This window comes from Bacillus sp. FSL W8-0848 (genome assembly GCF_038007805.1).
Classification (GTDB): Bacteria; Bacillota; Bacilli; order Bacillales; family Bacillaceae; genus Bacillus; species Bacillus glycinifermentans.
The window spans coordinates 2,743,711-2,801,381 of the sequence record NZ_JBBOYB010000001.1 but is presented as its reverse complement, the minus strand read 5'-3'; the positions used below and the strand labels follow the sequence as shown (position 1 = coordinate 2,801,381).

The following is a 57,671-nucleotide window of genomic DNA, read 5'->3' as shown; positions in this document are numbered from 1 at the left end:
CCCAACTCTCCTTTGGATCTGAGCTGGCTGGTGATTCTCTATCACCAGCAGCCGCCGAAGGACACGGCGATTAAAAAGATCGAAAAGCTCACAAACACAAAGCTCGATTTGATGTGGGTGCCTGACGCGGTGAAGGAAGACCGCCTGAATTCCGCGCTTGCCGCCGGCAATCTTCCGAAAGTCGTCACCATCCAGGATATCAAAAATTCATCGGTTATGAACGCCTTCAGGTCAGGCATGTTTTGGGAAGTCGGGCCTTATTTGAAGGATTATCCGAATTTAAGCAAGATGAATAAGCTGATCAATAAAAATGCCTCCATTGACGGTAAACTGTACGGCATTTACAGGGAGCGCCCGTTATCAAGGCAAGGAATCGTCATCCGCAAAGACTGGCTTGACAATCTCGGCCTGAAAACGCCGCAGACGCTCGATGAGTTGTACGAGACGGCAAAGGCGTTTACTGAAAAAGATCCCGACCAAAACGGGAAAAAGGATACGATCGGGTTTGCCGACAGAAACGATTTGATCTACGGAGCGTTTAAAACATTGGGATCCTACATGGGAATGCCGACGGACTGGAAAGAAGAAAACGGCACATTTACACCCGATTTCATGACGCCGGAATATAAGGAAACGATGAAATACATGAAAAAGCTGTATGATGAAGGACTCATCAATAAAGACTTTCCGGTGACAAGCAAAACGCAGCAGCAGGAGATGTTTTCCCAGGGGAAAGCCGGGATTTACGTCGGGAATATGGTCGATGCCGTCAATTTAAGGGATCAGTCGGTTGACGACAAGATGGAGCTCGATATCATCAACCGCATCAAGGGCCCTGACGGAAAAGAGCGCGTCTGGTCATCAGGCGGGCACAACGGTATTTTTGCGTTTCCGAAAACGAGCGTGAAAAGCGAAAAAGAGCTGAAACGGATTCTGGCCTTTTTTGACAGGATCGCAGAAGAGGATGTCTACAGTCTGATGACATACGGAATCGAAGGCGTCCATTACAAAAAAGAAGACAAGGATCATTTCAAACGGATCGATGACAAGCTGAAAGATTGGCAGGCGGAAATTCAGCCGCTCGTCTCCCTTGTCGGCATTGATAAAGCATACTTAAAAAACACGGGAGATCCGCTGCGCACCAAATATGAAGAGCTGACAGAGGACAACGAAAACATCATCGTCTCCAATCCTGCTGAAAGCCTGTACTCTCCGGCTGCATCTGAAAGGGGAGATGAACTGCAAAAGATCATCGATGATGCGACATACCAATTTATCCTTGGCAAAATGGACGAAAGCCAGTTTGACAATGCGGTCGAAAAATGGCGGACAAACGGCGGAGACCAAGTAATTGAAGAATATGAAGAAGCATATAAAAAATCGGTGAAATAAATACAGGCGATCCCGGGTCTTTCCGGGACCGCCTTGTTTTATGCCGAATGGTTTTTCAGTTCGCGATACTTTCCCGGGGTGATCCCTTCGAGCTTCTTGAACGAACGAATAAAGTTTTGCGGATTTTTATATTTCAGTTTTTCAGAAATTTCTTTAACGGATAAGCCCGTTTCCGTCAGCCAGCTTTTGGCGATATGATGGCGGTACGATGATAAATATTCGCTGAATGATATCTTCATCTCTTTTCTGAAAATGCTGCTTAAATAGTTGGGATTGTAATGCAGTCTTCCCGCGATCGATTCCAGGGTCAGATCGGTGTCGAATTCCTGCTGGATGATGTGGACGATTTTCTCCGAGATGTTTTTATACTGCGATTCCTCTCTGACGCTCAACGTTTCGATCATGTTGCTGACGATTCGGGTGTTCAGCCAGCTTTCGATCTCTTCTATTGTCGTCAGCTCAAAAATGTCGTCATACAGCATATTATTGCCGTCCGGTTCAAACAGCTCGATTCCGAGAAGGTGCATGAATTCAATTAAATTGTTGAGCAGCCTGACAATCGCAATTTGGCAATGATGAGGGTTCGTATTCTCAGAACAAACCGTTTCGATTAACTGATGGAGCCGTTCAGCGGCTTTTTCCCGGTCGCACGCTTTAATCGCTTCAAACAGTTCGTTTTGGAGTTGCTTTGGAAACTGGGTCAAAAATGCTTTGTTCCTGTCAAGGTGCTCAAAGAAAATGATCGCGCGTTTCCCGGATTTCAGCCTGTAAGTCAACGCTTCAAGCCCTTCCAAATAAGCGTGCTTGGACATGGAGAGGCTTGTAAAAGGCTGGCTGATCCCGATGCTGACAAATAGCCCGAGCTCCTCATGGATCTTATGCTGGATCGATTCGGCGGTACTTTTCAGCTGCTGATGAAATGTGTCAAGCGATTTGCCGCGGTTCAGCATCACGGTTGTTTGCGTCTTATCGATCACGACTGAAGGGAGACGGTTTTCCTTTGGGATCGACTGTTCGACAAGGCTGTTGATCGCAAACAGCAGGACGTCCAGGTCTTTTTTTTCGTACGGCGTATCCTTCAAGGTGTCAATTTGCAGGGCAAGGACGGAAAGGTGGCTCCAATCGTCCGAAAAGCCGAGGCCTGAAAAGCGTTCTTTCGTTTCTTCTTCAATCAATTTGCCGAGCAGAAGCCTTGTTAAAAAATATTGCTTCAGCTGTGTGACCTGTTGCTCGACCCGCTTTGCGAGGTCGTAATTTTTGTTTTTCATTTCTTTAATATTCCGCTCGATCAGCTCGAATTCGCTTTCGTGACGCTCTTTGCCCGCATCTGTTCCGGAAGCGAAGCCGGAAACGGACTCATATAAAACTTTGATCGGCTTGTAGAAATGGCGTGAGCCAAACCAGGAGAACAGTAATGAAAGCGCTAACAAAATGCCGCATATCGAAAACGTAAACCAGCCGATTGAGGCGGTCTGCATGTAAAGTTCAGGCATCGTCGTCATTGAAACGTATATCCAGTTGTTATAGTCTGATTTCTGGTATGTAATCTTATAGTCCGTATCGCCGATTGATACGTCAAACTGTCCGTTTTTTGAAGAAAGCTGCCTGATTTTTTGAAAGTAATCTTCATGCCGGATCGATTGCCCGATCTGTGACCGTTTTTGATGAAGGATGATGCGGCCGTTGTCATCAAGCGCCATCATGCTGTTTGTCTTCGACTTCAGGGGCATTCGTTTGACGAGTGAACACGACGGAATGCTGGCGATGGCAAGTCCTTTATGCCGCATGCTGTTTAAGGGAAGCTGTTTGACGAGATTGACGTTGTACGGGCAGTCTTCCGCACCGCTTTCCTTCGTGGCGACAAGGGCGTTGTTTTTTTCAAGCACCCAGCTTGACCGGCTTTTCAGCGAGTTGTAGAGCGAGACCATCAAAGCCTGTTTCCCCTGATCCAATTTGTACAGTCCGGAATTGTTGATATACCACTTTTTTTCCTGGCTGATCACTGTAATGTCGGATAAATCGGTGTCGAATGTCTGCAGTTTATTTAATTCCTGATTGATTTGGTTATAAAGCTGGAAGCGTTCGGGTGTGATGCTGCGGCTGAGCGTCTCGATTAAGGGATAGGAACGGACATAGTTGGTGAAGGAATGGTCAACCGTTTTTAAAATATGTTCGATATTCAGCTGCATCTGTCCAACGGTTTGGAGTTTTTCATTTGTGACGTTTTGCTCGATTGTTTCAGCTGATCGCTGATAAGAAAAAAAGCCGACGATGATGACCGGGATCGTGCTGAGAATAAAAAAGAATGTCACCAGCTTATAGTAAAACCTGTATTGTCTCCTTTTCATAAATTCCCCCCTAAACTCCCCGAGATGGTTATATATAATTAATCCGACTTTTGTGTAAATTTGTCAATAATCATTTTCTAATACAGGTTTCATTTTATCAGGTCATATACGCCTCCGGGTAAGGTGCGGGCCATGTGATGAGATGATTGTAGACGAATTTTTCAATGCTGGGATAAAGTGAAAGCAAACATCGTGAAGGGAGGCCGTTTATGAAAGCTGCAGAAGCTCAGGCCGGACAAGAACCGGCCCTTGTTGCCGGAAAGCGTATTTTTGCGAAGGCGTTTCAGCAAAAATATTTGTATTTGATGATTCTGCCGGGGCTGATTTATTTTCTCCTTTTTAAGTATGTGCCCATGTGGGGGATCGTCATTGCGTTTCAGGATTACCAGCCGTTTCTCGGCATAACGGGGAGCGAATGGGTCGGCTTTAAGCATTTTGAAAGGCTGTTTACGGAGCCGACTTTCTTTATGCTCTTGAAAAACACGCTGATCTTGTTTCTTCTGAACCTCGTCGTATTTTTTCCAATCCCGATTATATTGGCCCTTCTGTTGAACGAAGTCAGAATCGTGCTGTTCAAAAAGCTCGTTCAGACGCTGATTTATATTCCGCATTTTATGTCATGGGTCATCGTCGTGTCGCTTTCATTTGTCCTTTTAACGGTAGACGGGGGACTGATAAATGAAATCATCGCTTATTTCGGCGGGGAAAAAATCAATTTTTTGCTTGACGAAAACTGGTTCAGGCCGCTCTATATTCTCCAGGTGATCTGGAGGGAAGCCGGCTGGTCGACGATCATTTATTTAGCGGCGATTACGGCGGTAGACCCGCAGCTTTACGAAGCGGCGAAAATGGACGGGGCGAACCGTCTGCGGAGAATGTGGCATGTGACCCTTCCCGCGATCAGAAGCGTGATCGTGGTTCTCCTGATCCTGAAAATCGGCGATACGCTGGAGCTTGGATTTGAGCATGTGTACCTGCTATTAAACGCGACAAACCGCGAAGTGGCTGAAATTTTCGATACGTATGTGTATACGGCGGGCTTAAAGCAGGGGCAGTTCAGCTACAGCACAGCCGTCGGTTTGTTCAAGGCCGCTGTCGGACTCATTTTAGTCATATTTGCAAACAGGATGGCAAAGAAATTTGGAGAAGAAGGTATATATTGACATTTTTGATGAAAGGATTTGAATGCCATGAATCGATCTCTCATCACAAAATCGCCTCTTCACGTTGCCGAGGAAGCGGCAAACACGGTAATGAAAACGTATACAAAGGATAAGCTGCCTCCCGCGGGCCGCTGGCATTATCATCAAGGCGTGTTCTTATGCGGGCTGATTCGCCTTTGGGAAGCGACAGGGAAGGAAACGTATTTTGATTATGTAAAGGATTACGTTGACTATCTCGTTGATGAACACGGCAATTTTTATTTCAGCAGAGATGAGCTTGATGCCGTTCAGGCAGGCCTTCTTTTGTTTCCTTTGTATGAAGAGACCGGTGATGAACGGTACAGGAAAGCGGCGGAAAAGCTGAGGGGCCTGTTCGATACGCTGAACCGGACATCAGAAGGAGGCTTTTGGCATAAAGATAAATATCCTTATCAGATGTGGCTTGACGGTCTGTATATGGGCGGACCTTTTGCACTCAAGTATGCAAGGGCCTTCGGCGCTCCCGAGCTGTACGACTTGGTCATCCTCGAAGAAACCTTGATGAGAAAGCATACGAAAGACCGTCATACGGGATTGTATTATCATGCCTGGGACGAACGGCGCAGCACACCTTGGGCCGATCCTGAATCGGGATGCTCGCCTGAGTTTTGGGGAAGATCGATCGGCTGGTATGCGCTGGCGCTCAGCGACATGATCGAACTCCTTCCGGAAGAAAGCGGAATGAAGCGCGAATGGATCAACACGCTTCAGGAGATGGTCAAAAGCCTCGCCGATTTTCAGGATGAAGCAACGGGGTTATGGTACCAGGTCGTTGACAAGGGAGAGCTGGCAGACAATTGGCTGGAAAGCTCCTGTTCGTGTCTCTATGCATATGCGATGGCAAAAGGGGTCCGCATGGGCTACATCGATCAATCGTATATGGAACGGGCCGTGAAGGCGTATAAAGGGCTCCTGGAGAAAAAAATCGAGATCAGGCCTAAAGAAGGCTTATTTTTGAAAGATATATGCGTCGGGACTTCCGCGGGAACATACGAGTATTATGTCAGCCGCGAAAAAAGCGTCAATGATCTGCACGGAGTGGGCGCTCTCATTATGGCGCTGGCAGAGCTTGAAAAAAGCGGCCGCTTTCAGGAAGAGGGAGACAAGTGAAAAAGGCGGTTTTGCCGATGATTCTCACCGCGGTGATGCTTTTTTTGTCAGCGTGCGGCAAAGCGGATTCTGAAAAGACAGACGTGTTTATGTTTTCGGATGCGTCTTCAGACATCAAAGAGAAGATTAAAAAGGCAGCCGGGAAAAAGGGGATAAATGTCACGTTTTTTCCGGCCTCTCCAGAAAAACTGCTCGTCGAAATTGCGGCAAAGGAAGGAGATCTGTTTGTCGTTCCCGAAGACATGTTTAAACCGTTTTTTGATCCGGAAGGGCTCCGTCCGCTCGGCTCTGATCCTGAAGGAGAGGGGCCGTATACAGCAGACGGACAAAAGGTCTATGCAGCGGTCATCAAAAAAGGGGAAAAGCAGCTGAACGGCTATTCGTTTCAGCTGAATACGGATATGGCTGCCTTTATCCCGATTTATGCGAAGAAAACCGATGAAGCGCTTGAACTGATCGAGGGGCTTCTAGGTCAATGAACAGAGGTGTCAATTGCCGATGAAAAAGTATGTGATTTGCGGCTTGAGCGGCCGCGCAGTCAACATGTTTATCGAGCCGCTTGTAAGGGAATACAGCCGCGGGCACCGGATCGCGGCACTCCTGGACGACGATCCGCTCAGGGAAGCCGTCTGCAAAGAGCGCTTTCCTGAGCTCCGTTCGGTTCCGTTTTTCAGGGCGGAAGCGTTCAGCGACATGATCGAAAAGGTTGATCCCGACACCGTGATCGTGGCGAGCCGCGATGACACGCATGTCCGCTACATTTTGGGCGCTTTGCAATCAAACAAAGACGTCATAACGGAAAAGCCGATGGTGACAACGGTAAAAGACGCTGCAGCCGTAATAGCCGCCGAAGCTGAAAGCGAAGGAACGGTGACGGTCACCTTTAATTACCGGTACAATCCGTATCACCGCAAAATTAAAGAGATGATCCTCGAAGGAAAGCTCGGCAGAATCACGTCCGTCGATTTGAACTGGTATATCGATACGTATCACGGAGCCAGCTATTTTAAGCGCTGGAACAGGATGAGAAAGTATTCCGGAGGGCTCAGTGTCCATAAGTCGACTCACCATTTTGATCTTGTCAATTGGTGGCTTGATCAAAAGCCCGAGGAAGTCTTTGCTTACGGCGGATTGTATTATTACGGGCCTGACGGTGAAATGAACCCTGAAAAAGGCGAAAACCGCTATTGCGGTACGTGCCGCGTCAAACAGGCATGCCGCTATTTTATGAGGTGGGAAGCGGGAGATGCGGAAGACGATCATATCCGGTCAGACGAACATCAGCATCTGCTGTACACCAACTACAGGCCCGACGCCTGCATTTTTGACGAGGAAATCGATATAGAAGACACCTATGCGGCCGTTTTGAAATATGACGGCGGCGCCCTATTAAACTACTCCGTCCATTTTTCCGCTCCGTATGAAGGCTACCGCCTCGCGATAAACGGTACGAAAGGAAGGCTGGAAACGACGGAATATCATGCACCCGGAAGAATTCCTTTCGAGGTGCCCGAACAGACGATCGAGTATTTTCCGCTGTTTGAGTCAAAGGAAACGATCCGTGTCGTCCGTCAGCCGGGCGGACACGGCGGAGGGGACCCCCTGCTGCTCAGGGAGCTCTTTAGCGGCAAAGATCCTTTCAGGGAGTATGACATTCTGGCCGGAAGTGAAGCAGGGGCTTATTCGATCGCAGCCGGGGAAGGAATGTGGCGTTCGATCAAGGAAAACAGGCCGATCGGGATCGAAGAGCTTCTTCATTCCCGGCAACACACCTGAAAGGGGGCCGTGTGAGTGGAACAAAATAATTCCCTGGGGAGAGTAATGAGCTTTTGCGAATGGGTGGTGAGATTTTCCTATACGAATGTGCTGTGGTTTATGTTTACGCTTCTCGGCTTTGGCCTGCTTGGATTTATGCCGGCGACCACCGCTTTATTTTCCGTCATGAGAAAGTGGATTATGGGCCATACGGACATTCCGGTTTTCAAAACGTTTTGGCGGGCGTACCGCGGGGAATTTTTCCGCTCCAATGCGATCGGCCTCATTTTGACGGCGGCGGGAATGGTTATTTATGTTGATCTGGCCTTCATTTATCCGGAAAATGCCTTCCTGCACATCCTCCGTTTTGTCATCATGACGTTCGGCTTTTTGTTTTTCATTATGCTGTTTTATCTGTTTCCGCTCCTTGCCCATTTCGACTGGAAAAAGCGGATGTATCTCAAATTTTCGCTCATCCTCGGGGTGTCGTATTTGCAGTATACATTAACGATGATGGCTGCATGCGCCGCGCTTTACGTCGTGTTTAGCTATCTGCCGGGAATCGTTCCTTTTTTCAGTGTCAGTCTGTTAAGCTATACGGTCATGTGGCTTGCCTACCAAGTATTGAGGAAAGCGGGAGCAGCCGAGCCGGACTCTGCTGAAATCTGATGCTTGCGCCTTAGAGATGAAAGGAGTCGATTGTTCGTGGGCAAAGAAAACGATGAAAGGTATCTGCATTGGATCGATCATGTCGTGAAAGACAGCCTTGGAAAAGATGGGATACAGTCGCTTCCGGGATTCGGAAAGCCGTTGAAAAAAGAGGCTCTCCAAGGGGACGCCCTTTCCAGCACCCTGAAAAACGCCCGTTACCTTCCGGAGTGGCTCCGGCTTCAAAAAGAAATCAAACAAGAAATCGAAAATGCGATCAAATCCGGGAACCGAGAAGAAAAGGTCGGCTCGATCAACCGAAAAATCAAACGATACAACCTCTCCTGCCCAAGTCAATTCCAGAAAAGCCTTGTAACAGCAGAAAGTCTCGAGAATCAGCTTGAAGCCTGGAGCTGACCGCTTGTAAAATACCGCAAATTTGATAATGATAAAATAATTGCCAATAACAATCGTTTTTTGTAAAATAGAATCATGAAGAAAAAGGAAATAAAGGCATATATTGTTTTTGAACATAAGAAAGGATGAAAAGTGAGTGGAAACGAAAACGGCATACGAAAAAGCGGCCGGGCTCATGAACCAATGGTATACCATGATCAAACGCCACGAAGCGCTGCAAGCGGTCTCGTTAAAATACGAGATTGAGAATCTGCTTGCAAACATGGAAACACGCGGAGACCTGTTGCTTTATTTTCACCTCTTGGATTACCGCCACAAGCTGATGACAGAGCAATTCGCAGAATCCGCTAAGGCGTTCAGGGAGATTCAAAAGCAAAAGGAAGCGGTCAAATACGCGGATGACCTCATTCAATATTACTTTTTCTTTTTTTCCGGCATGTACGAATTCTATGAAAAAAATTATCTTGAGGCGATCAGCTTCTATAAAAAAGCGGAAAGCAAATTATACAAAGTGACCGATGAAATAGAAAAAGGAGAATTCCATTACAAAATCGCGATCGCATACTATCAGGTGGACGATCATTTCCGTTCCATGAACCATGCCGAGAAAGCCCTTTCCGTTTTCGGCAGGCGGGATGAATACATAGACAAGGCCATCGGGTGTGACATGATTCTCGGGTCCATCCAGTTTGACCTGTTCCGTATCAAGGAAGCGGAAGAACATTACAGACGGGCGTTGGAAAAGGCCGCTTCTTGCCATCATCACAGGGTTGTCGGGCTCATTTTTCATAACATGGGGGTGAACTACGCCAATCGAAACATGCCGCTTTTGGCAGAGGAACATTTCAGAAAGGCGCTTGCCATCAAGGTTCATGAACAATCGATTTTTGGGATCAACACCTTTTTCGAACTGGCCCGCAACCTGTATAAGCAAGGCTACGGCGAAGAAGCGAGGCAGCTTTGCAAGGAGGGTTTTTCAAGGGCGGCGGAATACGGAGAGGAAGAGTACATGGCGAAGTTCAGGCTCATCTTTGCTTTATACGACGGTGGACACCCGCTTGACATCGATTTTGCGCTTGAATATTTGACAAATAAAAAGCTGTGGACGCATGTCGCCGAATTGACGAATGACATTGCCGATTACTACATGAGGCTTGGTAATAAAGAAAAAAGCGTTTATTATCTCGAACAATCGCGCGATGCCAAACATCAAATATGCAAGATGAAGGAGGAACTCATATGAAAAAAGCTGTTTGTTTTTCAGCTGTCATGCTTGCCTGCCTGATTGCGGGCGGATCCTTGGCGTGGGCTTCCCCGCAAAACGAGACGTTTAACATATCGGGAAAGTCTGTGTTTCCTGATAAAGGGACACAGCAGGCGACGTCTTAAATAGCATTCGCTCCCTGAATTTTGCTATAATAATCACACCTCTACAATCAAGGGAGCTGGAAGTATGACAGTAAAAGAGATCACCCCGGACGAATTAAAAGAAAAGCTTTCAAAAGGAGAAACGCTTTATATCGTCGACGTCAGAGAGGATGAAGAGGTAGCGGAAGGCATGATACCGGAAGCCGTCCATATGAAGATGGGCGACATTCCCGATAAGCTCGATTTCTTTCAAAAAGACGTGCCGTATATCTTTGTCTGCCGGTCCGGAAAGCGCAGCGAAAACGTCTGTCTCTATCTCATGGATAAAGGATTTGACGTGACAAATATGGTCGGCGGCATGCTCGAATGGACGGGTGACACGAAGCCGAAAACAAAATAGGGGGAAAAACTTCTTATCGCAAAGAGATAAGGAGTTTTTCTTTTTTTATTCAAACAATTGATAGAAATTAGTCAAAAAACAAGGTGAAAATAGGTCGCATTTTACATATTTTGATATGTTTTTATAAAAAAATTATTGTAAAGTAGCTTTTGAAAGGATTGTAAAAATGATCGGTGATTTTGATAGGGAGGTGTTTCGAGATTTAATCGGGGTATTCTGACGGATTAAGTAAAATATCAAGCAAACATCGTAATACGGAGTGATAAAAAAATGGCAATGATTGAGCAAGCACACACTTCACAAGCATCATCCGAGATCAGATGGCCCCCATTGCTATTGACGGTGATGATCGGTGCCGGCATTTGGCTGATCGGACCCCCGGCGGGGATCGAGCCGAGGGCATGGCATTTATTAGCGATATTCGTCGCGACAATTGTAGGCTTTATCTGCAAACCGCTTCCGATGGGATCGCTGTCGATCATCAGCATGATGCTTTTGATCGTCACCGGGACATTAAAGACACAGGAGGCGCTCGCCGGATTCAGCAATACGACGATTTGGCTGATCGTCGCTGCATTCTTTATCTCCCGCGGATTTATTAAAACAGGTCTGGGAACGCGGATTGCCTATTTATTTGTTAGACTGTTCGGAAAGAAAACGCTCGGCCTTTCGTATTCGCTGATTTTATGCGATTTGATTTTGGCCCCTGCAACGCCGAGCAATACGGCCCGGGCCGGCGGAATCGTGTTTCCGATCGTCCGCTCTTTGGCCGAAGCTTACGGTTCGCGTCCGGGCGACGGGACGGAACGAAAGGCGGGGGCATTTTTAACGCTGACATCCTTTCAGGGAAACATGATCACCTCAGCGATGTTTATGACGGCAATGGCTGCAAACCCTCTTGCCGTATCCTTCGCAAAAGCGGCAGGAGTCGACATCACATGGGGCGGCTGGCTGTTGGCGGCTTTAGTCCCGGGTTTGATCAGCCTGATCGTCATTCCGCTGTTTATCTACAAGGTTTATGGTCCCGAAATCAAAGAAACGCCCGGAGCCAGACAGATGGCCATTGATAAATTAAAAGAGCTCGGTCCTGTCAAACGCTCAGAAAAATACATGATTTTCGTATTTATCGTGATTTTACTATTGTGGATTTTCGGCGAGAAGGTCGGGATCGATGCCACCGCAACTGCGCTGATCGGCCTATCTTTATTGCTCGTCACAAGCGTTTTAAGCTGGGATGATATTAAAAATGAAAGGCGGCATGGGACACGCTGATTTGGTTTGCCGCACTCGTGATGATGGCGACTCAGCTCAATGAATTAGGGCTGATTCCTTGGGTTTCAAATAAGATCAGCCAGTCTGTCGGCGGGATGTCCTGGATCACGGCATTGATCGTGTTGGGCGCCGGTTATTACTATGTCCACTATTTCTTTGCCAGTTCAACAGCGCATGTCAGCGCCATGTATCCGGCATTTTTGGCCGTAGCGATCCATGCAGGGGCACCGGCCATGTTAGCCGCGCTTCTTCTTGGCTTTTTCGGCAATTTATTCGGTTCAACGACGCATTATGGAGCAGGTCCTGCACCTGTATTGTTCGGTTCCGGCTATGTCACGCAGGGCAAATGGTGGTCCATCGGCTTTTTCGTTTCCATTTTGCATATGATCATCTGGTTTGGGACAGGCATGATCTGGTGGAAGCTGCTCGGTTTCTATTAAGACAAGCAAATTCGAATTAGGTCAGGCAGTATGAAACAGAAGATTAACGGCACATGCAGAAACATGATCAAATGCGCCATACCGGCATATCCACGCATGCAACATCTCACTGAGCGAGAAAAGATCAAATCTCCCCGGAATCGGTTCGGGGAGATTTCTTTTTCATTCATAACTTCTGCACTTCGCGAATACCTTTCATATAGAAAGGAGAGAGCGTATGCTGAAGGTTGCCGTATTTGATGAAGAACACGAAAAAGATTTGCAGCACGAAATCAACGAGTTTTTAAAAAAGCTGTCAGAAGACCAGCTGATCGATATAAAATATAACGTGTCCGCTGCATGCGATCCCCAGGGCGAACAGCTTTACTGTTTTTCGGCGTTGATTTTATATAGAAAGTAAGCCGTAGAAGAGACTTAGTTCAGACGAAAACATCCAAAATCATCGTAAACGCAAGACCTGATACCGCAGTGATGGTGGAAAGCACCGTATACGTTCCGAAGGCTTCCTTTAACGTCATGCCGAGTGATTCCTTTACCATCCAGAAGCCTGCGTCATTGACGTGGGAAGCGATGGCGCTTCCTGCTCCTGTCGCCAGTGCGACAAGCTCGAGATTCACATCAGGCATAGAGGCAAGGGACGGGATGACGAGACCGGCTGTCGTCAGAGTTGCCACCGTTCCGGAGCCAAGGCAGATGCGCAGGATGGCCGCCACCATCCAGGCGAAGAATACCGGTGACATCGATGTTCCGGAAAAAATGGATGCTACATAATCTCCTACACCGCCGTCGATGAGAACCTGCTTTAAGGCACCGCCGCCGCCGATGATCAAAAGCAGCATCCCGAGGGCATTGATGGCAGAACCGCAGGAATCCATCAGTTTTTGAATCGGGACCTTTCTTCTGATTCCCATTGTGTAAACCGCTACCAGCAGCGAGATGACCATCGCGGTCGATGAATTGCCTACAAAGCGGATGATATCAATAAACAGATTGTCTGAGAATTTCAGTTCTGCCTGGAGGATATCGACAGCGGCACCGAGTGCAATCAGAATAACCGGGAACAGGGCAGTGAAGACGCTGACCGCGAATCCGGGCATTTCTTCTTCCTTGAATGTTTTCGCAATCCCGAAGGATTCGCTGCCTTCCCGCGTCCAGGCAGAAGGGACGATGCGTTTCGCAAGCTTGGGATACAGGATTCCCGACAGGATCACCGTCGGAATCGCGACGATGATACCATAAATAAGGACAAGCCCTATATTCGCTCCGTACTCCGCAGCAACTGCTGTCGGACCCGGGTGGGGCGGAAGGAAGGCATGCGTTGCGAGTGCGGCAGAGACCATCGGCAACCCAAGATGTACGATGGAGACCCTGAGCTCCTTTGCGATCGAGAAGATGATCGGAATCAGCAGGACGATGGTTACTTCGAGAAACAGCGCAATCCCGACGATGAAAGAGGCGAATAAAACGGCCCACTGGATGCGCTTTTCGCCGAAGCGGTCAATCAGCGTGGTAGCGATGCGGTTTGCCCCGCCGGCGTCGGCAATGAGACGGCCCAGCATGGCGCCCATCCCGAAGATCAGCCCGATATGGCCCAGCGTTCCGCCTAAACCGTTTTCAATGGAGCCTACAACGTCTGACATCGGTATGCCCAAAAGCAGCGCCACGATAAAGGAGACAATGATCAAGGAAACGAATGTATTGAGCTTGAATCTCATGATCAAGATGAGCAACAAGAGTACACCTAAAGCGATGATGAGTAATGGCATTTGTTTTTCCCCCTAAAGTCTATTTTTGTAAGCGGTTACAAATAAGATCTTTAGAAAGGAAGGATTCAGAATCCTTCCTTTCCGGCGTATGCAATGTTTACAGGCTGTTTGGCGAGAAGTTCGGCGCGTACTGTGCTGCAACCTTGATGCATTCTTCCATGCTGGTGCTTTCTGCGATGTTTTTGCCAGCAATATCGAATGCGGTACCGTGGTCGACGGAGGTACGCAAGAACGGCAGACCGTTCGTGATGGAAATCGTCCGGTGAAAGTCCGTCATTTTTGCAGCGATATGTCCCTGGTCATGGTATAACGATAGAACCGCATCGTATTTGCCGTTCAGTGCCTGGTAGAAGACCGAGTCCGCCGGCACCGGACCGACCGCGTCTATACCATCTTTCACCGCGAGCTCAATGCCCGGCTTGATTTGCTCGATTTCCTCCCGGCCGAACAAGCCGCCTTCTCCGCTATGCGGATTCAAGCCTGCCACCGCGAATTTGCCTTTCTTAACTCCAAGGCGCTGCAATGCCCGATCACAACGAATCAAGTAATCATGTACTCTTTCTTTTGTCATTTGATCAATGGCATCCTTCAATGACAGGTGGCGGGTGAGGAAGAAGATGCGCATGCCGTTCACCTCGAACATCGTAAGCGGATCGTCTGAACCGGCCAAATCCTCCAGCATTTCGGTATGCCCGATATACGGCACTTTAGCGGCTTTCAACGATTCCTTATTGATTGGGGTCGTCGCCAGTGCTTTAACTTCTCCAGACATGGCAAGCTCCACGGATTTTTTAATATATTCGAATGCGCCCCGTCCGCATTGGGCGGAAACCTGTCCGTATTCAAGTTTATCGATATCGATATTCGCCAAATTGATCACATCGACGGTACCGTATTCGTATTTTCCTTTTGCAGGCGCTGAAACTTCGTTTACTTGCAGATCCGCTTTCACGATCTCGATCGCTTTTTTGATGACCTCTGTATCACCGATCACAAGCGGTTTGCATACATCGTAGATTTCCTTCTTCGTTAAAGATTTCATCGTGATTTCCGGGCCGATTCCTGCCGGGTCTCCCATCGGAATTGCAATAATTGCTCGTTCTGCCATGTTAGATTCCTCCTTAAAATGTTGCTTCAAGATATTTCACGCTTGTGTAAATTGCTTTCGTACCGCCTGCCGTACCGCCTTTTGTAACGATCGGAATACCATCCAGGTAGCCTCCGATGAATTTTCCGTAGGCGACTAGCGGCAGGATTTCGTCGATCAATTGGATGCCTTCCGCTCTTGAGATCGAGCAGAGGGAAGCGGTTACATCTCCGCCGCTTGTAAAACAGCCGCCAATGTCAAACCGGCTGTTTTGGATCACAAGCCTTGTCATCTTGCCCAGGCCGTCGGCGATGCGCTTTGCCAATGCATCCTGGCTTACATGCTCCTTGTCTGCGAGCGTTTTCAAATCAAGGATTTCTGATTTAAGCGAATCGGTTGTGATCAAAAGAATATCCTGCTTTTCCATCTCTTCTGCCGCTTTTTTGATGACACGGTCTACTTCTTGGTCCCACGTTTCGTCCATTGTCGCAAGCTTTTTGGCATCCACATAGACAGGGCGGAGATTCGTCTTATCGATCAAATATTGCAGCTGCTTGGAGCTGTTGGATGTGACGCTGCCGACGGTGATGATGATTTTCTTGTCCTTCATCCGCTTTCTGCTGAACGCTCGGGCGTACGCGGAAGTCAGCGGCCCGGGATCGGCGGGGACCATCTGATACATATCCAGCTCCGCCATAGCACATGCGATTGATTCAATGTTCTCATTCGTGATGGCATCAGGAACGAGGATTCGGGCGCCTTTTTGGATTTTCTCGAGCATGTCCGCTTCGATCGCTTCCTTGCCGGCGAGGATGGTCTCTAAACCGATGCCTGCAACCTGATGGTCGCTTTGCTTTTGTACAAGCTTCGGGATATGAGATTCTGTAACAGGCTTGACAGGATCCTTCCCGACATCAGACAGCTGGACGGGTACGCCGTGGATCAGCAGATAGCCGCCTGATACGATGCGGCCTGAGTCTGGATATGCCGGAACGACGACCGCGATGGACTCTTCGCCCAATTCATGAAGAAGGGTATCCAGCTCTGTTCCGATGTTGCCGCGCACCGTGCTGTCGATACGCTTGCAGACGATATCCGTTTTCCACTTTTTCAGGTTCGCTGCCGCCGTTTTCACCCGGCGATGTGCGACTTCCTCTTTCGCATAGCGGCTGTCGGTATCGATAATCACACCGTTGATCTCTTCCGATGACGGCAAATTTTCGTAAAAGACCATCGTCGCCACGGTGTAGCCCAGCTTTGTCAGCTTGACGCCTGTGCCATTGCCTCCGGTGAGATCATCTGCGATAACGCCTATTTTCATTCGGATTCCTCCTCCGCTGCTATGACATCTAAAAGCTCCCGCAATTCATGAGGATGATAATCGACAATGCCGGAATCTGAAATGATGCCGGATAATTCCTTCAAGCCGCACACCTTAACAAGTGCTTTTTGATCGAGCTTGCTGGCATCAGCGACAAGCCAGGTTGCCCGAGCGGATTCGATCATGAGCTTCTTAATTGATGCCTTTTCGAATGTCGGTACTGTGACCCCGGCATGCAGGTCGACGGCGTGCGCTCCGAGGAAGCACAAATCAACGTGCACATTGCGCAACGTCTGTTCCGTCAGCGGACCGAAAAGTGCGCCGATATTGTTCTGCACCTCCCCGCCTGTGAGAATCAGCTTGACTTCGCTGTCCATCAGCTCTGCTGCAATCTTGATGTCATTTGTCACGACCGTCAATTTGCTTTTGTGCTTCAGCAGCTTGGCGATCTCGAGTGTAGTCGTTCCAGAGTCAAGCAGGATGGTGTAATTTTCTTTCACGAGCTCTGCCGCTTTTTGGGCGATGCGCTTCTTCTCTGCTGCATGTTTTCCTTCCTTTGTCAGAAAGGAAGATTCCACGACAAGCGGCTTATTGAGAACAGCGCCGCCATGCGTGCGGATGACCTGTTCCTTCTGCTCCAGATACGCCAAATCGCGCCGGATCGTCATGGCGGAAACATTCAATTCTGCCGCCAATGCTTCAATATCGATTTTTTGGTGCTTATTCAATTGTTCCAAAATCACATTTCTGCGTTCATTCGGTTGCATTTTCCTCACCTTTTGTTAGATGTGAACAACTTATATGTTTATATTAAACATATTTATGTGGGAAGTCAACGTTATTTTGTGAGAAATGATCATTATGAGGGAGGAGAGGTTGTTCACCATGAACAATCGAGAGGCATCTGCTTCGGGCGGTAGAACAAAAAAACAGCAGGCGAGGTGCCGGCTGCCGTTGTCCATACGTCTCATTATGCCTTCATTACCTTGCTTGGTCCTTATTTGTAGATCGTCGCAGTGAAGAAAGCACAACACACAAAATAAAGGAATCTTCCTTTATATTTGAAATGACCGATGCTTATAATAAGTTTACGCTTGTCAAAATTCAATATGCAGTCCTTGTTCAACTAACAATGCAGGGTTACTTTAAATAAAAATGAAATAAGCTAATGAAAAGGAGGATTTTTTATGGAAGATCATTACCTCTTGCAAATCGAACAAATAATGAAGGCATTATCTAAATCCTGGTCTATAGACTCAAGTTCAAAATGGAGCCATGATAACCCTGCAAATGGACAATGCGGCGTAACCGCACTAGTAGTAAATGATATATTAGGTGGAGAAGTAAGGAAAACAAAACTGCCTGATGGATGGCATTTTTATAATTTTATCAATGGCAAAAGATATGATTTTACGGTTTCTCAATTTAAAGAAGACATTCTGTATATGGACATTCCTTCTAATAGAAGCGAAGCATTTTCAGATACCAATGAAAAACAATATAACCATTTAAAACAAAGCGTTATGCATCATTTGTCTTTTTCCATATATTAAGTTGCGTTTAATAAGAAAAGGGAACCCTAATATATTGAGGGTTCCCTTCATTTTATACAAAGAACTTGCCTTGTTTTTACTTTTTGGGGAGTGACGCAGAAAACTCCGCTGCGTTTAAGCCGGCAAGCCGTCCGGTGACAAGGGCCGATGTAATGTTGTACCCGCCGGTGTACCCGTGGATATCGAGAATCTCCCCGCAAAAATATAATCCGTCCTTTTTTTTGGACGCCATTTTTTTCGGATCGATTTCTTTTATCGAAACACCGCCTCCGGTCACAAAGGCTTTTTCAAGCGAAAGCGTGCCGTTCACCTTGACGGAAAACTCCTTGCAGTCTTTTACGAACGCCCTGAAACGGTCTTTGGAAAGGGTGGAAAAGGTTTCGGAGGGATCGATTCCGCTCCGTTCGAACAGAAACAGGAGATACCGTTCCTGCATCCAGGACTTGAGCACGTTTTTAACGGACTTTTTCGGCGACTCTTTCAGCTCTTTCAGCATTCGCTGAAACAGCTGTTCTTCGTGGAGGTCTGGGAACAAATCGATTTTCATCCTTACATGCTCCTGTTTTTTCAGCTCTTTTACGACAAATTGGCTGCACCTGAGGACAGCCGGGCCGGAAAGGCCGAAATGCGTGAAAATCATATCCATCTGATGGGTGATGACGGGTTTGCCTTTTTTGTTTAACACGCTTAGCGCGACATTTCTCAATGACAGGCCTTGCAATGTTTTTTGTTTAATGAACGGTTCGTCCGAAGTGACGGGAACTTCTGTCGGGAAAAGCTCGGTAATCGTATGCCCGGCATTTTCGGCCCATTCATAGCCGTCTCCCGTTGAGCCGGTATGCGGGACGCTTTTGCCGACGACCGCCCCGACGACCGCCCCGGTCAGAATCTTTTCGCCGTTGTTCGTTACGATGCCGTATGCCTTCTGATCGTCGTATAACACGGATGCCACCTTTTCGTTCGTACGAATGTTGACATGCAGATGTTCAAGTCTTCTCAACAGAGCGTCCACAACGCTTTGCGCTTTATCGGAAACGGGAAACATCCGCCCGTGGTCTTCTTCTTTGAGCTTCACGCCGAGACGTTCAAAAAACGCGATGATGTCTTCATTGTTAAACTCGGAAAAAGAGCTGTATAGAAAGCGGCCGTTTCCGGGGATATGCTTGATGATTTCATCAATCGGAAGGCGGTTCGTGACATTGCAGCGGCCTCCTCCCGAGATGGCGAGCTTGCGGCCGAGCTTGTTTCCTTTATCGATGAGCAGCACGTTCAGGCCCCGCTCACCGGCCGCGATGGCGGCCATCAGCCCGGAAGGCCCTCCGCCGATGACGATTACATCATAATGCTTCATAACATTTCCTCAACTTTCCTGCAGTGTAAGGCCGCGCGAAGCGAATCCGCGCTCCATCCTATTATTATAACGAAAGAATGACGCCTTTAAAAAAGATCTGTTAAAATTTAGCCCAGTTATTATTACCTAGGTGAAGCACCTGTGTGTTAAAATAGAAAAGTTGAATCTATTTTAGAAAAATGGTGATTGGGAACATGTCAAGCAAACTGTTAAGAGGCACGTTTATATTAACGCTTGGTACCTATATTTCGAGGATCCTCGGAATGATTTATTTAATTCCGTTTGGAGCCATGGTCGGTGCCACCGGAGGTGCCCTGTTCCAGTACGGTTATAATCAATATACGATTTTTTTGAGCATTGCCACGATGGGCTTTCCGGCGGCCGTGTCCAAGTTTGTTTCAAAATATAATTCGATCGGTGATTATGAAACGACGAGAAGGATGCTGCGCGCCGGAATGTCGATGATGCTCGTCACGGGAATCATCGCTTTTTCCCTTCTTTATGTAACCGCTCCGTTTTTTGCAGAAACAGCGCTCGGCGGGACGGAAAATAACGGTCTGACGATCGAACACGTCGTTTATGTCATTCGCATGGTCAGCTTGGCTTTATTGGTTGTGCCGGTATTGGCCCTTGTGAGGGGATTTTTCCAAGGCCATCAGATGATGGGGCCGACAGCCGTTTCACAGGTTGTTGAACAGCTTGCCAGAATCGTTTTTCTCCTCACTGCGACGTATTTGGTCATGAAAGTGCTGAACGGCGGACTTGTAGTAGCCGTAGGCTATGCGACGTTCGCTGCATTGATCGGTGCGTTTGCGGGGCTTTTCACCCTTTATTTTTCCTGGCAGAAAAGAAAAGGGTACCTTATATCGATGAAGCCGAACCTCGTTCCGCCGTCAAATATTACGTACAGGCAGATGTTTAAGGAACTGTTCAGTTATGCCGCTCCGTACGTTTTTGTCGGGCTGGCGATCCCGCTTTATCAGTACATTGATACAAATACGTTTAATAAAGCGATGATTGAAGCGGGGTATCAAAGCATCAGCCAGGATCTGCTGGCGATCGTCACGCTTTACGTTCCTAAGCTTGTGATGATTCCGGTTTCTCTTGCGACGGCTTTCGGGCTGACATTGATCCCGGTTATTACGGAAAACTTCACCAACCGTGACTTTCCGGCTTTAAACAAGCAGATTGACCAGGCGATGCAGATTATTTTGTTTATCGTGCTTCCGGCTTCCGTCGGAATGTCGCTTCTCGCCGGACCGTTCTACACGTTTTTCTACGGATCGGAAAGCCTGCTTCCCGATGTCGGACAAGACATCTTATTCTGGTATTCGCCGGTTGCGCTTTTATTTTCTTTATTTACGGTTAACGCCGCTATTTTGCAGGGGATTAACAAGCAAAAATTCGCCGTTGTCAGCCTTCTGGTTGGGGTCATCATCAAAGTCGCGCTGAACGTGCCTTTGATCAAGCTCTTTCAGGGAGAAGGATCGATTTTGGCGACAGCGCTCGGATATTCGGCATCTTTATTGTATGGCTTCATCATGATCAGACGGCATGCCGGCTACGCTTATAAAAAACTGCTTAAAAGGTTTTTGCTGATGGCGATCCTGACCGCTGTAATGGGAGCCGTCGTATTAATCGCCAAAGCGGTCCTCGGTTTATTTATTTCATATGAGGGCGGACAGATCCGCTCAGCTGTTATCATCGCCATTACATCGGCAATCGGCGGTATCGTCTATCTGTATTTGGCTCACCGTCTAAAACTGTTAGAAAAAATATTCGGTCAGCGGTTAAGCCGCTTTTTCAAAAGAAAGGCCTCATAAGCGGGCTTTTCTTTTATTTTTGAGAAGGTTGTTCCTTTGTTTTGAAAAGAGATCAATGATCAACAATGGAACCCGGAGAAGGATATTGGACATGGCCTCAGGAATATGTAACATGCACACAATAGACCATTCCGGTCAAGCTTAGGTGCATGTCCGCAATTATTCGCAAAAAACGGCGGGCAAAGGAGTGCGGAAACATCATGAAGGATGAGGACTTATTGGAGGCTTGGAACATTCAAAAAGCTCGCGGAATGGCTGATCTGTTCGCACATCTAGAACCGACTTCATGCACCGCAGTACAGCACGCTTTGCAGGCAAAGTCAAAATGTAATATTCCTTGCCGAAGATATTGCGATCTTGCGGGCTGTTGCCTGTATGGTGCCACCTGGTCAATCTGACGCCGAGTGTAACACGTACCACACATTCGACATGCAAGAAAATGAAGGACATCTGCACATTTAGCTGGTCCGGGACACTCCGGCTCTATTTTCTTGAAGACCGGAGCGGACAGCCGCGGAGCAGGGACGCAGCCTGAATAATTGATCAAACAGCCAGATTAATATGTCCGGTTGTTTTTTGAAGCCGCAACAGCATAATGAACAAAGCCTTTTATTTATATTAAGGAGGAATCACCTTATGAGATTGGATAAGCTTCTGGCGAACAGCGGCTATGGATCGAGAAAAGACGTAAAAAAAATGCTGAAGAACGGAGCGGTTCGCGTAAAAGACAGAATCGTCAAGGATGCGAAAGAACAGATTGATCCGAATCATGACGAAGTCACCGTATACGGCGAGCCCGTCCATTACCGGGAGTTTGTTTATTTGATGATGAACAAGCCGCAGGGGGTAGTGTCGGCAACAGAAGACAGCCGCGAGGAGACGGTTATCGATTTGCTCGAACCGGAGTTTTTGCACTTTGCGCCGTTTCCGGTCGGAAGGCTTGACAAAGATACCGAAGGCCTGCTTCTACTGACAAACGACGGCGGGCTCGCACACCGGCTTTTGTCGCCGAAAAAGCATGTCCCTAAAACGTATGAGGTGCATGCCGAGAAGCCGGTCACAGAGGCTAGCGCTGCCAGGCTCGAAAGAGGGGTCGACATTGGGGACGGGTATGTCACAAAGCCGGCGAAAGCGGTGATTCTGGAAAATGAAAACGGCAGGCACAAGCTGCTGTTGACGATCACGGAAGGGAAATTCCATCAGGTGAAACGGATGCTGAAAGCCGTCGGCAATGAAGTGACCTACTTAAAACGGCTGAAGATGGGAGATGTGGCGCTCGACCCAGACCTTTTGCCTGGGGAGTACAGAGAGCTGACGGAATCGGAGCTTGCGGCCCTAAAAAAATAAAAGACACTCAAAACTTTGAGTGTCTTGTTAGAAGCAGTTTCAAAAACTCGCAAAGCAAGGTGAGTCTTATTTATATCAATTGTGTGTTGCGTTTTTTTGGAACAATTCTATGAAGATATTCTCACTTTTTTTCTTGTTGTTTCCCATTTGCCTCTGCTTGGGCTGCGAACCAAATCGTTGTATGCCAACACATTCAGATCACGCTGGATTGTTCTCGGTGTAGTGCCAAATTCATCAACCAGTTCCTGGGTTGTAACGAGTCCCTTTTCTTGAATGAACATGTAGACTGACTTAATCCTGGTTAGCATTCGGTTTGTTGAAGGTTTCAAACAACCACTCCCTATCATATGATCGAATGGACTTGACTACCACAACTTACGACTCCAAAATGCAGCATGGACGATTAACAAACAACTCGTAAAAATAATCAATAAATATTATACACGATGTGCCAAAGAAATATCCAGAAAAAAGCCGGAACCAAAATTATGAAAAAATGAAAATCGAAAGCGAAAACGCATGAAATCAAGAGGCTGGCTGCTGCCTAAGCCTCTTTTTCTATATTAATGGCCCTGCAAAAAGAACAGGTGGATGAAAAACAGAATCGCGAAGATCAGGACGAGCGGATGAATCTCCCGCCATTTTCCTTTCGCGGCTTTCACGATCGGATATGAAATAAATCCGAGAGAAATCCCTGTTGCGATGCTTGATGTTAAAGGCATGGCAAGGATGACGAGAAAAGCCGGGAACGCCTCGTCGAGCTCTTTCCAGCGGATGTCGGCGACGGCTCCGATCATCATGCTTCCCACAATGATCAAGGCTGGAGACGTTATCGCCGAAATGCCGGAAACGGCGCTGACAAGCGGACCGAAAAACAGCGCAGCGCCAAAAAGAACGGCGACTGTCAACGATGTCAGCCCGGTTCTTCCTCCGGCTGCCACCCCGGCCGATGACTCAATATAGGCGGTTGTCGGGCTCGTCCCGAACATGGCGCCGATCGTCGTGGCCGTCGAATCGGCGAGAAGCGCCTTTCTCGCGTTCGGAAGCTTGTTGTTTTTCATGAGTCCCGCCTGTTCGGCGACGCCGATCATCGTGCCTGTCGTATCGAAAATCGTGACGAGCAGAAAAGAGAAAACGACCGAATAGAGCCCGTAATGGATGACGTCAGAAAAGGCCGTCAAAGGATTCGCGATGATCAGCTTTTCAGGCAGATGAGGCATGGATAAAACGCCTTGGTCAAAATGGAGCTGACCGGTGAAAAAGGCGATCAGGCCGGTGAAAAGCATCCCGAAAAACAGAGCGCCGTTTACATTCATGATCATCAGAACGACGGAAAAGGTAAGCCCGATCAAGGTCAGTACGACTTCCGGCGAGCGCAGGTTGCCGAGACCGATCAAATTGGCTTCATTGGCCGTAATGATTCCGGCTCCCCTTAGTCCGACAAATGCGATAAACAATCCGATCCCGGCGGTAATCCCGTGTTTTAAATTGGCGGGAATTGCTTCGATCAGTTGTTTTCTGAGCGGTGTTAAGGATAAGATAATAAAGAGAATCCCGGCCGCGAATACGGCGCTGAATGCCGTATGATACGAAACTTCGCCGTTTGATGAACCGACGACGGAAACTGCAAAATACGCATTAAGCCCCATTCCCGGCGCAATCGCGATCGGGAAGTTGGCCGCAAGCGCCATCCAGAGCGTTCCGACGACAGCGGCGATGATCGTAGCGGTAAACACCTGGTCAAAGGGAATGCCGGTGCCGGAAAGAATGCCCGGATTGACGACGACAATGTAAACCATCGTAAAGAAGGTTGTGATTCCTGCAAGAATTTCTTTTTTAACTGTTGTTTTGTTTTCTTTTATGTTAAACATAATTCCTCCAATAACGAACATTATAACGAAACAATATCTATAATATTCGTTAACAGGTATTTTTGCAAGTCGTTTTTCGGGAATCTGATAAAAGGAAAGGATGAAAACGATGAACTGGGAACTGGAAGTGGAAAAGAGAAAGGACGACATTGTTCAGGATATACAGGATTTCTTAAAAATAAAAAGCGTTCTCGATGAGAAGACCGCCGGGCCTGGCAAGCCTTTTGGAGAAGGGATTCACAAATGTCTGACGGCTTTGCTGAAAAAAGGGGAGACAAACGGCTTTACGGTGAAAAACCTCGATGGCTATGCGGGCCATATCGAATGGGGAGAAGGCGAAGAGATTATCGGCATCCTCTGCCATATTGACGTCGTCCCGCCCGGAGACGGATGGACAAGCGATCCGTTTGCCGCCGACATCAGAGACGGCCGCATTTATGCGAGAGGCGCGCTCGATGATAAGGGGCCGACAATGGCCGCATTTCACGCCCTGAAAATCGTGAAAGAGCTGAATCTTCCGTTGTCAAAGCGGATCAGGCTGATCATTGGAACAGATGAAGAAAGCGATTGGCGGTGTGTGGAGCATTATTTTAAACATGAAGAAATGCCTTCAGCCGGATTCGCCCCTGATGCCGACTTTCCGATTATTTACGCGGAAAAGGGGCTGATTGACGCAGTTTTGCACTTGGATTGCCCAAATAGCGAAAGCGGCGGGGGATTGGTTTTGGAATCGCTCCGGGCCGGACGCCGTTTCAATATGGTTCCTGACGAAGCCGAAGCTGTCCTTTCCGGAACGGTTACACCGGATGTTGAACGATCGTTTGCCGATTTTGTAAAAGAAAAGCGGGCCGAGGGCCGAATCACGAAAAACGGAGACCGTTGCAGGATAAACGTTTTCGGAAAATCGGCACACGCCATGGAGCCTGACAACGGCATCAATGCGGGGCTGATCCTGGCAGAGTTTTTACATACGCAACCGCTAGATTCAGCAGGCCGCCATTTTGTAAAAGCGGTGTCAGATGCCTTTAGCGGTGACACGAGAGGGAAAAAGCTCGGGATCGCCGTAAGCGATGAGATCAGCGGCGAGCTGACCTTAAACGTCGGACGGATAGCTTATGAGAAAGAAAAAGAGAGTACAGTCGGCATCAACATCCGCTATCCGGTGACAGAAACGAGCGGTCCGGTCAAAGAAGCGCTCGAACGCGTACAAGGCGGAAAGCTTGTGAGTTTTAAAGACAGCAAGCCGCATCATGTGCCAAAAGACCATGAACTGATCAAAACGCTGCAGCGGGTATATGAAGAACAGACGGGGGAACAAGCGCAATTGATTTCGATCGGAGGCGCGACATACGCGAGGTCGCTGCAAGCGGGGGTGGCGTTCGGTCCGCTCTTCCCCGGGCGCCCCGACGTTGCCCATCAGAAAGACGAATATATGGAAATTGACGACCTCTTGCGGGCGGCATCCTTGTATGCGCAGGCTATATACGAACTTGCGAAGTGATATAAAATGAGAAGAGGCGTTTCGTTTGAAATTCCCAACCACAGCGGATGCGTTCTTTCCGATGTGCTAAAACCGATTCGAATTTCCGATTACGATTGGCTGCTTGATGGCTGCGAATGGCATATCGTTCAACACGAACGGCTGCAGATGAGGAGCTTTTTCCAGGTGATCAAAACGTCGCGGAAGGCGAAGCGCTGCAAACACGCTTGGCAAACACGTCTTATACAATTTTTGCAGATATGAAAGCATTCCCGAAGAATCAGCATCCCGAGCAAATTGAGACATATGGAGAGTTCATCAAAAGCGATTGCCGGCTGGTTGTTCTCATAGCGGATTCCTGTTATGCATCCATCTATTGCAAAGACCAAAAGCAGATTGGCTTGTTGTACAGAAATGCAAAAGCTTGCGGTTTTGGGCATGTTGAATATATAACAGATGAAAATGATGCAAGGACAGGGATGCATGTATAGAGTCTGTTTCAATAAAAAACACTTGATTTCGCACGTCGAAATCAAGTGTTTTTCTTTACTGTTGAAATAAATCGCTTGATAGATAGCGTTCTCCGGTATCGGCGGTCATACAGACGACGATTTGATCGGCCGGAAGTTTTTTAGCCGCTTCAATCGCGGCAAAGCACGCCGCACCTGAGGAAGGGCCGACAAGAATGCCTTCTTCCCGGGCCAGTCTGCGCGTCATCTCGTACGCTTCCTCGTCTTTTATTTTCAAAATTTCATCATAGACGTTTTCATTTAAAATATTCGGGATAAAACCGGGGCTTGTCCCGACGAGTTTATGTTTTCCGGGCTTGCCTCCGGACAATACGGGCGACCCCGCAGGTTCCGCTACATGGACCGTTATTTTCGGAAACAGCTCCTTCAGCTTTTCACCCGTACCGGTAATCGTGCCGCCTGTTCCCGCAGTCGCCACAAACGCGGCAAGCGGTTTGCCGATTTGTTCTATTGCCCGGGCAATTTCCAAGGCGGTTGTTTTTCGGTGGGCCTCGGGGTTCGCTTCATTATCAAACTGCATCGGGATGAAGCTTCCCGGAATTTGTTCCGCAAGCTCCCGCGCTTTTTTGATGCTTCCCGGCATTCGTTCATCCCCCGGTGTAAGGACGACTTCTGCTCCGTATGCTTTTAAAAGGTTAATCCGTTCTTTCGTCATCGTATCAGGCATGACGAGAATCGCCTGATACCCTCTTGCGGCGGCATTCATGGCGAGTCCGATTCCAGTGTTTCCGCTTGTCGGCTCGATGATTGTAGCCCCAGGCTTCAGAAGGCCCTTTTCTTCAGCGTCTATGATCATTTGATATGCCGCTCTGTCTTTCACGCTTCTGCTCGGGTTGAAATATTCGAGCTTTACGTAAACCTGTGCCGCATCCTTCGGCTGAACCCGGTTCAATTTGACGAGGGGCGTATCTCCGATTAATTCTGCTATATTGTGAACGGCTCTCACACGTGTGCACCCTTTCTAAGAAAACATGTTTTTTCAATATCCTATCACAACCCCGTAAAAGTGAAAAATAGAGAGGTTATAAGTCCCTGTGTTTTTTGTTAAAATGGTAAGAAGATCGATGGAAGGATGGCATGAATATGTCTGTGAAACCGCATTTTTTTATTGGAATTCCTTTCCCGGCCGAGCTTGCGGAGCCGCTTTATCATTCAATCAGCAGCCGCCCGGAATTAGCTTTTCATAAATGGGTCCATGCTTTGGACTATCACTTTACGCTCGTATTTCTTGGACCGGCTGACAGTGAGCAGCTTTCGGACCTTGAGGAAGGCTTAAGTCTGATCGCTTCTGACACGGCTTCCTTTGAACTTCGTCTCAGAAAAACAGGGACGTTCGGCAAGCCGTCTGAGCCGAGGATCCTCTATGTTGAACCCGAATATTCCGCCGCTCTTTTTGAATTAAGGGAGCGGGTCAAGCAGGCGGCAGCCGCCGCGGGCTTTGAGATTGAGAAGCGGCCTTTTCGTCCCCATATGACGGTTGCGAGAAAATGGAACGGGGCCGCTCCGTTTAACGGGCGCTTAGATCCGCTCGATGGTGAAGTATCGTTCACAGCACGCAATCTCACCGTTTTTCAGACGCATCTGGATAAGGTTCCAAAATACGAGCATAAAGCTGTTTTTCCTTTCGTCACATAGGATCAAGCAGCAGAAATGTAAGATTCGGAGTTGAAACAACGATGGCACAGATTATTAAAATACAGGATTGCATTTCAAGATATGAGCAAGACCCTTATCATTATATGAATCAGTTCATCCGTTTAAAAAAACAGCGATGGCAGTCAATGACGGCCATCGCGGAAGAGAAGGAAGTGGGCCGTTTTCAGATCGCCGCAGCCGCCGGGGAAGAAACGGGCGGCACGAAGAAGAAAAAATTTTCATTAAAAAGAAAAAAAGAAGCATCCGATATGAATAGTGGAAGAGAAGTCGATGATCAATGGTTTAACGGTTTGGAAGCCGAAATGGACGGAAGTTTTATTGCAAAAATCCCCGCAGGCAAAAAAGAGCTTGCTCCATTTTTTAAAGAATACCTTTATCAATTTCAATTAAAATGGGCAAGCTCGACGATTTCTGACATATCCAGCCTTTCCCGGGAAATACATAACGATAAAATTCTGCAAATTTTGGCCCAGCAGCTTCCGGATTCGTATTTTCTGATGTACAAGCCTGTTTTGCAAGTGAATCAGGCGACGGTCGAATTAAGCATCATCCTGTTAACGCCGCTTGAAATCTATTGCATGGTTTTTCTCGAAGGTGATAAGGAAAGCACCTTTAGTGGCTCCAAAAATCGTTTTTGGAAGGAAAAAACCGTACGAGGCAGAGAAACATCTGTTTTAAATCCGTCAACTGAACTTATCAGAACCGGTTCTGTCCTTTCGGGGCTTTTGAAGGGGGCAGACATTGACCTGCCGATCCGCAAAGCGATCTTCAGCAGGACTTCGTATATCGATTACCCCGAACCTCCGTACGGAATCGACATTTATGACCGGAGGGAATGGCGCAACTGGATCTCGAGACAGCAAAAAAACATCGCTCCGATTAAAAACCGGCAGCTGAAAGCCGCGAAAATTTTGTTGGCACACGGCGTTTCCGATTCAAAGCGCAGAAAGGAATGGCGCGATTAACCGTCTGAACGTTATCCGGCTTTTTCATAATATAAAATGGAGAATTGAATCATGAGTGAATGGTATATCATCATTAACCCAAAAGCAGGAAGATCGTCGGCTCTCAGAGTATGGAAGTCACTGCAAAAAGAGCTGCAAAAAGCAAACGTTTCGCACCGCTCGTTCATCACCCAGCACCCGGGGCATGCCGAAGTGCTGGCAAGGCAAATATCGACGATCCAGGACGACCGGCTGAAGCGCCTGCTTATCATTGGCGGAGACGGCACTATCCATGAAGTCCTAAACGGATTGACCAGCCTCCAGGACATTCAGCTTAGCGTTATCCCGGCAGGCTCGGCAAACGATTTTAAAAGAGGCTTCTCCATTAAAAAATCGGATGTCATCAAAGAGCTGAAAAAAGCCGGAAAATCACTGACCAGGACGTATGCACTCGGAAGCTTTCTCACAAAGGACAGTGCAAACGAGCTTTATTTTGCCAATCACCTCAGCATCGGGTTTGACGCCGTGGCCGCCAAAAAAATGTCTGACATGCCAAAGTGGACGGCCGTTTTCAGATTGAATCATCTGATTCAGCCGTTTTTGTTTTTGGCAGCCGCCTTTACGTTTAAACCGTTTGTCCTTTCTTTTGAAAGCGAAGACGAAAAGCGGACGTTTAAAAAAGTTTGGTTTGCGGCGATTTCAAATCATCCGTACTATGGCGGAGGAATGAAGATCGCGCCGGATGCAAATCCGCGCGAAGAGCTTTTAGATGTGACGATCATCGAAGACCGGCCGGTGCTAAAAAAAGCGGCGCTGTTATTTGCGATGTCTTTCGGCAAACATATCGGTAAAGCCGGGGTCACGTCGTTTAAGACGAAAGATATTTATTTTCATACGAACGAACGGGTTCTGTTCCAGGCGGACGGGGAGATCATCGGTTCAGCGCCTGTATTTGTAAAGACCGGGGAGGAATCGCTCCGCTTAAAAGCATAAACCATCCGTATGAAAGGGAGACTAGGGATGCGATTGAAGCTCCCTGATATGAAGCGCTATTTGGCATATTGCGGCCCTTTTCAAATTTTCGATAAAACGCTTTGGGCAAACGGCAAGCTTCAGCTGAAGCGGCATCGGCACGCATATTCTTTGCGAGCCGAAGGGAATTTCTAGTTTTGCTTGACGAAGTTTGGCGTATAGCGCTAAAATTTATAAGACGGCTATTGTTTAGCACAGATGACTCTCAATAGCCGTCTTTTTATTTTAATAGAGAGACGATCAATACAGCATCTTGTTTTCCGGCCAAGGAAGGCAAATGCTTTTAAAAACTTTTATGAAATGATGGGTTGAAAATCGATATGAACTGGTTGGGACAATTACTAGGTAGCGAATGGGAGATTTCCCCCGCAGGAGGAGCTACAGGAGACGCATATTATGCAGAACATAATGGGCAGCAGCTTTTTTTAAAGCGGAACAGCTCCCCTTTTTTGGCTGTCCTGTCCGCGGAAGGAATTGTTCCTAAGCTTGTTTGGACGAAACGAATGGAAAACGGGGACGTGATTACGGCGCAGCACTGGCTCAGCGGCAGAGAGCTGAAACCGAAGGACATGAACAGCCAGGCGGTGGCTGAGATGCTTCGGAAAATCCACACCTCCAAAGAGCTGTTGGATATGCTGAAAAGACTCGGCAAGCACCCTTTTCAGCCAAGCTCCGTGATCACGCAATTAAAGCAATTTATCCAAGCCCGGCAATATCCGATTCCGCAGCTGGATCAGGCGCTCTTTTACCTTGAACACCATCTTGAAGACGTTCAGTCAGGTGAAAAAGTCGTCTGCCACTGCGATATTAATCATAATAATTGGCTTCTTACAGATCAGAACCAGCTTTATTTAATCGATTGGGACGGTCCTATGATTGCAGATCCTGCCATAGATCTCGGGCCCCTTCTGTACCACTACGTTGAGGAGAAGGAATGGGAAAGCTGGCTCGAGCGGTACGGCACTTCTCTAACGGACAATCTTAAGCTGAGGATGGCCTGGTACGTATTGGCAGAAACAGCGATGACAACGCTCAGGCAAAAGGCGAAAAGAAATCAAGAGGGCTTTAACCAGGGGCTTGAACAGCTGCACGTGCTCCTGGAGCGTCTCCTCCGCACTTCATGAAAACGAGCCTATTTCTCTGACCCATTGCGAGAGACGGTCCTGATGCTCTGAGATATGGTCGTTGATCGAAGAAGTCGACTTCCCTCTCTGGCTGTACAGGTAAATGTCTTCAAGGATGCCTTTAAGGTTTGCATCAACATGTGCATTGGCCATCAGCGACTTAATAATCCGTTCCATCTGTTCGCATTCGGCGACGGTGCCCGTGCAGTCCGCCTGATGATCGGAGAGGATGTCCTGTAAGAGACGAATTTGATTTTCTTGATTTAATCCCATGATAAAAGCACTTCCCTTCATTTGAATATATGGATTAAATTGTTCAGAACGCATATTTTTATACATGAAAGACCCGGGGTCGAAAGCCCCGGGTCTTTCGCGTCTCTCCAAGAGGTCTTGCGAGGCGGTTGATTTCGTGGTATGTTGTTAGACGATATAACAGATAGAGGTGTAAAGTACATGCGAATGCGTCACAAGCCTTGGGCGGACGATTATTTGGCTGAAAACTCCGATATTGTCATCAGCGACCCGTCCCAGTATAAAGGGAAATGGCATTCCGTTTTTGGAAATGACAACCCGATTCACATCGAAGTAGGAACCGGAAAGGGCCAATTTATTTCAGGAATGGCGCTCAAGCATCCGGATGTAAACTATATCGGCATCGAACTGTTTAAAAGCGTCATCGTAACGGCGGTCGATAAGGTAAAGCAGACGGGGGTGCCGAACGTAAAGCTTTTAAACATCAATGCAAACGATCTTTCCGAAGTATTTGCGGAAGGGGAAATTGAGCGGGTGTATTTGAATTTTTCCGATCCGTGGCCTAAAAAACGCCATGAAAAACGCCGTCTGACAAACCATGCTTTCATAAAAAAATACGAGCACGTCTTGGGGGGAAAAGGTGCGATTCACTTTAAAACAGATAATCGCGGATTATTTGAATATTCCCTGACGAGCTTTTCCGAATACGGACTCGTTTTGACGTTCGTCAGCCTTGATTTGCATCAAAGCGATTTTGAAGGGAACGTCATGACGGAATATGAAGAAAAATTTGCTGCCAAAGGCCAGCCGATATACAGGGTTGAAGCCGAGTGGAGAACATGAAAAAACAGACGATCTAAAGGTCTGTTTTTTTTTTTGCGTTAAATTGGCCGGATTTTTTTGCTACGATAAGGTGGGAGGGATCATAATGGAAACTTTGCACATCGGCGGCATCAAGCTGACCTGGCTGAACGGCGGCGTAACGCATATGGACGGCGGCGCCATGTTCGGCGTGGTACCAAAGCCGCTATGGTCAAAAAAATATCATGCAAATGAAAAAAATCAGATCGAATTGAGGACAGATCCGATTCTTGTCCAAAAGGACGGAACCAATCTGCTGATCGATTCGGGAATCGGGCGCGGGAAGCTCTCGGACAAACAAAAAAGAAACTTCGGGGTCACGGAAGAATCTTCGCTTGATGAGTCGCTACAGGCGCTCGGCCTCTCAACGGAAGATATTGACGGGGTGCTGATGACCCACCTTCATTTCGACCATGCCTGCGGCTTGACGCGGTATGAAGGGGATGAGCTTGTCTCCGTTTTTCCGAATGCCGCCATTTATACGTCCTTGATCGAGTGGGAAGAGATGAAAAACCCGAACATCCGCTCAAGAAATACATATTGGAAAGAGAACTGGGAACCGGTTCAGCAGCAAGTAAAAACTTTTGAGCAAAAGCTTGACGTATTGCCCGGCATCACGATGCATCATACAGGCGGGCATAGCGACGGCCACTCTGTGATCGTTCTCGATGATTCCGGCGAGACGGCGCTTCACATGGCGGACATCATGCCGACGCATGCCCACCGGAACCCGTTATGGGTCCTCGCTTATGACGATTATCCGATGACATCGATTGCGGAAAAACAAAAATGGCAGGCTGCCGCTGCCGAAAAAGACGCATGGTACATTTTTTACCATGATGCATCCTACAGAGCATTGAAATGGGATGAAAACGGCGATATCAAAGTTTCAGTCAAAAGGCAAAAACGGTAGTTCTCCCTTTTTTGTGAATGGTTTACCCGAATGTTATCCATCCTATAGGTAATTAACATGTGAAAGGAAGGCTACGGGTGAGCTACAAAGATCTGAACGAGCATGTCATTGAAACCAAATTAAGAGGATTTGAAGTGCTTTCGACTCCCATGCTGAATAAAGGGGTGGCATTTCCGCTTGAGGAAAGGAAAGCCCTGGGCTTAACGGGGCTTCTTCCGCCGAAGGTGCTGACGTTGGAGGAGCAGGCGAAGCGGGCTTACAAGCAGTTTCGTTCACAGCCTGACGATTTAAGCAAAAACGTGTATTTGACCGCACTGCATGACCGGAATGAAGTACTCTTTTACAGGCTTCTGAATGATCATATGACAGAGATGCTGCCGATCGTTTATACCCCGACCGTCGGTACGGCGATCCAGCAGTACAGCCATGAGTACAGAAAGCCGCGCGGCCTGTTTTTGTCCGTCGATGACCCGGCCGGGATGAAAACGGCTTTTGAAAACCTGGCGGCTGAGAAGGATCGGATCGACTTGATCGTGGCTACTGACGCCGAAGGGATTCTCGGCATCGGGGACTGGGGAGTCGGAGGGATCGCCATCTCCATCGGAAAGCTTGCCGTCTATACGGCTGCAGCCGGAATTGACCCGAACAGGGTGCTTCCTGTCGTGATTGACGCTGGTACAAACCAGGAGAGGCTCCTAAACGATCCGCTCTATGTCGGAAACCAGCATTCGCGCATCAGGGGGGACCGTTATGAATCATTTATCGAGCAGTATGTTGAGATTGCGACAAAGACCTTTCCGGGCGTCTTGCTGCACTGGGAGGATTTCGGCACGCAAAATGCCCGCCGGATTTTGAAAAAATACAAAGATAAAATATGCACCTTTAACGACGATATTCAAGGAACCGGAGCGGTCACGCTTGCCGCCGTGCTGGCGGCCGTGAAAATCTCAAAAATTCCGCTGAAAGACCATAAAATTGTGATATTTGGAGCAGGTACCGCGGGTATCGGCAACGCCGAACAGATCCGGTCCGCGTTCATCAAACAGGGAATGTCGGAAGAGGAAGCGTACCGCCGTTTCTGGTGCATCGACCGGAACGGACTGCTGACGGATGATATGAACGATTTGCAGGAAATGCAAAAGCCATATGCTAGACCGGCCGACGAAGTGAAGGATTTTGAGCGGAACGGTCCCGGACAAACGATTGATTTGGAAGAGGTCGTCAGGAAAGTCCAGCCGACGATTTTAATCGGAACATCGACCGTCTCAGGCGCATTCACTGAAAAAATCGTAAAAGAAATGGCGTCTCATACCGAACGCCCGGCGATATTCCCGATGTCAAATCCTACGCCTTTATCAGAGGCGAAGCCGGAGGATTTAATTGCATGGACGGAAGGGCGTGCGCTCGTCGCTACTGGAAGTCCATTTGACCCCGTGCAGTATAACGGCACGGAATACGTCATCGGCCAGGCGAACAACGCTTTTGTGTTCCCGGGCCTCGGACTCGGAACGCTCGTCTCAAAGGCAAAACTCATCACCGATAACATGTTCTTTGCAAGCGCCGAAGCGATTGCAAATATGGTTGATGTCGGCAGGCCGGGAGCGGCCCTGCTGCCTCAGGTGGAAGATTTGCGGACGGTGTCGGCGACCGTCGCTGTGGCTGTTATAAAAGCGGCCATCCAGGACGGGGTTGCCGGATCACAGCCCCAGGATATCATTCAGGCGGTGCAGGACGCGATGTGGCATCCGGTTTATCGGCCGATTCGCGCCATATAGCAAAGATGCGGCCCATCCAGATGGCCGCATCTTTTTTTCATTACGCCGCTGTCTCAATGACATCAACGATCATTCCTGTTTTTGCGTCAACCATGACCTCGTATTGCTCAAGCTCTCCTAAACATGATCTGGTGATCCCTGTTTTATAGACGATGACGGTTTCGCCGTTGACGGTATAAGGCTCTGGGACGGTATATATCCAGGACCCGTCGATCGGTCCCCTCTGCTTAAAAGCCGATTTGACGATCCGCAGCGCTTTTTCCGAGGAAATATAAGGGGTCATGACATATCGTTTGACAGCGATGGCTGCGGCGATGCCGATCCCGGCTCCGATGAGAAAATGGCGCAATTTCATAATCATAGCACCTCCAAGGCTTCTTTTTTCCATTATACAGAACATGTCCTTCTCTGTTAAGGATGGGGTCTGCTGTGGAAACATATTGTATACTTGCTGTAAAATGTGTTTGAGATACATACGAAATGAGGGAAACTGATGAATCAGGAAACGAGAAAGCTTTTTCAAACGCTGACCGAACTTCCCGGCGCTCCCGGCAATGAACATCACGTCCGGGCTTTTATGAAAAAAGAGCTGCAAAAATACGCCGACGAGGTCATTCAAGACAGGCTCGGAAGTGTATTTGGCGTGAAAAAGGGGCGCGAGGGAAGCCCGAAAATCATGGTCGCGGGTCATATGGATGAAGTGGGATTTATGGTCACATCCATTACGGACAACGGAATGCTCCGATTTCAAACGCTCGGGGGATGGTGGAGCCAGGTTCTTTTGGCACAGCGCGTTGAAATTCATACGGAAAACGGACCGATTCCGGGTGTTATCGCCAGCACTCCGCCGCACCTTTTAACAGATGAACAGCGGAAGCGTCCGATGGATATTAAAAACATGCTGATCGACATCGGTGCGGATGACCGCGAAGATGCCGAAAAGATCGGTGTCAAGCCGGGACAGCAAATCGTCCCGATCTGTCCGTTCACCCCGATGGCGAATGAGAAGAAAATATTGGCGAAAGCGTGGGATAATCGCTATGGCTGCGGGCTGAGCATCGAATTGCTGAAAGAGCTCCACGGGACGGAGCTCCCGAATACGCTGTATTCAGGAGCGACCGTTCAGGAAGAAGTCGGCACGCGAGGCGCCCAGACCGCGGCAAACATGATTCAGCCCGATTTGTTTTTCGCGCTTGATGCAAGTCCGGCAAACGACTCCAGCGGGGACAAAAACGAATTCGGCCAGCTCGGCAAAGGCGTGCTGCTGAGGATTTTCGACCGTTCCATGGTAACCCACAGCGAAATGAGAAACTTCGTGCTGGATACGGCCGAATCGAATGATATTCCGTATCAATATTTCGTCTCTGCAGGCGGCACCGATGCAGGCCGCGTCCACATTTCAAACGAAGGAATTCCTTCAGCCGTCATCGGAATCTGTTCAAGGTACATTCACACATCGGCCTCGATCATTCATGTTGACGATTACCTGGCTGCAAAAGAATTGATCATTCGTTTAGTCAAAGCGTGTGACAGCTCTTTGGTCAAATCGGTTTTGCAAGCCGACTAAAATGATGAAACCTGTGCCGTAAGCACAGGTTTTTTTATTCGCTTTCAAACACGTATGACAGCGATTTGATCGCCTGGTTGACGGTTTCAACGGTGATATTGGCTTTGTTTGACAGCTCTTTCAGCGGATGATGCAGAGATTTGGGGCGGATGATGATCAGCGGTTTTCCTTTTGCAATGGCGTAGGAAGCATCCATGGCCGTGTTCCATTGCTTATACTTTTCGCCGAAAAGGGCGATGACAATATCCGCTTTGTTCATTAAAACCGATGTTCTGAAATTGTTTAAATCGGAAGCCGCATCGTCTTTAGCGACCGGGTCGGTCTGCTTGCCCAAAATTTCTTCTCCGATGTTGTCTGACCGGTCGTGATGTTCCATCGGTCCGACAAATGTGACAGGCAGTTTCAGCGATTTCGCCTTTTCCTTTACTTCCTCGCGCCAGTTGCTATGTATTTCCCCGGCAAGATAAACGGTAAATTCCATACAGGATTTCCTCCTTCCTTGTTTTAAGCTTTGTACGCCTTATCGGATATTTTTACCCGTTCAGCTTTCATGTTAAACGAGAATGGGTTGATAAAGCAAAAAAATTGTGCTAATGATATGAAGAAGGTTTCAAGCAGGCGTCATATCAGATTTTCCCCGCAGAAAAGGGGTATGATACATAAAAGAACAGTCATCCTTGGACCGGTGCCGGCAAAAATCTGGCGATAGAACCCGTTGTCTGGTATGATCCGAATGGATGATAAGAACAATACACTGGAGGCGTTGATCATGAAAAAAATCGAATCTAATGAAGAGCTGCAAAAAGCCGTCAATGATGACTTGTCCCTGCTGATGTTTTCAGCTGACTGGTGCCCGGACTGCCGGTTTGTCGAACCGTTTTTACCCGAGCTTGAAGCGAATTATCCCGAATACACATTCTACTATGTAGACCGCGACAAATTTATCGATACATGCGCCGAGCGGGATATTTTCGGAATCCCGAGCTTTCTCGTATTCAAAAACGGAACAGAAATCAGCCGCTTTGTCAGCAAAGACCGGAAAACGAAAGAGGAAATTGAACAATTTTTGACCGATTCCCTGAAAAAGTAGCAGAAAGGAAGTTCCCTCTATGAAAATGACGTCAAGGAAACTTTCCGATATCTTAAAAAAACGATTGCAAAATAAAAGCTGGACCTTTTATTTTGACAGAGAAAAAGATACGCTGAGAATTGAAGATAAAGCCACTAAAAAAGGCATTACCCTCGAGCTTCCCGGCATCATCGCCAAATGGGAGCAAAAAAAAGACGAGGCCATCGATGAAGTCGTTTATTATACCGAGGAAGCGCTGAAGGCAATGAAGGGCCAGGCCCAAGAAATGGAGGGGCGGGAAAGCCTGATTTACCCCGTCATCCGTTCGACGTCATTTCCTGAAAAGTCGAGTGCCGGGATTCCGCTTATATTCGACGATCATACCGCTGAGACGAGAATCTACTACGCGCTGGATCTTGGCAATACGTACCGGCTGATTGACGAGAAAATGCTTGAAAAAGAAGGCTGGACAAAAGAGCGGATCAGGGAAACGTCTTCTTTCAATCTTCGCTCGCTCAAAACCGTTGTCAAGGAAGACGTTGTAGCCGACAACCGCTTTTACTTTTTCAGAGCAAACGACGGCTATGATGCAAGCCGCGTGTTGAACGAATCGATCCTTGCCGTGTATGAACAAAAAGCTGAAGGAGCGCTGGCAGTCTCCATTCCGCATCAGGATGTATTGATCATTGCTGACATTCGCAATCAGGCAGGGTATGATATTCTCGGGCAAATGTCGATGAGCTTTTTTGCGAGCGGAACGGTCCCGATTACGGCGCTTTCGTTTTTATATGAAGATGGAAAGCTTGAACCGATCTTCATTCTCGCTCAAAACCGCCCGAAAAAGAAATGATAGAAAGGATTTTTTTGATGAACGCATTTTATAATTTAGAAGGAGTAGGCGACACGCTTCTCATCTCTCTTCACGACATTCCGCGCGAGAACATGGCTTTCGAACGCTTCGGAGATGTCGTTAAAATCTTTGATAAAGAAACACAAGAAACATCAGGATACAACATCTTTAATGCCTCATCTTACATGAACCTGACCGAAAACGGACCCATCGCCCTTTCTGAAAGCTTTGTCCAGGATGTAAATGAAATTCTGGTCCGCAACGGATTAAAAGACGAGCTGACCGTCGACCTTTCTCCGAAGTTCGTCGTAGGTTATGTCGAAGAAAAAGAAAAGCACCCGAATGCCGATAAATTGAGCGTCTGCAAAGTCAACGTGGGAACAGAAACACTGCAGATCGTTTGCGGAGCTCCGAATGTTGAAGCAGGCCAAAAAGTCGTCGTCGCCAAAGTCGGAGCCGTGATGCCAAGCGGCATGATCATCAAAGATGCCGAGCTCCGCGGTGTGCCGTCAAGCGGGATGATCTGCTCTGCAAAAGAATTGAACCTTCCCGACGCGCCGAAGGAAAAAGGGATTCTCGTCCTTGATAACAGCCGTGAAGCCGGAGAAGCCTTTGAATTTTAAAACGGCATAAAATGAACCAAACGTTCGAATACATGTGAAAGAAGCCGCTGGGTCAAAAACTTGGCGGCTCTTTTATTCGTCGGACGGACAGGAAGCACCTTGTTCTTTTCTGGCGGGTGAAGCAATGGTATACTAAAAACCGTCCCCGAAAAATTCAAGGGAGTTAGAGAGTGATGATTCATGAGCTGGATTAGCAAAATGTTCGGCCTTTTTTTAGGCGAAGATGAACATAACGAAAAAAACACGAAAAACATGTCAGAGGAGCCGCTTTCAGGCTCGTCTTTTGAAGAAAACGAAGACATGCCGCAAATATCAGACGCAAAAGTCGTTTATGAATACCCAAAAGGCAAGTTCCGCTTCCCGGTGATTCCTGATCAAAAAACACAGCAAAGGGAAAATACAAGGAAGCCTCAGCAAAGACAAAGGCAACGCCATTCCTACAGCAACCCTGCAACAAGGCAGCGCCCATCCGATGTTTCAAGAAATGATACGGAAAAACCGGCTAAAAAGCCATTTAAACCGTCGGTCATCCCTTCGCCGATTTACGGCTATCACGAACAAAAAAGAATCAAGCCAAACCATTTGCCGGCCAAAAAGCAAAAAGAACCGCGCGTGACGCTTCTCACGGAAGAAATTGAAAAGGAACAGCGCTTTTTTGAACAGCCAATCCAAAAAGCGCCTTCTCACACTGTCAGTCAGCCGGCGGCAGATCCGGAAAAGCCGGATCAGAAAGCGGCTGTCGTACGGGAAAACAGCGTTTTTGATGAAGCAACAATATCCCGTGCATATGATGATGAACAGGAAGACCTGCGGACCGTTCGGGAAGAAAGCGATACGCAGGCTGCGGGAAAATCCGCCGGCTATGTTGAGGAAACAGAATCCCGTGCATATGATGGTGAACAGGAAGAAGCGCGGTCCGTTCGGGAAGAAAACATGCATCAGGCTGCGGAAAAATCCGCCGGCTATGTTGAAGAAAAATCCCGTGCAAATGATGGTGAACAGGAAGAAGCGCGGTCCGTTCGGGAAGAAAACATGCATCAGGCTGCGGAAAAATCCGCCGGCTATGTTGAGGAAACAGAATCCCGTGCATATGATGCTGAGCAGGAAGACCTGCGGACCGTTCGGGAAGAAAGCGATACGCAGGCTGCGGAAAAATCCGCCGGCTATGTTGAAGAAAAATCCCGTGCAAATGATGGTGAACAAGAAGAACCCCGGACCGTTTGGGAAGAAAGCGATATACAATTGGCGAATGACCGCGGAGACTCTCTTAATGAAACAGAATCCGGAGCCTCCGATTTAACAGATGAAGCGCCGGTCGAAAAAGCCGGAGAAAGCGGGGAAGAGCAGAGCTTTTTCGAAGAAAAAGGGGCATCTGTACATCCGCCGCTCTCCTCAGAGGAAACGGGAGCGCTTATGAGCAAGGCTGGAGACCTTGGAAACGAAGCGATGTCAAGTCAAGGCATTAAAATGGGTGATGGAAACCAGTCGCCTGAACAAGCAGAAGAAAACGAACAGGCATTTCCTGCTGAACAAAGCCGTAAGGACCCTGAACCGCAAATCGTCAACAACGAATCGCAAGCAGCCGTACGTGAAAAGAATGAAAGCCAAGAGCTTTCCGATTCGAAGGCCCGCGGCAACGCAAGCGGAGATTTGACTGCGCCGAAACCGAAGCACAGGTCATCTTCCGTACCGTTTAATGTCATGATGTTTGCTGCAGATAAACAAAAAGAAAACGCGGCAAACGCCTCCCGCGGATACGAGTTCCCGAGTTTGGCCCTGCTTGATGTTCCACCAGCTCAAAAGCGGGACGATCAACCATGGATAAACGAGCAGCGGGAGCTGTTGGATGTGACCCTCGAAAACTTCAATGTCAGAGCGAACGTTGTTCATGTTACACAGGGGCCGTCGGTGACAAGGTTCGAAGTGCACCCAGAACCTGGAGTGAAAGTCAATAAAATTACAAACCTATCGGATGATATCAAACTGAGCTTATCGGCAAAAGACATCCGCATCGAGGCGCCGATTCCCGGAAAGAATACGATCGGAATCGAGGTTCCGAACCTACATAGCAAGATGGTGTATTTGCGCGAAATGATCAGAAGCCCGGAATTTAGAACAAACCCGTCTCCTTTGACGGCGGCTCTCGGGCTCGATATTTCCGGACAGCCGGTGGTCTGTGATCTGAAAAAAATGCCTCACGGATTGATTGCAGGGGCTACGGGATCAGGAAAAAGCGTATGTCTGAACACGATTTTAGTCAGCCTGCTGTTTAAAGCCGACCCTACAGAGGTGAAGCTGTTGCTCATTGACCCTAAAATGGTCGAGCTTGCTCCGTACAACGAAATTCCGCATCTTGTCAGTCCTGTCATTACAGATGCAAAAGCGGCTACGGCGGCCTTGAAGTGGGTCGTTGAAGAAATGGAGCGCCGCTATGAATTATTCGCGCACTCCGGAGTGCGCGATATTGAGCGCTTCAACGAAAAGGTTCATGAAAAGAAAATGGGCGAAAAACTCCCATATCTCGTTGTCGTTATCGATGAGCTTGCCGATCTGATGATGGTCGCCCCGAATGAGGTCGAAGAAAGCATTTGCCGAATCGCCCAAAAAGCCAGGGCGTGCGGCATTCACCTGCTGATTGCGACACAGCGGCCGTCGGTCGATGTCATCACAGGCTTGATCAAAGCGAATATCCCGACCAGAATCGCATTTTCCGTTTCAAGCAACGTCGATTCAAGAACGATTATCGATATGGCCGGGGCGGAAAAGCTGCTTGGAAAAGGAGATATGCTCTTTTTGGAGAACGGGTCCGGCAAACCGGTGCGCCTTCAGGGGAACTTCGTATCTGACCGCGAAATTGACCGGGTCGTTTCCCACGTAAGGAAACAGCAAAAGCCGTCTTATTTATTCGAGCAGGAAGAGCTCGTCAGACAAAATCCGGCAGGCTTTGATCATGACGAACTGTTCCTTGAAGCGTGCGAATTCGCCGTTGAACAAAACAGCGCCAGCACCTCGAGCCTGCAGAGGCGGTTTAGGATCGGCTACAACAGGGCCGCCAGATTAATCGATATGATGGAAAGAGAAGGCATGATATCGGAAGCAAAAGGAAGCAAGCCGAGAGAAGTGCTGATCACGCGTACGGATTTGGAACAGCTGATAGAAAGTAGTTCACTTTTCAGCTAAACATGGTATGATAGCTGTTGGGCGTGTTTTTTTTAAAAAGTTTGGTGCGCCATAAGAAGAAAGCGCCGTAAGCGGCGTTTTCATCCGTTTTAAGAGAACCTTTCGGAAGGTGCAAAAAATCTTTCGAAAGGAAGGTTTAATCAATCTTAAAAATGCCTGATACTAAAAATATCGAAGCAAGTTAGAAGAACATTGATGCGGCCAGGCTTTAGGTTGCAAATTGAAATAAGCGTCATATACTGGGAAGCAGATAGACGTTTGTTGGAGGTACAATTATGACTGTTTATCATTTTGTCGGAATAAAGGGGACAGGTATGAGTCCGCTTGCCCAAATTCTCCATGATAATGGATATACTGTCCAAGGATCGGATATCGAAAATTATATTTTTACACAAAAAGCGTTGGAAGAAAGAAATATTCCGGTTTACCCTTTTGATCCCGAAAATATTAAACCGGGAATGACCGTTATTGCCGGAAACGCCTTTCCCGATACGCATCCCGAAATCGAAAAAGCCCTTGCAGACGGGCTTCCTGTCGTTCGGTATCATAAATTTCTCGGGGAGTACTTGAAGAAGTTTACAAGCATTGCGGTCACGGGCGCTCACGGAAAAACATCGACGACAGGGCTGCTGTCGCATGTTATTCAAAAAGCAAAACCGACATCGTATTTAATCGGCGACGGAACAGGAAAGGGAAGCGAAAACAGCGAATATTTCGTACTTGAGGCGTGTGAATATAGAAGGCATTTTCTGAGCTATCAGCCGGATTATGCAATCATGACGAATATTGACTTTGACCATCCCGATTACTTTGCAAACATCGATGATGTGTTTGACGCCTTTCAAACGATGGCTCTGCAGGTGAACAAAGGGATCATCGCGTGCGGGGATGACGAATACTTGATGAAGATCCATGCCAACGTTCCTGTCGTATACTACGGCTTTGCGGACGAAAACGATTTTCAGGCGAGAAACGTCATCAAAAATACGGAAGGCACCACTTTCGATGTTTTTGTCCGGAATACATTCTATGACACATTCTATATACCGGCTTACGGAAGCCATAATGTCCTGAACGCGCTGGCCGTCATTGCGCTTTGCCATTATGAGCAGGTCGATGTCGACATCATTAAAGAAGGGCTTAGAACCTTCAGCGGCGTCAAACGGAGATTTAATGAAAAAATCGTCGGCAATCAAGTGTTGATTGACGATTACGCACACCATCCGACTGAAATCACAGTGACGATTGAAGCGGCAAGGCAGAAGTATCCTGATCGTGACATCGTTGCGGTATTCCAGCCGCACACTTTTACGCGGACGCAGTCTTTCCTGAACGAATTTGCGGAAAGCCTGAAAAAAGCCGATTATATCTATCTTTGTGACATTTTCGGCTCAGCCCGCGAGAATGCAGGGAAGCTGACAATCGCCGATCTGCAGGAAAAAGTAGGGCAGGCAAAGCTTATCGATGAAAATGACACAGCCGTTTTAAAAGAGCATGAAAACGGAGTTCTGATTTTTATGGGAGCCGGAGACATACAAAAGTATTTAAAAGCATATGAAAATGTATTAGCGTAACATAAAAAAGGCAGTGTGAGTCCATTCCGCTGCTTTTTTGTACATAAAGGAATTCAATGGTCCGTGTAGAAAAATATATACAAAAGAGGTTTACAATTCGGCCAGTTGGGTATAAACATCACTGTAAGCCGTACATAAGGAGGATTAGATGATTATTATTCTTTATTTAAGCGCTGCACTCATTGCCGTAGCTTTTCTCATTTTAGTAATCTACTTATCAAAAACGTTAAAATCGCTTCAATTGACGCTTACAAACGTGGCATCGACTTTAGAGGGGCTTGAAGGACAGATGAAGAACGTGACAGCGGAGACCGCAGAGCTCCTTCATAAGACGAACCGCCTGGCGGATGACATCCAGGAGAAATCGTTGAAGCTGAACACGGTGGTAGACGCGGTTCAGGAAGTCGGCACATCGGTCCGCCAGTTTAACGCTTCGATTCAGCAGGTGTCTGACTCTGTTACGTCAGCGGCAGAACAAAATCGCGAGAAAATTTCTGAAGTTGTGAGCTGGAGCAATGCAGCTTTGGAAATCTGGAATAAATGGAAACAAAAAAGATGAAGGAGGAATAAAACATGGGCAAAGAAGGAATGAATACTAGAGATTTTCTCATCGGCACGTTCGTAGGCGGTATCATCGGAGCAGCGACGGCGTTGTTTCTGGCGCCAAAATCAGGGAAGGAGCTGCGCGATGACATTGGGAGCCAAGCCGCTGTGATCAAAGATAAAACGTGCAAACTGACAAACGAAGCGAGAGAAAAAGGTGCGGAATATGTCAGCATTGCAAAAGATAAAACGTCTTCGATTTCACAGCTTGTCTCCGATCGATCCACACAACTCATGGATAAAGTCAAAGACCTTCGAGCCCAGGGAACAGATAAGGCCGTTGAGCTGAAGGAAGATGCTGCCTCTGCGATTGATGAGGCTGAAGAGGAAGCAAAAACTGAAGGAAAAGAAACAGAGACAGCCCAGAACTAATACGCAGAAAGGGAAGATCATCATGTCAAAGCAGCTCATTCAAACAGAGGATGAATTTAAACAGCTGGAAACGGACCGCACATTCGTCTTTTTTAAGCACAGTACGACATGTCCCATCAGCCGGCGCGCGTTCGAGGAATTTGAAGCATTTGCTGAAGGACACGAAGACATTCCGGCATATTATTTAACGGTGCAGGAGAGCCGCCCGTTGTCAAACTATATCGCCGAGCAGTACGGGATCAAGCACGAAAGTCCCCAGGCAATCGTTTTTGAAAACGGGAAAGTAAAATGGCATGCTTCCCATTCACAGATTACCGCTCATGCGCTTGCGGAAAACAGCAAATAGGCTTTTAGAAGCGAAAAAGGCCAATTCGTACAGCGTCTTGGTCTTTTTTTGCCGTTCTTAAAATCAGCGGATATATAAAGCAGAGACCGATTTGCAGCGGTTATACGCTCGATCAAGTTAAAGAATCAATCTCAGATTCTTTTTTTTATTTGTCGAAGGTAAAAAACCCGCACAGACAAGGGATAAACTGCATATCATACTTTATCACTTAAAAGCGTTTGGGTAATAAAGAATTTTTTCGTGACAATTCAACAAACATTGTTTATAATAAACCCTAATAATTGAATCATTCTTATTTTCATAGGGTGAGGCCAAAAAGAAAGGATGGAAAACATGAGCAATACTGAACTGGATTTGCTGAGGCAGCAGGCGAACGAATTGAACTTGCAGATTTTGAAGTTGATTAACGAACGGGGCAGAATCGTTCAGGAGATTGGCAAAGCGAAAGAAGCGCAAGGAATTAACCGCTATGATCCTGTGAGGGAAAGAGCGATGCTGAACAGCATCATTGAAAACAACGACGGCCCTTTTGAAGATTCTACCATTCAGCATATATTCAAAGAGATTTTTAAAGCCGGACTTGAGCTTCAGGAAGATGACCACAGCAAGGCTCTTCTCGTCTCCCGGAAGAAGAAGCCTGAAGATACGATTGTCAATATTAAAGGCGAAACAATCGGCGACGGCGAACAAAGATTCATTATCGGCCCCTGTGCCGTTGAAAGCTATGATCAAGTAGCCGAAGTCGCAGCGGCTGCAAAAAAACAAGGCCTGAAACTGCTTCGCGGCGGAGCATTCAAGCCGCGTACAAGCCCGTATGACTTCCAGGGCCTCGGTGTTGAAGGCTTAAAGATCTTAAAGCGTGTAGCTGACGAATATGATCTCGCCGTCATCAGCGAAATCGTAAATCCGCAGCATATTGAAGAAGCGATCGATTACATTGACGTCATCCAAATCGGCGCCCGCAACATGCAAAACTTTGAGCTGTTAAAAGCGGCAGGCTCTGTGAAAAAGCCGGTCCTTTTAAAACGCGGTCTTGCCGCAACACTGAAGGAATTCATCAATGCAGCGGAATATATCATTTCCCAAGGAAACGATCAAATCATTCTTTGCGAGCGCGGAATCAGAACGTACGAAACAGCGACCAGGAACACGCTTGATATTTCGGCTGTACCGATTCTTAAACAGGAGACACATCTTCCTGTATTCGTGGATGTCACTCATTCAACTGGACGCCGCGATCTCTTGCTTCCAACGGCAAAAGCAGCGCTTGCTATCGGGGCTGACGGCGTAATGGCGGAAGTTCATCCAGATCCATCTGTTGCCCTTTCAGATTCCGCACAGCAAATGGATATCCCGACATTCGAAAAATGGCTGAATGAGCTGAAGCCGCTTGTACAAGTAAAAGCATAAAGCTTCATTCAACTGGGACCGCTTTTATAAGCGGTCTTTTTTTGTGCATACTAAAAATTGTCGAAAAAAATTCTTATTTTCATAACATGACGCGATTTTTGCGTTTAAATTAATTATAAAAATAAAGGGAACGTTTTCATATTAGGTAAAACCGTGTATAATTTCAGGAGAGCGCTTTTTTTGTTTGAATATTAATGAAAAATAATGTAAACTTAATCTTTGCTTATTTTACATAAAGTTTTACATTTTGACATTTCTCTACATGAAAATGTTTATGCTATAGAAAAAGATTGTACCCAGTTGAAGGAGTGGTAAAAAAATGAGTAATGTTACAATATATGATGTCGCACGTGAAGCAAATGTAAGCATGGCGACGGTTTCCAGAGTCGTGAACGGGAATCCGAACGTAAAGCCGACAACCCGAAAAAAGGTGCTTGAAGCAATCGAGCGTCTCGGCTATCGTCCAAACGCCGTCGCAAGAGGACTCGCCAGCAAGAAAACGACAACCGTCGGCGTCATTATTCCCGATATCTCAAGCATCTTTTATGCAGAGCTGGCAAGGGGAATCGAAGATATTGCCACAATGTACAAGTACAATATTATTTTAAGCAACTCTGACCAAAACATGGACAAAGAGCTGCACCTGCTTAATACGATGCTCGGCAAGCAGGTCGACGGCATCGTGTTCATGAGCGGGAACGTCACAGACGAGCACGTTGAAGAATTTAAACGGTCACCGGTTCCGATCGTGCTTGCAGCGTCTGTCGAAGAAAAAGGGGAAACGGCTTCTGTTGCGATCGATTATGAACAGGCTTTATATGACGCCGCAGTCATGCTGATCGAAAACGGCCACAAGCGCTTGGCATTTGTATCAGGACCGATGCAGGAGCCGATCAATAAGGCGAAAAAGCTTCAAGGCTTTAAAAGGGCTTTGCAGGATAAAGGTCTCGAATTTAAGGAAGAGTTCGTCGTAGAAGGAGACTATACGTACGATTCCGGCATGGAGGCGCTTGATGCGCTCATGAAGCTTGATGAAAAACCGACGGCCGTCATTTCTGCAACAGATGAGATGGCGCTCGGAATCATTCATGCCGCACAGGACAAAGGATTATCGATTCCGGAAGACCTTGAAGTGGTCGGATTTGACAATACGCGCCTGTCATTAATGGTTCGTCCGCAGCTGACGACGGTCGTTCAGCCGACATATGACATCGGTGCCGTAGCGATGAGGCTGTTAACAAAGCTGATGAACAAGGAAGAGGTCGAAGAGCATATCGTTCAGCTTCCGCATCGGATCGAACAAAGACAATCAACGAAATCATAAAAAATAAAACAAGAAAGAAAGCAAGTTTTCACGGTTTTTTTCGTGAAGATCTTGCTTTCTTTTACGTGAGTGGAGAGAATGCAAAAAGATGAAACGTTTTGATTATCTTACACCTGTCGGATTTATGTTAGGCATGCTGATTTTGACGGTCGGCGTGATTTCGGGAGCAGGCCTTTCCGGATTTTATTCGTTTATCGATGTAACGTCTTTTTTTATCGTGACGGGCGGATTATGCGCAGCCGTTTTTATGAGTTTTTCTCCGAAGGATTTAAAAAAAGCGCCGGGCGTCCTGAGGCAGGTGTTTGTTTCGGAAGATGACGACATAAGAGATTTGGTCAAAACGTTTGTCACCCTTTCCGAACAGGCGCGAAAACAGGGAATTCTATCATTGGACGCCGAAATCGGCGAAATGAAAGATCCGTTTTTAAAAAAAGGCTTGCTGCTTGCCATTGACGGGTGGGATGAAGAGACGATCCGCAACGTCATGAACTCGGAAATTGCGGCGATGGAAGAAAGGCACAGAAAGGGAAGAAGAATCTTTGAAAAAGCGGGAGAATATGCGCCTGCATGGGGCATGATCGGTACTCTCGTCGGACTGGTGATGATGCTCAAAAATCTGAACAAACCGGAAACCCTCGGCCCGAATATGGCTGTCGCCCTTTTGACGACACTCTACGGCTCGCTGTTGTCCAACATGCTGTTTATTCCAATCGCCGCAAAGCTTGAAGAAAAGACGGAAGCCGAGATCTTTAAGAAGCAGGTCATGATCGAAGGGATCATCGGCGTTCAGTCGGGAAGAAACCCCCGCAATCTTGAAAGCCAGCTCGTCGTATTCAGCTCCAAAGAGGAATGGAGAAAAAAGCATGCAGAAAACGTAAAGGATAAGGCCCATGAAGCTTAGGCACGAGAGACGAAAACGCGAAGCCGGCCGCAAATCGCCGTCATGGATGATTACCTTTACCGATTTGATTACGCTGATTCTCGTGTTCTTTATTTTACTGTTTTCGATGTCGCAAATCGATTTGCAAAAATTCAAGACCGCTGTCGGCTCTTTTCAGGAGAGAGGGGACAAAAAGGCGGCCGCGGAAGCCGGCGGCGGAGAGAGCATGCCGGGCGAAAGCGAAGATGATTTATTAAAGAAAATCAGCGGCTATATTGAAAAAAACCGGCTGTCACGCCTGATTACCGCAAAGCGCGATGAACGGGGCGTCGTCCTCGTCCTGCAGGAGGCGGTTCTCTTTGATTCCGGAAAGGCGGAAATTAAAGATCAGGCTTACCCGCTATTGCACAAAATGGCGGTATTGTTTAAATCGCTGCCCAACCAGATCGATGTGGAGGGGCATACAGACAGCCGGCCGATTTCCACATACCGATTTCCGTCCAACTGGGAGCTCTCTGCAGCAAGAGCCAGCACGGTCATCGGCTATTTTACGTCAAAAGAAAAACTCGACTCTTCACGCTTTCTGGCGGTCGGATATGCCGATACGAAGCCGGTCAGGGATAATCGGACGGAGAGCCATATGAAGGAAAACAGGCGAGTTGAAATCGTAATCAGAAAATAAAACCAAAAAGGCCTTGCACCGTGATATGCTCCCCTAAAGGTAGACAGATGAAATAAAAAAATCTGTTTGCCTTGGGGGATTTTTTTCATGGCTGGAAAATGGTTTTCAAAAGAAGAAAAATTGAATATTCTATCAGAATGTGATCAGGGCAATAATTCGGTGAAGGAGATCGCAGAAAAATATGGCATTCATGCCGAAACGATTCGTGAATGGAGAACATCGCATGATATGGCGGGTGTGGAGAGTTTGGAACGTTCAAAGCGCCATAAGTTCTATCCCGCAGAATTAAAATACAATGCCGTGAAAGACTTCTTATCCGGACGCTACTCTCAAAGAGAAATCTCGAGAAAATATAAGATTTCCAGTAAATCCGTACTCATGAAGTGGGTTGAGCTTTATAATGGTCATAAAACGTTAAAAGACAGCGGGAGAGGAAGGAATCGTTTGATGACCAAACGGAAGAACGTTTCATTGGAAGAACGGATTGAGATTGCGAAGGATTGTCTAGCTCATGGAAAGGACTACGCCAGATCAATGGAGATTCATCAAGTCTCCTACCAACAGGTGTATCAATGGGTGAAAAAGTATCAAGAAGGCGGAGAAGAGGCCTTAAAAGACAACCGAGGGAAACGCAAAACCGAAGAAGAACTGACACCTGAAGAAAAAATTCAACGGGAAAACAAACGGCTGGAACAGGAAAATGAGCGTTTGCGCGCAGAGAATGCGTTCTTAAAAAAGTTGGAAGAGATCAAAAGGAGGCGGTTCTAAGTCAGGTTCGGTACGAAGATCGATATCTCGCCATTTTAGAGCTGAATCGAAAAGAAGGCTTTTCTGTCCAAATGTTATGTGAGATTGCCGAAGTTTCGCGCCAGGGGTATTACAAATGGAGGAGCCGAGTACCTTCAGCGAGAGAAAAACAGAATGAAAAGATTATCGCCAAAATGGCGCTACTTCACGAACAAATTGGCGGTATCTACGGATACCGCAGAATGACCTTAAACATGAACCGCCGCTTTAAAGAGCGCCTCAATCATAAGCGCATCTATCGGCTGATGAAAATTGCCAAGCTGGAGTGTGTCATTCGGCGGAAGAAAAAACGTTACGGCAAAGCGACGCCTCAACATGTGTCCGAAAATATCCTGAATCGAGAGTTTAAAGCGGACAAACCAAATCAAAAATGGGTGACTGATGTGACAGAGCTAAAATACGGCCATCGGAAAGCGTACCTCAGTGCCATTTTAGATCTTCATGAGGGAATGGTCGTGTCTTATGTGCTGGGGAAATCCAATAATAACGCCCTTGTGTTTAAAACCTTGAACCAAGCGCTTGAGGCAGCCCCAAACGCACGTCCTCTCCTTCACAGCGACAGAGGTTTTCAATACACGTCCCACCAGTTTAGAAGGATGATTGAAAACGCAAATATGACACAGAGTATGTCCCGCGTCGGCCGCTGTATTGATAACGGCCCCATTGAGTCGTTTTGGGGGAAATTAAAATGCGAGAAATACAGACGGAATTCGTACGAGACATTTGAGGCACTTCAAAGCGCAATTGATGAATATATCCACTTTTACAACCACGATCGTCTACAAGAAAAACTAAACGGCCTCAGCCCAGTGGAATACAGGGCTAAAGCCGTCTAGTGTGTTTTAGTTATTTCCACTGTCTACTTGACAGGGTGCAGATCACCGTGCAGGGCCTTTTATTTATAGTGCAAGCTATGACGGACGCGAGGCGGAACGGATCGGAAACAGCGCTTTTGAAACGGTACGCGCATTTTTTTCGGTAATCTCGGCTTTTCTCGGAATTGGAGCATACAGGCCGTCAGGATCGCTCCATGCGGCCGGCAGCGGGACAGACGCTTGTTTTTCCCAGCGTTTCAGCCATTTTTCGGGCATATGGCCTTCAGCCTTGATTCCTTTCATTTCGAGCCAGATTCTCCCCCATGCCCGCGGGACGACCCTCCAAATGTCATAGCCTCCGCCGCCGACGGCAATCCATCTGCCGTCGCAATACTTGTGCGCCAATTCGTGAGCAAGCTTTGGAATTTCTTCATAGATTCTCATCGTTGTGCACAAGTGTGTGAGCGGATCATAGTAATGAGCGTCAGCTCCGTTTTGCGTCAAAATTACGTCAGGCTTGAAAAATTCGGCGATTTCACGTACAGCCGTGAGGTAGGAATCGATGAAAGACTGATCCTCGGTAAACGCGTCTAGCGGAATATTAAACGCGTACCCGTAGCCTTCGCCATGGCCCCTTTCCTGAACCTGGCCCGTTCCCGGGAACAGATAGCGTCCTGTTTCATGAATCGAGACGGTGCAGACAGATGGATCGTCGTAAAAGGTGAATTGCACGCCGTCTCCGTGATGGGCGTCTGTATCAATGTACAAAATTCTGGCGCGGTAGTTTTTCTGCACATAGCGGATCACAACCGAGCTGTCATTATAAATGCAAAAACCGGAAGCTCTCCCTCTGAATCCGTGGTGAAGCCCGCCGCCGAGGTTGAGGGCGTGCTTTGCCTTGCCGGTCATGACATAGTCAGCAGCCGTCAGGGTTCCGCCCACCAAAAGCGAAGCGGCTTCATGCATGCCGGCAAAAACGGGCGTATCTTCCGTGCCGAGACCGTAGCTCTCTCCGTCTGCTTCGGGAAGCTTTCCCCGTCCGGCAAGCTTTACGGCTCTGATATAATCTTCCGTGTGAACGAGGCTGAGTTCAGATTCTGTCGCCATTCGCGGCGCGATGATTTCTCCCTGTCCAAACGCATTCATCGTGTTCAGAAGGTCATACGTGACATAGACCCTGAGCTGGTTAAACGGATGGTCCTGATGAAATTGATAGGTTTGGTAGGAGGGGGAAAAGACAAAGACGCAGTCTTTCATAGCAAATCCCTTTGCTCTGCGGGCCAAAGCACTTGATACCCTATTGATTTTACATCTTTTATGCTTGCTTCCGGATTCATCGTCTGCACGCGAAATACGAGAATCTTTTCATTTTCTTCTTCGCCTGGATAAACGAGCACGCTTGAAATGCCGATTTGCCGCCTGCTGAAAATCATGCTGATATCGGCGAGGCTTTTGGCGATATCATCGGTTTTAATTTCGATCTGCGAGCCGGGAAAATGGGCGCCCGTCAGCCTGACAAACGTATGAAGCAAGTCAGACTTCGTCACAATGCCGACCAGTTTACCGTTTTTCACAATCGGAAGGCAGCCGATTTCGTGTTCGAAAAACACGGCTGAGATTTCCTCGGCGAAATCGAGCGGATGCCCTGTCACGACTTCTTTTGACATGATCAGTTCAACCGGTTTCTGCAAAGCGCCGGCTGAGCTGTTTTGAGCAAAAATACTCGGGGTTGCCGTCTTTACATCCCGATCCGTCACAACGCCGACGACGGTTCCCCGTTCATTGACGACAGGGAGGTGTTTAATGCGGAATGTCCTCATTCGTTTGATCGCTTCTTCGATCGTATCTGTTCTTGAAAGCGTCACAACGTCTTTTTTCATGATTTTTTCAACAATCATATTTAGATCCCCTTTGCTCCCTTAATACATAAAGCGGTTATGGAACCTGAGCCTGTCAAAGCGCTCGATCGATTCCTGGCTGACCTCTTTTCCGATGCGGGCCATTAAACAGTTGGCGGGATGAGAACTGATTTCCGGATCGTCTGTGGCAAACCAGACAAGGCCCCCGGCATTCATCATCTTCTCCATCATCTTTCTGTACTCCCAGACATCTTTGTTTGTCCCCTTCAAATCCCAATGCCAGTAATATTCAGTCGTAATGATAATGTATTTTTCCATTTGTTGATCCATCATGCTGACCTCTAAAAGCGTCTTTCCGACAGAGTGTCCTCTGAACCTTGGAACCACCTCGATGGCGCCGAGTTCGATTAAATTTTCCATGTTTCCTTCAGACCATCTTTCAAGCGGGTCGGGATAAACGTAGGTGACATAGCCGACAATGGTATGATGGAAACGAGCGATGATAATCCGTCCTTCGGGAAGCCCTGCGATTTCGATTAATGCTTCATGCTGTTTTTCAGATGGGCGAAAGGCTGTAAGCTCTGCATGAAACTCATACTCTGCGAGTTTATCGGGGCTGATAGGGCCCTCTATCAGCAATGTGCCTTCCCCCGTGTGCAATTCTTTGGCATGATAGGTTTTGTGATGCTTCACGTATTCACCGCCTCACGTCTTAGTTGAAGTCTTTTACACATAACATACCAAAATATTAAGCGTTTTCAAAGGAAAGAACAATATTTTTTAAAAATTGAGAAAATAAAAAATCTATACTATAATATATTTTGATGATCGAACAAAGGGGGATGGGCATGGAATTGAAAGCGTTGCCAGCCGTGAAGGGAAATTATAATCTAAACGACTATGAGGAAGTATACCGGACGTTTGACTGGAAAGATGCTGAAAAAAACTTTTCATGGCACAAAACAGGAAAAGTGAATGCGGCATATGAAGCCATCGACCGCCATGCTGAATCGCACTTGAAAAACAAAGTGGCTTTTTATTACAAAGATCCGGCCCGCGACGAAAAGTACACCTTCAGAGAGATGAAAAATGAAACGAATAAAGCCGGGAACGTCTTAAAAAAACACGCCGATGTCAAAAAAGGCGACCGTGTGTTTGTTTTTATGCCGAGATCGCCCGAGCTTTATTTTATTATTCTCGGCGCCGTCAAACTTGGGGCCATCGTCGGGCCTTTGTTTGAAGCGTTCATGGAGGGTGCGGTAAAAGACCGGCTGAAAAACAGCGAGGCGAAGGTCATCGTCACGACGCCTGAACTGCTGGAGCGGATTCCGCAAAAAGAGCTTCCGGATCTGAAAACGATTGTGGTCGTCGGGGAAGGCGTGAAGGAAGAAGGGCCTATTGTAGACTATTTTTCAAAAGCTGAAGAAGCAAATACCGATCTTGAGGTTGAATGGGTCGATCCGGAAGACGGAATGCTTCTTCACTATACGTCAGGCTCTACAGGCGCGCCAAAAGGGGTTCTCCACGTCCATCAAGCGATGGTCCAGCATTACCAGACGGCGAAATGGGTCCTTGATCTGCGGGATGATGATATCTACTGGTGCACGGCTGATCCGGGCTGGGTAACCGGAACAATCTACGGCATCTTCGGTCCGTGGCTGAACGGGGCGACGAATGTCGTCGTTGGCGGCAGATTCAGTCCGGAGTCGTGGTATGAGACGATTGAACAGCTGGAAGTCACCGTTTGGTACAGCGCACCGACAGCCTTCCGGATGCTGATGGGAGCCGGCGACGACCTCGTAAACAAATACGATTTAAGCTCATTGAGGCATATCTTGAGCGTCGGAGAGCCTTTAAATCCGGAGGTCATCAGATGGGGGCACAAAGTGTTCCATAACCGGATTCATGACACATGGTGGATGACCGAGACAGGTGCACAGCTTATTTGTAATTATCCTTGCATGGAGATCAAGCCGGGTTCGATGGGCAAGCCGTTCCCCGGCATCGAGGCAGCGATCGTCGATAATCAGGGAAAAGAGCTCCCGCCTTACAGAATGGGCAATCTTGCCATCAAAAAGGGCTGGCCGTCGATGATGCGCTCCATCTGGAATAATCCCGAAAAATACAGCTCGTATTTTATGCCGGGGGATTGGTATGTATCTGGGGATTCCGCATACATGGATGAAGACGGATACTTTTGGTTCCAGGGACGGATTGACGATGTCATCATGACGTCAGGCGAACGCGTCGGTCCGTTTGAAGTCGAAAGCAAGCTCGTCGAGCATCCGGCCGTGGCTGAAGCCGGTGTCATCGGCAAGCCTGATCCCGTCCGCGGGGAAATTATTAAAGCTTTCATTGCACTCAGGGAAGGATACGAGCCGTCAGACGCCTTAAAAGAGGAAATCAGACAGTTTGTCAAAAAAGGCCTGGCCGCGCATGCTGCCCCAAGGGAAATCGAATTTAAAGATAAACTGCCGAAGACGAGGAGCGGAAAAATCATGAGACGCGTCCTGAAAGCGTGGGAGCTGAACCTCCCGGCCGGCGATCTGTCGACGATGGAAGACTGATGCTTCATTGACAATGAGGAAATATTATGTTAAAAAAGATTTAGTCTTAAATACGAAAAGGTGAAGACTGAGATCAGTAGAACGCATCCTTCCCTGTCTTAGAGAGCTGATGGCCGGTGAGAATCAGCACAAATGGATGGTTCGAATTACACTCACGAACCGCTTTTACGAAAAAGCCTGCCGCTTTGTAGTAAAAGAGCGGACGATGTCCGTTATCAACAAGAGTGAAAAGGACGCCCCGTGCGTTCTTTTAAGCAGGGTGGTACCGCGATGTTCATCGTCCCTTCGTTTACACGAAGGGGCGTTTTTATTTTAGGAAAAAAGGAGCCAATAATGATGACACATTTACTTGATGATTTGTCCTTCAGGGGACTGATTCAGCAGCAAACCGATGAGGAGGGATTAAGGGAGCTCCTCGATCAGGAGAAGATCAGCCTGTACTCAGGCTTTGACCCGACGGCTGACAGCCTGCATATCGGGCATTTGCTGCCGATCTTAATGCTCCGCCGCTTTCAGCAGGCCGGGCATCGCCCGATCGCACTCGTAGGCGGCGCGACAGGCCTGATCGGCGATCCGAGCGGAAAAAAAGCCGAGCGGACGCTGAACAACGAAGAGATTGTCCGCGAATGGTCGCAGAAAATCAAGGATCAGCTTTCGCGTTTCCTTGACTTTGAAGCTGACGAAAACCCGGCGGTAATGGCCAACAACTATGACTGGATCGGGCAAATGAATGTGATTGACTTCCTGAGGGATGTCGGCAAAAACTTCGGCATCAACTACATGCTTGCCAAAGATACGGTAAGCTCCAGAATCGAAACGGGTATCTCATACACAGAATTCAGCTACATGATTCTGCAGTCTCTCGATTTCTTAAACCTATACAGAAACGAAGGGTGCAAGCTGCAGGTCGGCGGCAGCGACCAATGGGGCAACATTACAGCCGGCCTTGAGCTGATCCGGAAATCGGAAGAAAGCGCAAAAGCTTTCGGATTGACGATCCCGCTTGTGACAAAAGCGGACGGCACGAAATTCGGAAAAACGGAAGGCGGCGCGATCTGGCTTGATAAAGAGAAAACGTCGGCCTATGAGTTTTACCAATTCTGGATCAACACAGATGACAGAGATGTCGTCAAATACTTGAAATATTTCACTTTCCTTTCCAAGGAAGAAATCGAAGAACTGGCTGAAAAAACAGAAACAGCTCCTGAAAAACGCGAAGCGCAAAAACGCCTTGCCGAAGAAGTGACGGTCCTCGTTCACGGCCGCGAAGCGTTCGAGCAGGCTGTCAACATTTCAAAAGCGCTCTTCAGCGGAGACATTAAACAGCTGTCAGCCGAAGAAGTGAAGGTCGGCTTCAAAGGCGTTCCTTCCATGGAACTCGGGCAAACCGATGAACTGCCGCTCATCGATGTCCTCGTCCAATCGAAGCTGTCGCCATCCAAACGCCAGGCGCGCGAAGACATCACAAACGGAGCCGTCTACATCAACGGCGAACGGCGCACTGACGTAAACAGCGTCCTCAGCCGCGAAGACCGCATCGAAGGCCAATTCACTGTCATCCGCCGCGGGAAAAAGAAATACTTCCTGCTGACTTATAAGTAATCAGCGAACCCTTGCCGAATGGCAAGGGTTTTTTGTTCCCTGGGAATATCAAAAAGTGTGGATGTAGTCATCAAAATCGTGTTAAAGATTCCAAGACCATCGGGAGGTAAGGAAATAGACATATTACTCGATCATTAATATTTTGGCTCTTGCGTAACTAGCCAGTAGACGGAGCAGGTTAAAGGGAAGGGAAAACTGAGCCGAATTTTCACGGTAGAGAGAATAGGATTTTTGTCTTGCACTTACCAACCGTCTCTTTATTTTATAGAGAGCCTTCAGATATACGAAGGATTTGCATAGAGCCGGCTATGAATATATATTGAGAAGAGATTGTGAAAAAACTAGGCGAAGGGGAGGAATTTCACAGATGAAGATTGCGGCACTTTATGATATTCATGGAAACCTGCCGGCATTAAATGCATTGCTAAAGGAACTTGAAGATGTCAAGCCGGATTTAATTGTTATTGGTGGAGATATCGTCTCTGGACCAATGCCTAGACAAA

Annotated in this window: 54 protein-coding genes, 3 pseudogenes and 1 other annotated feature (2 of these 58 only partly in view); of the genes and pseudogenes, 42 read left to right on the top strand and 15 right to left on the bottom strand. The window is 47.6% G+C overall.

Features of this window, described 5'->3' with window-relative positions:
• Positions 1-1,392: the 3' portion of an extracellular solute-binding protein gene (locus NSQ39_RS14690; RefSeq protein ID WP_175076633.1), read on the top strand. 114 nt of this gene lie to the left of the window's left edge; only the last 1,392 of its 1,506 coding nucleotides appear in the window; its start codon lies off the left edge, out of view; it ends in the stop codon at positions 1,390-1,392.
• A gap of 38 nt (positions 1,393-1,430) precedes the next feature.
• Here the strand turns inward: NSQ39_RS14690 and NSQ39_RS14685 are convergent, their stop codons facing one another.
• The gene (locus tag NSQ39_RS14685; protein WP_175076634.1) at positions 1,431-3,740 is read right to left on the bottom strand and encodes a helix-turn-helix domain-containing protein; all 2,310 of its coding nucleotides are present in this window, start codon (positions 3,738-3,740) and stop codon (positions 1,431-1,433) included.
• A 209-nt stretch (positions 3,741-3,949) separates the two neighbouring features.
• Between NSQ39_RS14685 and NSQ39_RS14680 the strand changes: the two genes are divergently transcribed.
• The 11 genes and pseudogenes from NSQ39_RS14680 (at position 3,950) to NSQ39_RS14630 (ending at position 12,752) form a co-directional block, all read left to right on the top strand.
• On the top strand, positions 3,950-4,903 hold the full coding sequence (locus NSQ39_RS14680) for an ABC transporter permease (protein ID WP_175076635.1): 954 nt from the start codon (positions 3,950-3,952) through the stop codon (positions 4,901-4,903).
• Between the two features lie 27 nt (positions 4,904-4,930).
• A complete protein-coding gene (locus NSQ39_RS14675) occupies positions 4,931-6,052 on the top strand; it encodes a glycoside hydrolase family 88/105 protein (RefSeq protein WP_175076636.1) in 1,122 nt (373 codons plus the stop codon).
• Entirely contained in the window at positions 6,049-6,531 is a 483-nt protein-coding gene (locus tag NSQ39_RS14670) for a lipoprotein YteS (protein WP_373688044.1), read from the top strand. Before NSQ39_RS14675 ends, NSQ39_RS14670 begins: the two co-directional genes overlap by 4 nt.
• Positions 6,532-6,550: 19 nt before the next feature.
• Positions 6,551-7,828 carry a Gfo/Idh/MocA family protein gene (locus tag NSQ39_RS14665; protein WP_175076637.1) on the top strand — a complete coding sequence of 426 codons (1,278 nt, stop codon included), beginning with the start codon at positions 6,551-6,553 and terminating at the stop codon, positions 7,826-7,828.
• A gap of 15 nt (positions 7,829-7,843) precedes the next feature.
• Complete coding sequence (locus NSQ39_RS14660; RefSeq protein ID WP_175076638.1) at positions 7,844-8,476, top strand: YesL family protein; 633 nt, start codon at positions 7,844-7,846, stop codon at positions 8,474-8,476.
• Between the two features lie 36 nt (positions 8,477-8,512).
• Positions 8,513-8,872, top strand: a complete 360-nt coding sequence (locus NSQ39_RS14655; RefSeq protein WP_046129311.1) for a DnaJ family domain-containing protein — start codon at positions 8,513-8,515, stop codon at positions 8,870-8,872.
• Between the two features lie 136 nt (positions 8,873-9,008).
• Positions 9,009-10,115: a response regulator aspartate phosphatase gene (locus NSQ39_RS14650; protein ID WP_175076639.1), complete on the top strand. Its 1,107-nt coding sequence runs from the start codon at positions 9,009-9,011 to the stop codon at positions 10,113-10,115.
• Positions 10,112-10,261 carry a hypothetical protein gene (locus NSQ39_RS14645; protein ID WP_164918172.1) on the top strand — a complete coding sequence of 50 codons (150 nt, stop codon included), beginning with the start codon at positions 10,112-10,114 and terminating at the stop codon, positions 10,259-10,261. Before NSQ39_RS14650 ends, NSQ39_RS14645 begins: the two co-directional genes overlap by 4 nt.
• A 64-nt stretch (positions 10,262-10,325) precedes the next feature.
• The gene (locus tag NSQ39_RS14640; RefSeq protein ID WP_046129309.1) at positions 10,326-10,640 is read left to right on the top strand and encodes a rhodanese-like domain-containing protein; all 315 of its coding nucleotides are present in this window, start codon (positions 10,326-10,328) and stop codon (positions 10,638-10,640) included.
• Between the two features lie 270 nt (positions 10,641-10,910).
• Positions 10,911-12,352: pseudogene (locus NSQ39_RS14635) on the top strand (anion permease).
• A gap of 217 nt (positions 12,353-12,569) precedes the next feature.
• Positions 12,570-12,752, top strand: coding sequence for a sporulation protein Cse60 (locus NSQ39_RS14630; protein ID WP_048355238.1), 183 nt, complete (start codon positions 12,570-12,572; stop codon positions 12,750-12,752).
• A gap of 19 nt (positions 12,753-12,771) precedes the next feature.
• Here NSQ39_RS14630 and NSQ39_RS14625 read toward each other — a convergent pair whose 3' ends face one another.
• From NSQ39_RS14625 to NSQ39_RS14610, 4 genes are all read right to left on the bottom strand, one after another.
• The gene (locus NSQ39_RS14625) at positions 12,772-14,118 is read right to left on the bottom strand and encodes a gluconate:H+ symporter (RefSeq protein ID WP_216899575.1); all 1,347 of its coding nucleotides are present in this window, start codon (positions 14,116-14,118) and stop codon (positions 12,772-12,774) included.
• A 97-nt stretch (positions 14,119-14,215) separates the two neighbouring features.
• A complete protein-coding gene (pdxA, locus tag NSQ39_RS14620; RefSeq protein WP_341015677.1) occupies positions 14,216-15,226 on the bottom strand; it encodes a 4-hydroxythreonine-4-phosphate dehydrogenase PdxA in 1,011 nt (336 codons plus the stop codon).
• Positions 15,227-15,239: 13 nt separating this feature from the next.
• A complete protein-coding gene (locus NSQ39_RS14615; protein WP_341015674.1) occupies positions 15,240-16,526 on the bottom strand; it encodes a four-carbon acid sugar kinase family protein in 1,287 nt (428 codons plus the stop codon).
• Positions 16,523-17,293: a DeoR/GlpR family DNA-binding transcription regulator gene (locus tag NSQ39_RS14610; protein WP_046129303.1), complete on the bottom strand. Its 771-nt coding sequence runs from the start codon at positions 17,291-17,293 to the stop codon at positions 16,523-16,525. Before NSQ39_RS14610 ends, NSQ39_RS14615 begins: the two co-directional genes overlap by 4 nt.
• A gap of 420 nt (positions 17,294-17,713) precedes the next feature.
• On the opposite strand from NSQ39_RS14610, the gene NSQ39_RS14605 reads away from it, so the two are divergent.
• Entirely contained in the window at positions 17,714-18,079 is a 366-nt protein-coding gene (locus NSQ39_RS14605) for a YunG family protein (RefSeq protein ID WP_046129302.1), read from the top strand.
• Positions 18,080-18,155: 76 nt separating this feature from the next.
• On the opposite strand, the gene NSQ39_RS14600 is transcribed toward NSQ39_RS14605, so the two are convergent.
• Positions 18,156-19,430 carry a BaiN/RdsA family NAD(P)/FAD-dependent oxidoreductase gene (locus NSQ39_RS14600; RefSeq protein WP_341015670.1) on the bottom strand — a complete coding sequence of 425 codons (1,275 nt, stop codon included), beginning with the start codon at positions 19,428-19,430 and terminating at the stop codon, positions 18,156-18,158.
• Positions 19,431-19,624: 194 nt separating this feature from the next.
• Between NSQ39_RS14600 and NSQ39_RS14595 the strand changes: the two genes are divergently transcribed.
• Positions 19,625-21,253, top strand: a complete 1,629-nt coding sequence (locus NSQ39_RS14595; RefSeq protein ID WP_341015667.1) for a putative polysaccharide biosynthesis protein — start codon at positions 19,625-19,627, stop codon at positions 21,251-21,253.
• 636 nt (positions 21,254-21,889) lie between these two features.
• Positions 21,890-22,600 (top strand): pseudouridine synthase, encoded by a 711-nt coding sequence (locus NSQ39_RS14590; RefSeq protein WP_046129298.1) that lies wholly within the window; start codon positions 21,890-21,892, stop codon positions 22,598-22,600.
• 107 nt (positions 22,601-22,707) lie between these two features.
• On the opposite strand, the gene NSQ39_RS14585 is transcribed toward NSQ39_RS14590, so the two are convergent.
• Complete coding sequence (locus NSQ39_RS14585; protein WP_006636141.1) at positions 22,708-22,929, bottom strand: DeoR family transcriptional regulator; 222 nt, start codon at positions 22,927-22,929, stop codon at positions 22,708-22,710.
• A 234-nt stretch (positions 22,930-23,163) separates the two neighbouring features.
• Complete coding sequence (locus NSQ39_RS14580) at positions 23,164-24,471, bottom strand: NCS2 family permease (protein ID WP_046129297.1); 1,308 nt, start codon at positions 24,469-24,471, stop codon at positions 23,164-23,166.
• A gap of 109 nt (positions 24,472-24,580) precedes the next feature.
• On the opposite strand from NSQ39_RS14580, the gene pepV reads away from it, so the two are divergent.
• Both pepV and NSQ39_RS14565 read left to right on the top strand, forming a co-directional pair.
• Positions 24,581-25,972 carry a dipeptidase PepV gene (pepV, locus tag NSQ39_RS14575; RefSeq protein ID WP_341015662.1) on the top strand — a complete coding sequence of 464 codons (1,392 nt, stop codon included), beginning with the start codon at positions 24,581-24,583 and terminating at the stop codon, positions 25,970-25,972.
• A gap of 6 nt (positions 25,973-25,978) precedes the next feature.
• A pseudogene (locus NSQ39_RS14565) lies at positions 25,979-26,442 on the top strand (DUF2691 family protein).
• A 55-nt stretch (positions 26,443-26,497) separates the two neighbouring features.
• Here the strand turns inward: NSQ39_RS14565 and cysK are convergent.
• A complete protein-coding gene (gene cysK, locus NSQ39_RS14560) occupies positions 26,498-27,427 on the bottom strand; it encodes a cysteine synthase A (protein WP_341015656.1) in 930 nt (309 codons plus the stop codon).
• A 137-nt stretch (positions 27,428-27,564) separates the two neighbouring features.
• Here cysK and thpR point away from each other — a divergent pair, with 137 nt between their 5' ends.
• From thpR to NSQ39_RS14535, 5 genes are all read left to right on the top strand, one after another.
• Positions 27,565-28,116, top strand: coding sequence for an RNA 2',3'-cyclic phosphodiesterase (gene thpR / locus NSQ39_RS14555; protein ID WP_341015652.1), 552 nt, complete (start codon positions 27,565-27,567; stop codon positions 28,114-28,116).
• 41 nt (positions 28,117-28,157) lie between these two features.
• The gene (locus NSQ39_RS14550; RefSeq protein WP_341015650.1) at positions 28,158-29,102 is read left to right on the top strand and encodes a hypothetical protein; all 945 of its coding nucleotides are present in this window, start codon (positions 28,158-28,160) and stop codon (positions 29,100-29,102) included.
• Between the two features lie 51 nt (positions 29,103-29,153).
• Positions 29,154-30,074: a YegS/Rv2252/BmrU family lipid kinase gene (locus NSQ39_RS14545; RefSeq protein WP_341015647.1), complete on the top strand. Its 921-nt coding sequence runs from the start codon at positions 29,154-29,156 to the stop codon at positions 30,072-30,074.
• Positions 30,075-30,101: 27 nt separating this feature from the next.
• Complete coding sequence (locus NSQ39_RS14540) at positions 30,102-30,248, top strand: hypothetical protein (RefSeq protein WP_341015644.1); 147 nt, start codon at positions 30,102-30,104, stop codon at positions 30,246-30,248.
• Positions 30,249-30,433: 185 nt separating this feature from the next.
• Complete coding sequence (locus NSQ39_RS14535) at positions 30,434-31,237, top strand: phosphotransferase family protein (protein WP_046129290.1); 804 nt, start codon at positions 30,434-30,436, stop codon at positions 31,235-31,237.
• Here the strand turns inward: NSQ39_RS14535 and NSQ39_RS14530 are convergent.
• The gene (locus NSQ39_RS14530) at positions 31,232-31,510 is read right to left on the bottom strand and encodes a YtzH-like family protein (RefSeq protein WP_046129289.1); all 279 of its coding nucleotides are present in this window, start codon (positions 31,508-31,510) and stop codon (positions 31,232-31,234) included. The two genes, NSQ39_RS14535 and NSQ39_RS14530, sit on opposite strands and share 6 nt — an antisense overlap.
• A gap of 180 nt (positions 31,511-31,690) precedes the next feature.
• On the opposite strand from NSQ39_RS14530, the gene trmB reads away from it, so the two are divergent.
• The 3 genes from trmB (at position 31,691) to NSQ39_RS14515 (ending at position 35,038) form a co-directional block, all read left to right on the top strand.
• Positions 31,691-32,332, top strand: a complete 642-nt coding sequence (trmB, locus tag NSQ39_RS14525) for a tRNA (guanosine(46)-N7)-methyltransferase TrmB (protein ID WP_341015640.1) — start codon at positions 31,691-31,693, stop codon at positions 32,330-32,332.
• A gap of 85 nt (positions 32,333-32,417) precedes the next feature.
• A complete protein-coding gene (locus tag NSQ39_RS14520; RefSeq protein ID WP_046129287.1) occupies positions 32,418-33,263 on the top strand; it encodes a YtnP family quorum-quenching lactonase in 846 nt (281 codons plus the stop codon).
• A gap of 77 nt (positions 33,264-33,340) precedes the next feature.
• Positions 33,341-35,038: an NAD-dependent malic enzyme gene (locus NSQ39_RS14515; protein ID WP_216899598.1), complete on the top strand. Its 1,698-nt coding sequence runs from the start codon at positions 33,341-33,343 to the stop codon at positions 35,036-35,038.
• Between the two features lie 40 nt (positions 35,039-35,078).
• Here the strand turns inward: NSQ39_RS14515 and NSQ39_RS14510 are convergent, their stop codons facing one another.
• Complete coding sequence (locus tag NSQ39_RS14510; RefSeq protein ID WP_046129285.1) at positions 35,079-35,393, bottom strand: PepSY domain-containing protein; 315 nt, start codon at positions 35,391-35,393, stop codon at positions 35,079-35,081.
• 138 nt (positions 35,394-35,531) lie between these two features.
• Here NSQ39_RS14510 and NSQ39_RS14505 point away from each other — a divergent pair, with 138 nt between their 5' ends.
• The gene (locus tag NSQ39_RS14505) at positions 35,532-36,605 is read left to right on the top strand and encodes a M42 family metallopeptidase (RefSeq protein ID WP_175076657.1); all 1,074 of its coding nucleotides are present in this window, start codon (positions 35,532-35,534) and stop codon (positions 36,603-36,605) included.
• Between the two features lie 34 nt (positions 36,606-36,639).
• On the opposite strand, the gene NSQ39_RS14500 is transcribed toward NSQ39_RS14505, so the two are convergent.
• Positions 36,640-37,086 (bottom strand): YtoQ family protein, encoded by a 447-nt coding sequence (locus NSQ39_RS14500; RefSeq protein WP_048355221.1) that lies wholly within the window; start codon positions 37,084-37,086, stop codon positions 36,640-36,642.
• 252 nt (positions 37,087-37,338) lie between these two features.
• Here NSQ39_RS14500 and NSQ39_RS14495 point away from each other — a divergent pair, with 252 nt between their 5' ends.
• The 13 genes and pseudogenes from NSQ39_RS14495 (at position 37,339) to NSQ39_RS14435 (ending at position 51,161) form a co-directional block, all read left to right on the top strand.
• Entirely contained in the window at positions 37,339-37,695 is a 357-nt protein-coding gene (locus tag NSQ39_RS14495; protein ID WP_175076667.1) for a thioredoxin family protein, read from the top strand.
• 19 nt (positions 37,696-37,714) lie between these two features.
• Positions 37,715-38,524 (top strand): DUF1444 domain-containing protein, encoded by an 810-nt coding sequence (locus tag NSQ39_RS14490; RefSeq protein WP_175076658.1) that lies wholly within the window; start codon positions 37,715-37,717, stop codon positions 38,522-38,524.
• Positions 38,525-38,541: 17 nt separating this feature from the next.
• On the top strand, positions 38,542-39,147 hold the full coding sequence (gene ytpR, locus NSQ39_RS14485) for a YtpR family tRNA-binding protein (protein WP_046129280.1): 606 nt from the start codon (positions 38,542-38,544) through the stop codon (positions 39,145-39,147).
• A gap of 1,680 nt (positions 39,148-40,827) precedes the next feature.
• Positions 40,828-42,327 (top strand): annotated as a pseudogene (locus NSQ39_RS23110) (DNA translocase FtsK); the annotation flags it as partial.
• Positions 42,328-42,602: 275 nt separating this feature from the next.
• Positions 42,603-43,901, top strand: coding sequence for a UDP-N-acetylmuramate--L-alanine ligase (murC, locus tag NSQ39_RS14475; protein ID WP_175076660.1), 1,299 nt, complete (start codon positions 42,603-42,605; stop codon positions 43,899-43,901).
• A gap of 148 nt (positions 43,902-44,049) precedes the next feature.
• On the top strand, positions 44,050-44,460 hold the full coding sequence (locus NSQ39_RS14470; protein ID WP_341015624.1) for a DUF948 domain-containing protein: 411 nt from the start codon (positions 44,050-44,052) through the stop codon (positions 44,458-44,460).
• A gap of 14 nt (positions 44,461-44,474) precedes the next feature.
• Positions 44,475-44,876, top strand: a complete 402-nt coding sequence (locus NSQ39_RS14465; protein WP_046129276.1) for a YtxH domain-containing protein — start codon at positions 44,475-44,477, stop codon at positions 44,874-44,876.
• A 22-nt stretch (positions 44,877-44,898) separates the two neighbouring features.
• Positions 44,899-45,222, top strand: a complete 324-nt coding sequence (ytxJ, locus tag NSQ39_RS14460; protein WP_175076661.1) for a bacillithiol system redox-active protein YtxJ — start codon at positions 44,899-44,901, stop codon at positions 45,220-45,222.
• Positions 45,223-45,555: 333 nt separating this feature from the next.
• Entirely contained in the window at positions 45,556-46,632 is a 1,077-nt protein-coding gene (locus NSQ39_RS14455) for a bifunctional 3-deoxy-7-phosphoheptulonate synthase/chorismate mutase (RefSeq protein ID WP_046129274.1), read from the top strand.
• A gap of 319 nt (positions 46,633-46,951) precedes the next feature.
• Positions 46,952-47,956: a catabolite control protein A gene (ccpA, locus tag NSQ39_RS14450; protein ID WP_175076662.1), complete on the top strand. Its 1,005-nt coding sequence runs from the start codon at positions 46,952-46,954 to the stop codon at positions 47,954-47,956.
• Positions 47,957-48,044: 88 nt separating this feature from the next.
• On the top strand, positions 48,045-48,857 hold the full coding sequence (gene motP / locus NSQ39_RS14445; protein WP_175076663.1) for a flagellar motor protein MotP: 813 nt from the start codon (positions 48,045-48,047) through the stop codon (positions 48,855-48,857).
• Positions 48,847-49,518: a flagellar motor protein MotS gene (motS, locus tag NSQ39_RS14440; RefSeq protein WP_175076664.1), complete on the top strand. Its 672-nt coding sequence runs from the start codon at positions 48,847-48,849 to the stop codon at positions 49,516-49,518. Before motP ends, motS begins: the two co-directional genes overlap by 11 nt.
• An 87-nt stretch (positions 49,519-49,605) precedes the next feature.
• Positions 49,606-51,161 (top strand): IS3 family transposase gene (locus tag NSQ39_RS14435; RefSeq protein WP_231947364.1). Its coding sequence is split into 2 segments (ribosomal slippage): positions 49,606-50,263 and positions 50,263-51,161, totalling 1,557 coding nucleotides; the frame shifts between segments, so codons are not numbered across the junction.
• Between the two features lie 75 nt (positions 51,162-51,236).
• On the opposite strand, the gene NSQ39_RS14430 is transcribed toward NSQ39_RS14435, so the two are convergent.
• The 3 genes from NSQ39_RS14430 to NSQ39_RS14420 are packed head-to-tail and all read right to left on the bottom strand — an operon-like array spanning position 51,237 to position 53,692.
• A complete protein-coding gene (locus tag NSQ39_RS14430) occupies positions 51,237-52,397 on the bottom strand; it encodes an acetoin utilization protein AcuC (protein WP_046131904.1) in 1,161 nt (386 codons plus the stop codon).
• Positions 52,394-53,038, bottom strand: a complete 645-nt coding sequence (locus NSQ39_RS14425; protein WP_341015614.1) for an acetoin utilization AcuB family protein — start codon at positions 53,036-53,038, stop codon at positions 52,394-52,396. The genes NSQ39_RS14430 and NSQ39_RS14425 overlap by 4 nt, the downstream gene beginning before the upstream one ends.
• A 21-nt stretch (positions 53,039-53,059) precedes the next feature.
• Positions 53,060-53,692 (bottom strand): GNAT family N-acetyltransferase, encoded by a 633-nt coding sequence (locus NSQ39_RS14420; RefSeq protein ID WP_046131902.1) that lies wholly within the window; start codon positions 53,690-53,692, stop codon positions 53,060-53,062.
• 155 nt (positions 53,693-53,847) lie between these two features.
• Here NSQ39_RS14420 and acsA point away from each other — a divergent pair, with 155 nt between their 5' ends.
• The 3 genes from acsA to NSQ39_RS14405 form a co-directional block, all read left to right on the top strand.
• Positions 53,848-55,566, top strand: a complete 1,719-nt coding sequence (gene acsA / locus NSQ39_RS14415) for an acetate--CoA ligase (protein ID WP_065894675.1) — start codon at positions 53,848-53,850, stop codon at positions 55,564-55,566.
• A gap of 54 nt (positions 55,567-55,620) precedes the next feature.
• Positions 55,621-55,854 (top strand) — a binding site (T-box leader).
• A gap of 48 nt (positions 55,855-55,902) precedes the next feature.
• Entirely contained in the window at positions 55,903-57,168 is a 1,266-nt protein-coding gene (gene tyrS, locus NSQ39_RS14410) for a tyrosine--tRNA ligase (RefSeq protein WP_175076819.1), read from the top strand.
• A gap of 367 nt (positions 57,169-57,535) precedes the next feature.
• Positions 57,536-57,671, top strand: the 5' portion of a protein-coding gene (locus tag NSQ39_RS14405) for a metallophosphoesterase family protein (protein WP_236809821.1). The gene runs 422 nt beyond the window's last position; 136 of the gene's 558 nt are visible here — the first part of the coding sequence; the start codon lies at positions 57,536-57,538; its stop codon lies beyond the right edge, outside the window.

Coding starts and splice junctions, on each gene's coding strand:
- NSQ39_RS14665 (WP_175076637.1), top strand. CDS start 6,551: ATGAAAAAGTATGTGATTTGCGGCTTGAGCGGCCGCGCAGTCAACATG.
- NSQ39_RS14640 (WP_046129309.1), top strand. CDS start 10,326: ATGACAGTAAAAGAGATCACCCCGGACGAATTAAAAGAAAAGCTTTCA.
- NSQ39_RS14625 (WP_216899575.1), bottom strand. CDS start 14,118: ATGCCATTACTCATCATCGCTTTAGGTGTACTCTTGTTGCTCATCTTG.
- NSQ39_RS14465 (WP_046129276.1), top strand. CDS start 44,475: ATGGGCAAAGAAGGAATGAATACTAGAGATTTTCTCATCGGCACGTTC.
- NSQ39_RS14430 (WP_046131904.1), bottom strand. CDS start 52,397: ATGAAAGACTGCGTCTTTGTCTTTTCCCCCTCCTACCAAACCTATCAA.
- NSQ39_RS14645 (WP_164918172.1), top strand. CDS start 10,112: ATGAAAAAAGCTGTTTGTTTTTCAGCTGTCATGCTTGCCTGCCTGATT.
- NSQ39_RS14605 (WP_046129302.1), top strand. CDS start 17,714: ATGGAAGATCATTACCTCTTGCAAATCGAACAAATAATGAAGGCATTA.
- NSQ39_RS14610 (WP_046129303.1), bottom strand. CDS start 17,293: ATGCAACCGAATGAACGCAGAAATGTGATTTTGGAACAATTGAATAAG.
- NSQ39_RS14545 (WP_341015647.1), top strand. CDS start 29,154: ATGAGTGAATGGTATATCATCATTAACCCAAAAGCAGGAAGATCGTCG.
- NSQ39_RS14425 (WP_341015614.1), bottom strand. CDS start 53,038: ATGATTGTTGAAAAAATCATGAAAAAAGACGTTGTGACGCTTTCAAGA.
- NSQ39_RS14580 (WP_046129297.1), bottom strand. CDS start 24,471: ATGTTTAACATAAAAGAAAACAAAACAACAGTTAAAAAAGAAATTCTT.
- NSQ39_RS14595 (WP_341015667.1), top strand. CDS start 19,625: ATGTCAAGCAAACTGTTAAGAGGCACGTTTATATTAACGCTTGGTACC.
- NSQ39_RS14520 (WP_046129287.1), top strand. CDS start 32,418: ATGGAAACTTTGCACATCGGCGGCATCAAGCTGACCTGGCTGAACGGC.
- NSQ39_RS14535 (WP_046129290.1), top strand. CDS start 30,434: ATGAACTGGTTGGGACAATTACTAGGTAGCGAATGGGAGATTTCCCCC.
- thpR (WP_341015652.1), top strand. CDS start 27,565: ATGTCTGTGAAACCGCATTTTTTTATTGGAATTCCTTTCCCGGCCGAG.
- NSQ39_RS14530 (WP_046129289.1), bottom strand. CDS start 31,510: ATGGGATTAAATCAAGAAAATCAAATTCGTCTCTTACAGGACATCCTC.
- trmB (WP_341015640.1), top strand. CDS start 31,691: ATGCGAATGCGTCACAAGCCTTGGGCGGACGATTATTTGGCTGAAAAC.
- NSQ39_RS14455 (WP_046129274.1), top strand. CDS start 45,556: ATGAGCAATACTGAACTGGATTTGCTGAGGCAGCAGGCGAACGAATTG.
- murC (WP_175076660.1), top strand. CDS start 42,603: ATGACTGTTTATCATTTTGTCGGAATAAAGGGGACAGGTATGAGTCCG.
- pepV (WP_341015662.1), top strand. CDS start 24,581: ATGAACTGGGAACTGGAAGTGGAAAAGAGAAAGGACGACATTGTTCAG.
- NSQ39_RS14495 (WP_175076667.1), top strand. CDS start 37,339: ATGGATGATAAGAACAATACACTGGAGGCGTTGATCATGAAAAAAATC.
- NSQ39_RS14510 (WP_046129285.1), bottom strand. CDS start 35,393: ATGAAATTGCGCCATTTTCTCATCGGAGCCGGGATCGGCATCGCCGCA.
- acsA (WP_065894675.1), top strand. CDS start 53,848: ATGGAATTGAAAGCGTTGCCAGCCGTGAAGGGAAATTATAATCTAAAC.
- NSQ39_RS14505 (WP_175076657.1), top strand. CDS start 35,532: ATGAATCAGGAAACGAGAAAGCTTTTTCAAACGCTGACCGAACTTCCC.
- motP (WP_175076663.1), top strand. CDS start 48,045: ATGAAACGTTTTGATTATCTTACACCTGTCGGATTTATGTTAGGCATG.
- NSQ39_RS14600 (WP_341015670.1), bottom strand. CDS start 19,430: ATGAAGCATTATGATGTAATCGTCATCGGCGGAGGGCCTTCCGGGCTG.
- NSQ39_RS14615 (WP_341015674.1), bottom strand. CDS start 16,526: ATGAAAATAGGCGTTATCGCAGATGATCTCACCGGAGGCAATGGCACA.
- pdxA (WP_341015677.1), bottom strand. CDS start 15,226: ATGGCAGAACGAGCAATTATTGCAATTCCGATGGGAGACCCGGCAGGA.
- NSQ39_RS14685 (WP_175076634.1), bottom strand. CDS start 3,740: ATGAAAAGGAGACAATACAGGTTTTACTATAAGCTGGTGACATTCTTT.
- tyrS (WP_175076819.1), top strand. CDS start 55,903: ATGACACATTTACTTGATGATTTGTCCTTCAGGGGACTGATTCAGCAG.
- ytxJ (WP_175076661.1), top strand. CDS start 44,899: ATGTCAAAGCAGCTCATTCAAACAGAGGATGAATTTAAACAGCTGGAA.
- ccpA (WP_175076662.1), top strand. CDS start 46,952: ATGAGTAATGTTACAATATATGATGTCGCACGTGAAGCAAATGTAAGC.
- ytpR (WP_046129280.1), top strand. CDS start 38,542: ATGAACGCATTTTATAATTTAGAAGGAGTAGGCGACACGCTTCTCATC.
- NSQ39_RS14470 (WP_341015624.1), top strand. CDS start 44,050: ATGATTATTATTCTTTATTTAAGCGCTGCACTCATTGCCGTAGCTTTT.
- NSQ39_RS14500 (WP_048355221.1), bottom strand. CDS start 37,086: ATGGAATTTACCGTTTATCTTGCCGGGGAAATACATAGCAACTGGCGC.
- NSQ39_RS14490 (WP_175076658.1), top strand. CDS start 37,715: ATGAAAATGACGTCAAGGAAACTTTCCGATATCTTAAAAAAACGATTG.
- motS (WP_175076664.1), top strand. CDS start 48,847: ATGAAGCTTAGGCACGAGAGACGAAAACGCGAAGCCGGCCGCAAATCG.
- NSQ39_RS14590 (WP_046129298.1), top strand. CDS start 21,890: ATGAGATTGGATAAGCTTCTGGCGAACAGCGGCTATGGATCGAGAAAA.
- NSQ39_RS14550 (WP_341015650.1), top strand. CDS start 28,158: ATGGCACAGATTATTAAAATACAGGATTGCATTTCAAGATATGAGCAA.
- NSQ39_RS14630 (WP_048355238.1), top strand. CDS start 12,570: ATGCTGAAGGTTGCCGTATTTGATGAAGAACACGAAAAAGATTTGCAG.
- NSQ39_RS14675 (WP_175076636.1), top strand. CDS start 4,931: ATGAATCGATCTCTCATCACAAAATCGCCTCTTCACGTTGCCGAGGAA.
- NSQ39_RS14540 (WP_341015644.1), top strand. CDS start 30,102: ATGCGATTGAAGCTCCCTGATATGAAGCGCTATTTGGCATATTGCGGC.
- NSQ39_RS14680 (WP_175076635.1), top strand. CDS start 3,950: ATGAAAGCTGCAGAAGCTCAGGCCGGACAAGAACCGGCCCTTGTTGCC.